Origin of the sequence: Sulfitobacter sp. 1A15258 (genome assembly GCF_043557045.1) — a bacterium.
GTDB classification, from domain to species: domain Bacteria; phylum Pseudomonadota; class Alphaproteobacteria; order Rhodobacterales; family Rhodobacteraceae; genus Sulfitobacter; species Sulfitobacter faviae.
This window is the reverse complement of the sequence record NZ_JBIFFK010000007.1, coordinates 168,768-209,406: the sequence shown is the minus strand read 5'-3', so window position 1 is coordinate 209,406 and position 40,639 is coordinate 168,768. Positions and strand designations below refer to the sequence as shown.

34 protein-coding genes (1 of these 34 running past the window's edge) are annotated in these 40,639 nt (G+C 63.8%); 19 read left to right on the top strand and 15 right to left on the bottom strand.

Features of this window, described 5'->3' with window-relative positions; genetic code table 11:
- The 9 genes from ACGYK9_RS15300 to ACGYK9_RS15260 form a co-directional block, all read right to left on the bottom strand.
- On the bottom strand, positions 1-590 hold a 590-nt coding region (locus ACGYK9_RS15300), incomplete at its 3' end, for a proline racemase family protein (RefSeq protein WP_394422585.1).
- On the bottom strand, positions 583-2,280 hold the full coding sequence (locus tag ACGYK9_RS15295; RefSeq protein ID WP_394411526.1) for an aconitase X: 1,698 nt from the start codon (positions 2,278-2,280) through the stop codon (positions 583-585). The genes ACGYK9_RS15295 and ACGYK9_RS15300, both read right to left, overlap by 8 nt.
- A gap of 16 nt (positions 2,281-2,296) precedes the next feature.
- Positions 2,297-3,298, bottom strand: coding sequence for a 4-hydroxyproline epimerase (locus ACGYK9_RS15290; protein ID WP_394411529.1), 1,002 nt, complete (start codon positions 3,296-3,298; stop codon positions 2,297-2,299).
- Positions 3,299-3,306: 8 nt separating this feature from the next.
- Positions 3,307-4,530 (bottom strand): NAD(P)/FAD-dependent oxidoreductase, encoded by a 1,224-nt coding sequence (locus ACGYK9_RS15285; RefSeq protein ID WP_394411532.1) that lies wholly within the window; start codon positions 4,528-4,530, stop codon positions 3,307-3,309.
- Positions 4,530-5,252 carry an amino acid ABC transporter ATP-binding protein gene (locus tag ACGYK9_RS15280; RefSeq protein WP_209219145.1) on the bottom strand — a complete coding sequence of 241 codons (723 nt, stop codon included), beginning with the start codon at positions 5,250-5,252 and terminating at the stop codon, positions 4,530-4,532. Before ACGYK9_RS15280 ends, ACGYK9_RS15285 begins: the two co-directional genes overlap by 1 nt.
- Positions 5,245-5,898, bottom strand: a complete 654-nt coding sequence (locus tag ACGYK9_RS15275) for an amino acid ABC transporter permease (protein WP_067260889.1) — start codon at positions 5,896-5,898, stop codon at positions 5,245-5,247. Before ACGYK9_RS15275 ends, ACGYK9_RS15280 begins: the two co-directional genes overlap by 8 nt.
- Before the next feature lie 13 nt (positions 5,899-5,911).
- Complete coding sequence (locus ACGYK9_RS15270; RefSeq protein ID WP_067260891.1) at positions 5,912-6,577, bottom strand: amino acid ABC transporter permease; 666 nt, start codon at positions 6,575-6,577, stop codon at positions 5,912-5,914.
- 59 nt (positions 6,578-6,636) lie between these two features.
- Positions 6,637-7,443, bottom strand: coding sequence for a transporter substrate-binding domain-containing protein (locus ACGYK9_RS15265; RefSeq protein WP_394411535.1), 807 nt, complete (start codon positions 7,441-7,443; stop codon positions 6,637-6,639).
- Between the two features lie 245 nt (positions 7,444-7,688).
- The gene (locus ACGYK9_RS15260) at positions 7,689-9,206 is read right to left on the bottom strand and encodes an aldehyde dehydrogenase (NADP(+)) (protein ID WP_394411538.1); all 1,518 of its coding nucleotides are present in this window, start codon (positions 9,204-9,206) and stop codon (positions 7,689-7,691) included.
- Positions 9,207-9,311: 105 nt separating this feature from the next.
- Here ACGYK9_RS15260 and ACGYK9_RS15255 point away from each other — a divergent pair, with 105 nt between their 5' ends.
- The 5 genes from ACGYK9_RS15255 (at position 9,312) to ACGYK9_RS15235 (ending at position 15,438) form a co-directional block, all read left to right on the top strand.
- Positions 9,312-10,340, top strand: a complete 1,029-nt coding sequence (locus tag ACGYK9_RS15255; protein ID WP_394411541.1) for an Ldh family oxidoreductase — start codon at positions 9,312-9,314, stop codon at positions 10,338-10,340.
- Between the two features lie 398 nt (positions 10,341-10,738).
- Positions 10,739-12,238: a glucan biosynthesis protein gene (locus ACGYK9_RS15250; RefSeq protein ID WP_394411866.1), complete on the top strand. Its 1,500-nt coding sequence runs from the start codon at positions 10,739-10,741 to the stop codon at positions 12,236-12,238.
- Positions 12,235-12,405, top strand: a complete 171-nt coding sequence (locus tag ACGYK9_RS15245) for a hypothetical protein (RefSeq protein ID WP_156505591.1) — start codon at positions 12,235-12,237, stop codon at positions 12,403-12,405. The genes ACGYK9_RS15250 and ACGYK9_RS15245 overlap by 4 nt, the downstream gene beginning before the upstream one ends.
- A 5-nt stretch (positions 12,406-12,410) precedes the next feature.
- Positions 12,411-14,216 carry a glucans biosynthesis glucosyltransferase MdoH gene (mdoH, locus tag ACGYK9_RS15240; RefSeq protein ID WP_394411544.1) on the top strand — a complete coding sequence of 602 codons (1,806 nt, stop codon included), beginning with the start codon at positions 12,411-12,413 and terminating at the stop codon, positions 14,214-14,216.
- Complete coding sequence (locus ACGYK9_RS15235; RefSeq protein ID WP_394411547.1) at positions 14,203-15,438, top strand: OpgC family protein; 1,236 nt, start codon at positions 14,203-14,205, stop codon at positions 15,436-15,438. Before mdoH ends, ACGYK9_RS15235 begins: the two co-directional genes overlap by 14 nt.
- 3 nt (positions 15,439-15,441) lie before the next feature.
- On the opposite strand, the gene ACGYK9_RS15230 is transcribed toward ACGYK9_RS15235, so the two are convergent.
- The 3 genes from ACGYK9_RS15230 to ACGYK9_RS15220 form a co-directional block, all read right to left on the bottom strand.
- Positions 15,442-17,010 (bottom strand): phospholipase D-like domain-containing protein, encoded by a 1,569-nt coding sequence (locus ACGYK9_RS15230; protein ID WP_394411550.1) that lies wholly within the window; start codon positions 17,008-17,010, stop codon positions 15,442-15,444.
- A gap of 85 nt (positions 17,011-17,095) precedes the next feature.
- Complete coding sequence (locus ACGYK9_RS15225; RefSeq protein WP_394411553.1) at positions 17,096-20,215, bottom strand: efflux RND transporter permease subunit; 3,120 nt, start codon at positions 20,213-20,215, stop codon at positions 17,096-17,098.
- A complete protein-coding gene (locus ACGYK9_RS15220) occupies positions 20,212-21,321 on the bottom strand; it encodes an efflux RND transporter periplasmic adaptor subunit (RefSeq protein ID WP_394422582.1) in 1,110 nt (369 codons plus the stop codon). Before ACGYK9_RS15220 ends, ACGYK9_RS15225 begins: the two co-directional genes overlap by 4 nt.
- A gap of 291 nt (positions 21,322-21,612) precedes the next feature.
- Between ACGYK9_RS15220 and ACGYK9_RS15215 the strand changes: the two genes are divergently transcribed.
- The gene (locus tag ACGYK9_RS15215; protein ID WP_067265100.1) at positions 21,613-22,833 is read left to right on the top strand and encodes an MFS transporter; all 1,221 of its coding nucleotides are present in this window, start codon (positions 21,613-21,615) and stop codon (positions 22,831-22,833) included.
- A 6-nt stretch (positions 22,834-22,839) separates the two neighbouring features.
- Here the strand turns inward: ACGYK9_RS15215 and ACGYK9_RS15210 are convergent, their stop codons facing one another.
- Together ACGYK9_RS15210 and ACGYK9_RS15205 are read right to left on the bottom strand one after the other, a co-directional pair.
- Positions 22,840-24,903: an NAD(+) synthase gene (locus tag ACGYK9_RS15210; RefSeq protein ID WP_394411560.1), complete on the bottom strand. Its 2,064-nt coding sequence runs from the start codon at positions 24,901-24,903 to the stop codon at positions 22,840-22,842.
- Positions 24,900-25,403 (bottom strand): CinA family protein, encoded by a 504-nt coding sequence (locus ACGYK9_RS15205; protein ID WP_394411563.1) that lies wholly within the window; start codon positions 25,401-25,403, stop codon positions 24,900-24,902. The genes ACGYK9_RS15210 and ACGYK9_RS15205 overlap by 4 nt, the downstream gene beginning before the upstream one ends.
- Before the next feature lie 135 nt (positions 25,404-25,538).
- On the opposite strand from ACGYK9_RS15205, the gene ACGYK9_RS15200 reads away from it, so the two are divergent.
- From ACGYK9_RS15200 to ACGYK9_RS15175, 6 genes are all read left to right on the top strand, one after another.
- Positions 25,539-26,168 carry a glutathione S-transferase family protein gene (locus ACGYK9_RS15200; RefSeq protein ID WP_394411566.1) on the top strand — a complete coding sequence of 210 codons (630 nt, stop codon included), beginning with the start codon at positions 25,539-25,541 and terminating at the stop codon, positions 26,166-26,168.
- Positions 26,169-26,342: 174 nt separating this feature from the next.
- Complete coding sequence (locus ACGYK9_RS15195; RefSeq protein WP_394411569.1) at positions 26,343-27,431, top strand: acyl-CoA dehydrogenase; 1,089 nt, start codon at positions 26,343-26,345, stop codon at positions 27,429-27,431.
- Positions 27,428-28,126 carry a PIG-L deacetylase family protein gene (locus tag ACGYK9_RS15190; protein ID WP_394411572.1) on the top strand — a complete coding sequence of 233 codons (699 nt, stop codon included), beginning with the start codon at positions 27,428-27,430 and terminating at the stop codon, positions 28,124-28,126. Before ACGYK9_RS15195 ends, ACGYK9_RS15190 begins: the two co-directional genes overlap by 4 nt.
- A complete protein-coding gene (locus tag ACGYK9_RS15185) occupies positions 28,126-28,689 on the top strand; it encodes a class I SAM-dependent methyltransferase (protein ID WP_394411575.1) in 564 nt (187 codons plus the stop codon). The genes ACGYK9_RS15190 and ACGYK9_RS15185 overlap by 1 nt, the downstream gene beginning before the upstream one ends.
- Positions 28,686-29,732: a glycosyltransferase gene (locus ACGYK9_RS15180; RefSeq protein WP_394411578.1), complete on the top strand. Its 1,047-nt coding sequence runs from the start codon at positions 28,686-28,688 to the stop codon at positions 29,730-29,732. The genes ACGYK9_RS15185 and ACGYK9_RS15180 overlap by 4 nt, the downstream gene beginning before the upstream one ends.
- 102 nt (positions 29,733-29,834) lie before the next feature.
- Positions 29,835-31,898, top strand: coding sequence for a catalase (locus tag ACGYK9_RS15175; RefSeq protein ID WP_394411581.1), 2,064 nt, complete (start codon positions 29,835-29,837; stop codon positions 31,896-31,898).
- Between the two features lie 37 nt (positions 31,899-31,935).
- Here ACGYK9_RS15175 and ACGYK9_RS15170 read toward each other — a convergent pair whose 3' ends face one another.
- On the bottom strand, positions 31,936-32,718 hold the full coding sequence (locus tag ACGYK9_RS15170; RefSeq protein WP_394411584.1) for an IclR family transcriptional regulator: 783 nt from the start codon (positions 32,716-32,718) through the stop codon (positions 31,936-31,938).
- 164 nt (positions 32,719-32,882) lie between these two features.
- Here ACGYK9_RS15170 and ACGYK9_RS15165 point away from each other — a divergent pair, with 164 nt between their 5' ends.
- The 7 genes from ACGYK9_RS15165 to ACGYK9_RS15135 all read left to right on the top strand — a co-directional run.
- Positions 32,883-34,400: an ABC transporter substrate-binding protein gene (locus ACGYK9_RS15165; protein WP_271694045.1), complete on the top strand. Its 1,518-nt coding sequence runs from the start codon at positions 32,883-32,885 to the stop codon at positions 34,398-34,400.
- 114 nt (positions 34,401-34,514) lie between these two features.
- Positions 34,515-35,432: an ABC transporter permease gene (locus ACGYK9_RS15160; protein WP_136720362.1), complete on the top strand. Its 918-nt coding sequence runs from the start codon at positions 34,515-34,517 to the stop codon at positions 35,430-35,432.
- Between the two features lies 1 nt (position 35,433).
- Complete coding sequence (locus ACGYK9_RS15155; protein WP_271690227.1) at positions 35,434-36,336, top strand: ABC transporter permease; 903 nt, start codon at positions 35,434-35,436, stop codon at positions 36,334-36,336.
- Positions 36,337-36,339: 3 nt separating this feature from the next.
- The gene (locus tag ACGYK9_RS15150) at positions 36,340-37,338 is read left to right on the top strand and encodes an ABC transporter ATP-binding protein (protein ID WP_394411588.1); all 999 of its coding nucleotides are present in this window, start codon (positions 36,340-36,342) and stop codon (positions 37,336-37,338) included.
- Complete coding sequence (locus ACGYK9_RS15145) at positions 37,335-38,330, top strand: ABC transporter ATP-binding protein (protein WP_394411591.1); 996 nt, start codon at positions 37,335-37,337, stop codon at positions 38,328-38,330. Before ACGYK9_RS15150 ends, ACGYK9_RS15145 begins: the two co-directional genes overlap by 4 nt.
- A gap of 4 nt (positions 38,331-38,334) precedes the next feature.
- Entirely contained in the window at positions 38,335-39,924 is a 1,590-nt protein-coding gene (locus tag ACGYK9_RS15140; RefSeq protein WP_394411594.1) for a gamma-glutamyltransferase, read from the top strand.
- Positions 39,921-40,639 carry the 5' portion of a M20 family metallopeptidase gene (locus ACGYK9_RS15135; protein WP_394411597.1) on the top strand. The gene runs 676 nt beyond the window's last position, so 719 of the gene's 1,395 nt are visible here — the first part of the coding sequence; it begins with the start codon at positions 39,921-39,923; its stop codon lies off the right edge, out of view. Before ACGYK9_RS15140 ends, ACGYK9_RS15135 begins: the two co-directional genes overlap by 4 nt.

Here is a 40,639-nt window from a genome sequence, read left to right as displayed (position 1 = left end):
AGCCGCGCGATGTCATGGGCCTCATGCGCCTCTAGCGAAAACCCCATGGCGGCGGCATCGACGACCACAAAACTGTCGCCGCCATAGGCGGTATCGACAGTGAGCGTGCCCAGACCTTCGACCTCAAGCGGCACATCCAGACGCGCCGCGAAACTCGGCAGGTTTTGTACGAAAATACGCTCTGCCTTGCCATTGCGACATTCGGCGCGAACCTTCACCAGCCCGCCCGGCGCTTCGAGGGTTAGCTCGGTCACAGGCTCCGTCATCGGCAGGATGCCCCCGTCGAGCAGCACGGTCGAGACGCAGATCGAATTGGAACCGGACATCGGCGGCGTGTCCTCCGGCTCCATGATGATGAAGGCTGCATCGGCGCGGGGGTCTTTCGGCGGGACCAGAAGGTTCACATGGCGAAACACCCCGCCGCGCGGCTCGTTCAACACGAAGTTGCGCAGGGTTTCATCCCGCGCGATCCAGCGGCTCTGCTCCCACAGCGTCTTCCCGGGCGGCGGGGCGACACCGCCCACGATCACATCGCCCACCTCACCCTCGGCATGGGCCGAGATCACATGCACCGTCTTGCTGCTACGCATCCTTTGTCTCCTCCTCGGTCAGCCATCTCGGCAATGCCTCCCCCGCCTGCCCCGTCACGGCGGCCTCCACACAATCGGCGATACTGCCAAAGCGCACGGCCCGGCCCGACAGACCGGGGGCGTAATGGGCGTATTTGCCCGAGTTGGTCATCAACACCTTGGCCGAGGGCGGGAAAACCGGCTCGGAAATCGAGCACCAGCAGATGTCGGGCACCACCTGCACGCCCGCCGCTTCGAGCCGCGCCACGGTGCCGTCATCGCGCGCCGCTTGTAACGTGTCTTGGCCAAGCGTCACGATCACCGCCGTGTCGGCATGGCGCTTGCGCCCGGCAAGGGCGGTGTCGAGCGCGCGGCATTCTGCGTGGGAGAAATGCGGGCTGCCAAAGGCCACGAGGTCGACCTTCGCCGCCCCCGCGTTGAACTGTCGCCAAACACGCCGTAGGTCATCGGAGGTGAGGCGCAGCGTATCGGCCTCCGCGACAGGCGGCAGATCGGCTTCGGGTGTGATCCCAGCCACATGCAGCATTGGGGCTGCGGAGGTGGTGCCAAAGGCCGCGCAGAGCGCTTTGAGGTCATCCTCATTCGGGGCGGCCCCCTCCAACCCGCGCAGGACCGGGATCCGGTCCGGCGCGGCCTGCCCCGCCAGCCAGCCCAGCATCGGCCAGATCGCCTCGTCATACTCCGCGGGCAGTTCCACTTCGATCACCCGGCGCGGGGCGCGATGTTCCTCCAGATAGACCCCTGAGAGCGGCGCGCGCGCGGTGAGCGCGATGCACAGGTCGAGGAAATCGGGATGTTTTACCGTCCGCGCGCCAAGCACGCTATTGGCATAGATCACCGCGTTGGACTCCGACCACGCGATGAACTCGCCGCGTTCGGGCGGGGCCGGCAATTGGTAGGGCGCGCAGGTGAAACTGGGCCGCGCGCCCATCGTGACATAGGCGTCGGCCAGACGGCTGGCGGGTAGGCCGAAGTCCGGCGGCACGCCCTGATCGCGCCAATTGCCGTGATCGACCGAGATCGCGTTCATCGTCGTCGGCACGCGCACCTTCGAGCCCATATCGGCCATGGTCTGGGCAAAGAGCAAGTTGGCGGGGCTGGCGTAGATGCAGCCGTCGATATGCACGCGCGTCACATCGACCAGCTGCTCGGCCCCCTGCCCCCGCGCCATGGTGCAGGTGATCTCCATCGCCAGTTGCACGGCCTTGCCCTCGGCCCCGTGCAGCATCGCTTGATCCTCGGCAGTGAGATGCAAGGCGCGGGCGGGCCTGTCCGACAGGGGCAGATCCCAGTCATCGGTGCTGAGCATCTCAGGCGTGATCCGCGCGCTGCGGGATTTGGCGAGCAGGTCGTAATCCTCGGCCCCGAGGCGCAGCACCGCGAGCGGCTTGTCGAACATCTTCCCCGCGATCAACGCGCCCAGGGTCAGGATATCTTCGGCCTCGCGAAACACGAGGGCAGCAGGGGCATGACCGTTCAACGCCAGTTCCAGCAGCACGCCGCTGCCGGTGCAGGAGCCGCGGCTGGTGGGCATGAGCAGGATCTTCCCCGCCAGCGACTGACCGCAAAGCGGATGATGCGCGTCGATGACCTTGCCCGTGGCCGGATCGACGCCGCCCCAGAAACTCAGCCCCTCGGAAGAGGCCAGCACCGCGCCTTGGGCCGCGGCGGGAACGATGATTTGCGCCATGGGGAGCCTCTTTAAATCAGGTGACGACAAAGCCGTGCGCGAAGGGGTCACGCTCGTCGATGAAAATGGTGTTAAAGCCCGTCACCCGCGCCCAACCGGCAATGGAGGGGATGATCGCGGGCCTGCCCGCCACCTCTGCCGCCGCTTCGACACGGCCTTTGAACATGGAGCCGATGATGGATTCATGCACGAAATCATCCCCCGCATTCAGCCTCCCCTTAGCTGCCAACTGCGCCATCCGCGCCGAGGTGCCAGTGCCGCAGGGCGAACGGTCGATCGCCTTGTCACCGTAGAAAACCGCGTTGCGGGCATGGGCCTCTCCCGCGCGGGGGGCGCCGGTCCAGAGGATATGGCTCAGCCCGTTGATCGCGGGATGTTCGGGGTGGGTGAACTCATATTTCGCATTGAGCGCGGCGCGAAGTTTCGGGCTGAGACCAACCAGTTCGGAGACCGAGAAATCCGCCATATCGCGGAAATTCTTCTGCGGCTCGACGATGGCATAGAAGTTCCCGCCATAGGCCACATCGACCACCACTTCGCCCAAACCCTCGACCTCCGCCGTCAGCCCTTCGGCGTAGAGGAAGGCGGGCACGTTGGTCAGGCGCACCTCTTCAACGAAACGCCCCTCTTGCCGGTAGGTCACATCGACCCGCCCGGCAGGGGTTTCAAGGCGCAATTGGCCGGAGGTGGCGGGGGTGACTAACCCATTTTCCAGCGCGATGGTGACTGTGCCGATGGTGCCGTGGCCGCACATCGGCAAACAGCCCGAGGTCTCGATGAACAGCACTGCAATGTCGCAATCATCCCGCGTCGGCGGGTAAAGGATTGCGCCTGACATCTGGTCGTGCCCACGCGGCTCGAACATCAGACCGGTGCGGATCCAGTCGTATTCCGCCAGAAAATGCGCACGCTTTTCCAGCATGTTCGCGCCCTTCAACAGCGGCGCGCCGCCGGTGACGAGCCGTACCGGATTGCCGCAGGTATGGCCGTCGATACAGGGAAATGTGTGTTGCGTCATGTCAGCCTCTAGAAACGGGCGGGAGAGAAGGGGGTCAGGTCGATGCCGAGGTCTTGGCCGGTCATCAGATCCGCGATGATGGCGGCGGTGCCCGCCGATTGGGTGAGGCCCAGATGCCCATGGCCAAAGGCGCAGAACACATCCGGGCGGCTTGGCAGCGCGCCGATGGCGGGCAGGCTGTCGGGCAATGAGGGGCGAAAACCCATCCACTGCGTGCCGCCCGAGGTGTCGAGCCCCGGCAAAAAGCGCTTGGCCTTTTTCAGCATCGCATCGGCCCGGGCAAAGTTCGGCGGCAGGTCGAGCCCGCCGAGTTCCACCGCCCCGCCGACGCGCAGCCCATGGCCCACCTTGCTGATGACAAAGCCATGGCCGCCGAAAGTGATCTGGCGCTTCAGGTCGAAGGCCCCGGCGGGCAGGGTCGTGTTATAGCCGCGCTCGGTCTCAAGCGGGATTTTCACGCCAGCGGTCCGCGCGAGGTGATGCGAATGCGCACCTGCGGCCAGCACCACGCGGCCCGGCATCATGCCAGCGGCGGTCTCGACCCCCCCCGCGACCAGTCGTTCGGCGCGGGTGATGGTGATCTCTCCGCCCCCGGCCCGGAAGCGTTCGGCCATCGCCAGCACATAGTCGCGCGGGTCCGAGATCGATTGCCATTCCGGGGTGAAGGTTGCATGGGTGAAAGAGGGCGCGAGACCGGGCTGATAGGCCGCAATCTCATCGCCCTTGAGATGGGTGAAAGCGATCCCCGCCTCTGCGCGGGCCTGCCATCCGGGGAGCGATGCGCGGAACTCGGCCTCGCTTTCATAGACCTGCAACTGCCCGTCATGGCGCAGCATATGGGCCAGACCGCTCAGCTCCAGATGCGGGTCGAGCGCGGCCTGCGAGAGTTTCATCAGCGCCGTCTGCGCCACGGTCGAGGCCCGCAGCTGCGCGGGCCAGCTTGCTTTCCAGAAACGCCACATCCACGGGGCGATCCGCCCGGCATAGCGCGGCGGCATCGACAGCGGCCCCAGCGGATCAAGCAGCCATTTCGGCGCCTGCCGGATCATCCGGGGCGAGGCGAGCGGCAGGATCTCGGTAAAAGCAAAGGCACCCGCATTGCCCGCCGAGGCGCCTGCCGCCGGGCCTTCACGGTCGATCACCCGCACGGGCAGCCCGCGCGCCTGAAGCGCCAGCGCGATGGACAGGCCCACCACGCCCGCGCCGACGACCGTCACCGGGGTTTGGTTCATTACCGCACGCTCGACAGGAATTGACGGGTCTCTTCTTGCTGCGGATCGCCAAAAATCTGATCCGGCGCGCCGATCTCGGCCATGACGCCCTTGTGGAAGAAGGCCACACGATCCGACACATCGCGTGCGAAACTCATCTCATGGGTGACACAGATCATCGTCATCCCTTCATCTGCCAGCAATTTGAGCGTGTCCAGCACCTCGCCCACCAGTTGCGGGTCGAGGGCCGAGGTCACCTCATCAAAGAGAATGTAATCGGGCGACATCGCCAATGCACGCGCAATCGCCATCCGCTGCTGCTGCCCGCCCGACAGGCGGCTGGGGTAAACATCAAGCTTATCGGCCAGACCGACATGCGAAAGCTGCTGCACCGCAATCTCTTCGGCCTCCTTGCGGGCGATGCCTTTGACCTTGCGCGGGGCCAGCGTGACGTTTTCCAGCACCGTCAAATGCGGAAAGGCGTTGAACTGCTGGAACACGATGCCGATCTTGCGGCGCAGCTTGTTCAGGTCGGTGTCGCGGGCGTGAACCTCGGTCCCGTCGACGACGATGCGGCCACTGTCGATCGGCTCCAACCCGTTGATGCAGGTCAAGAGCGTCGATTTGCCCGAACCCGAGCCGCCGATCACCGAGACGACCTCGCCTTTTTGCACGGTCAGGTCGATGCCCTTGAGCACCTGAAGCGCACCAAAGGATTTGTGGACGTTTTCAATCTCAATCATTTTCTTGCCACCTTTTTTCCAAGCGGCTGCCAAGCCGGGCAATGGGGAAACTGAGCGCGAAGTAGATCGCGCCGGTCACGAGCAGGATGAACATCGGCTCTTGCAGGCGTGTCACCAGAATTTGCGAGGCGCGCAGCAATTCGATGATGCCGAGCCACATCACCAGCGCGCTGTCTTTCATCACGCCGAGCGTCAGGCCGATCCAACTGGGCAGGCCAACCCGCAGCGCCATGGGAAAGACGATCTGCGTGAGGTCTTGGCCCCATGTCATGCCGAGCGAGCGCGCCGCACGGCGGGTGACCGAAGGCACCGCCTCGATCGCGCCGCGCACGATCTCGGTGCAATAGGCCGAGGTATAGAGCGCCAGCACGATGCAGGATGTCACGAAGGGCGAAATCCCCCAGCCCGCGATGGCCTGAAAGGCGTTGGCAAGGATCAATTGGATCAGCAGCGGAACCGAGCGGAAGATATCCAGCACAAAGGTCAGCGGCAGGGCCGCCCAAGGGCTGATCTGGCTGCGCAGCACACCGAAGAAGACCCCCAGCAGCGTGCCGCCCACCACCGCGAAGGCGGTGACCGAAAGCGTCACCCCTGCGCCTTTGAGCATGAACAACAGGTCGTTGAAGGTCAGAGCCGTATCAAACATCTATTCTCTTCCTTCAGTAGCGAAACAAGCGGGCCGCAAGCAGCCGTGCGCCAAGCATCACGGTCTTGGCGATCACGTAGTAGATCACCGCCGCCAATGCGAAGAATTCAAAGGTCCGGAAGCTGCGCGCGTTGAGGTCTTGCGTCACCCCGGCGAGATCCGAATTCAGCCCCACCGTGACACCCAAAGAGGTCATCAAAATCGCCCAGATCATCTGGTTCGTCGTCGGCAGGAACGAGATGCGGAACATCTGCGGCAGGATGATCAAGCGAAACGCCTTGGCCTGCCCCATGCCCAGTGACCGCCCGGCGCGCAGCTGCGTGCCCGGAATAGCGCGCATCGCGCCGCGGAACGTCTCGCAAAGGTAGCCCGCGTTGTTGAAGGCGATCCCCGCCAGCAGCGCGGCGTAGGGGCTGAGATAGATCCCGAAAGACCCAAGCCCGAAATGCGCCATGTAAATCTGAAACAGCGCCGGCGTGTTGCGCGCCACTTCGACCCATGCGGTCGCAGGCGCCCGCAGCCAAGCCGATTTGGCATCCCGGCCCACGGCCAGCAGCACGGCAATGGCAATGCCGATGAGCATCGACAGGATCGATATTTGCAGCGTGACCAGCGCGCCTTCCAGCATCTCTGGTAAGGCGCGAAAGGCCTGTCGCCATTGAAAGGTATAGTTGCCCATCTCTTGCTCCGATCAGCGGTTATCGGCAGGGGGGCCGCAGATCGCGGCCCCCGCATTCATCAGCGATAGGCTTTGGTGATGGTCAGATCCGGCGCTTCGCCGCCGACCCATTTGTCGAACAGTTCCTGATAACGGCCCGAGCGCACCTGCTGGTTCACGAAGAGGTCGAGATAGTTCAGCAGACCGTATTCCTGACGCAGGCCGATCAGACCGACATAGTCCACGTCAAACGGCGCATCGCCCGCGATGGTCAGACCGTCGAACTTGCCGCTCGCCACGATGGAGGAGGCCACGGTTGAGGTCACGACAGTCGCGTCGATCTGGCCTTGGGCCAGCGACAGGAAGACGTCCGCTTGGCTCTGGTAGGAACGGAAGCTGCCTTCGTCCCATGCGTCGACCTGCTCTTCCAGCGCGATGGCTTCGAAAGTGCCCGCGACGGAGCCCACGGTCTTGCCCTTGAGGCTTTCAAAACTGTCGACGCCCGCGTCTTCGCGGGTCAGCACGACGTTGGTGAAGGCGAAATAGGGCACCGAGAAGCCGACGGTCTTGGCGCGCTCCAGCGTGTCGGAGGTGGAGGCAACACCCACATCCGCGCGGCCCGAGACGAGGGCGGGGATACGGTCGGGGAAGGGCGTCTCCACGATCTCGGCTTCGACGCCAAGGGCGGCGGCCAGGTCGTTGCAATAGTCCACGTCGAAGCCGACGGGCGTGTTGCTGTCATCGCGCGAGCCCATGGGCGGGAAGTCCAGCACCACGGCGCAGCGCAGCGTGCCCGAAGAAATGATGTCGTCCAGTTTGTCGGCCTGAGCGGCGGTGCCGATCACGGTCGCAGCCACAAGGCTCCCGGCGAGTTGCGTGAATTTCATAGGTATCTCCCTCTTGGGTTGGTCGCCCCCGACTCTCTCTGGACGGGATGCGGGGTGGTATGAAGGAACAATGTCTTCATTAAAAATACAATATGTATTTTTAACTTTTACCGGCATGTCGACATATTTTTGATACAATCCGGCCTGGCCAGCATGGTCGCGAAAGAGCAGCCGGTTGGGCTGCTCCCCCACGGCGCAACAAATGCGAAAAGCCGGGCGTGGGGCCCGGCTTTTCCGATCTTAGATTACTCCGCCGCGTTTTCCGGCAGCAGCGCCTCGGGCAGGTTCTGATAGGACACGGGTCGCAGGAAACGGCGGATCGACAGGGTGCCCACGCTGGTCGCGCCGAAGTTGGTGCTGGCCGGATATGGCCCGCCATGCACCATGGAATCCACCACCTCGACCCCCGTCGGAAAACCGTTGGCCAGCAGGCGACCCGCCTTGCGCTCCAGCACCGGCATGAGGTCGCGCGCGGCGTCGACATCCGCGTCATTCATATGCAGGGTGATGGTCAATTGCCCGTCCAGCTCGAGTGCCAGCGCGCGCATCTCTTCCAGCGAAGAGACCCGCACCACCAAGCCCAGAGGGCCGAAGACCTCTTCGTGCAGCGCTGGATTGGCCTTGAACTCTTCGCCCGTGGTTTCGAAGAGCGCAGGCGCGGCGGTGCGGCCTTCGCTGTCGGCCAGATGCACTTGGCGCAGGCTTGGCGCGGATTTGAACTTGTCCCGCCCTGCGCAATAGGCCTCCGCGATACCGTCTGTCAGCATGACCTGCGGGGCCACGTCTTGCAGCGCTGTGGCCGCGTTTTGCACAAAGGCGTCGGCGCCCGGCCCATCAATCACCACGGCGATGCCGGGATTGGTGCAGAACTGGCCCGCGCCCATGGTCAGCGATGCCGCCCAGCCCTTGCCAAGCTCCTCGGCCCGTGCCGCCATCGCGGCGGGCAGCATGAACATCGGATTGACCGAGCCCAACTCGCCGAAGAAGGGGATCGGCTCTGGCCGCGCGGCGCAGAGATCGAAGAGCGCACGGCCCCCGGCGAGCGAGCCGGTGAAACCCACGGCCTTGATCCGCGGATGCTGCACCACGGCCTGCCCCACAGCGCGGTTGCCGCCTTGGATCAGCGAGAAGACCCCGCGCGGCATGCCGCAGCTTTCAACCGCCGCAAGGATCGCTTCGGCCACGATCTCTCCGGTGCCGGGATGGGCGGAGTGACCTTTGACCACGACCGGACAGCCCGCCGCCAGCGCCGCTGCGGTGTCACCGCCCGCCACGGAGAAGGCCAGCGGGAAGTTCGACGCGCCAAAGACGGCCACGGGGCCGATGGGGCGTTGCACCATGGTGATCGCGGGCCGCGGGGCGGGCTGGCGTTCGGGCATGGCGGCATCGAAGCGACGGTCGAGGTAGTCACCCTGTTCGATATGCGCCGCGAACAGGCGGAGTTGGCCCACGGTCCGGCCCCGCTCCCCTTCCAGCCGCGCTTCGGGGAGACCGCTTTCTTGGCTGCCGATCTCGGTGATCTCGGCGCCTCGGGCGTCGATCTCATCGGCGATGGCGTTGAGGAATTTGGCACGGGTCGCGCGGCTGGAATAGCCATAGTCCCAAAACGCTGCTTCGGCGGCTTCGCAGGCTTGGTCGACCAGTTCCACCGTGCCGACCGAGAAGTCATGCGCAGGCCCATGGGCGGGGCTAGAGCTAAAGCGATCATCCGTGGCGATCCATTCGCCAGCGATCAGGTGTTTGCCATGGGGGGTAAAGGCCATCGTCTATCCTTTCATGCGGGCCGCGGCCCGGTGTCAGCTTGCGTCTCTCCGCATCTGCATACATGATGTATGCATGATTGCAACCCAAGCCCTGCGAGGATCCAGATGGCCGACACAACCCTCTCCCACGATGACCTGACCGCGATGGTCATTCGGATTTTCCAAGGCGCGGGCCTGTCGCCCCTAAATGCCGCCGCCCTCGCGCGGGTGATTGTCGCGGGCGAAGGCGATGCCTGCAAATCCCACGGTATCTACCGGATCGAAGGCTGCCTGCGTACGATCAAGGCGGGCAAGGTGGTGCCCGACGCCGTGCCACAGGTGCACCACGACGAAAGCGCCGTGGTGCGCGTGAACGCGGGCGGCGGTTTCTCCAACGCGGCCTTTGACGCAGGCGCGCCGGTGCTGGCCGAGCGTTGCCGCACCACCGGGATCGCCGCCATGGTGATCAACGATTGCACCCATTTCGCCGCGCTCTGGCCCGAGATCGAGGCGCTGACCGAGATGGGCCTCGCCGCCATGGCCATGTGCCCCAGCTATGCCAGCGTCGCCCCCTCGGGCGGCACCGACCCCTTGATGGGGACCAACCCTTTCGCCTTTGGCTGGCCCCGGGAAGGGGGCGACCCTTACGTTTTCGATTTCGCCACCAGCGTCGCCGCGCGGGGGGAGATCGAATTGCACCGCCGCGCGGGCACGCCCCTGCCCGAAGGCTGGGCCATCGCCCCCGATGGCAGCCCGACGACCGACCCCGAAGCCGCCCTCGCCGGGGCTATGCTGCCCTTCGGCGGTCACAAGGGATCGGCCGTCTCGACCATGATCGAATTGCTTGCCGGGGTGATGATCGGTGACCTGACCAGCCCTGAAGCGCGCGATGCCTTGGGCGCGCTCACCCTCGCGCCCGCCCATGGCGAATTGATCATCGCCTTCGACCCCAAGACGTTTGCCGCAGGCCGCCCCGGCGATCCCTTCGCGCGGGCGGAAACCCTCTTTAATGCGATCACCGGCCAAGGCGCGCGGCTGCCCTCGCAGCGCCGGTTCAAGGCGCGTGCCGAGAAGCGGGCCAAGGGGATTCCCCTGACGGATGCCGAGATGCGCGGCCTTGAGCGTTTGCTGGCCGAAGGGCTCGACGCCGTCTGACCCCCTCCGCGCGCCACCCTCCCGCGGGGGTGGGGCGCGGTCCCGCCCAAACCCGCTTCAAAGCGCCGCAAAATCTTGCCGCCACCGCAGGGCGATTATCACAAAAAAAGCGGCGATCCTACGGAAATCAAGGCGAAATTTTTTGCAGCCCCCGCCGCGCAGCAGGCGGATCGGCGGTTTTCCGCGCTGCCCTGCGGCATTCCGCTGATAGTTGCAATATCAAGTTTCCAGCCTCCGCAAAAAGATTAGATAGGGAAAAAATTGCGCACTCTTAACGTGTCTTCTGAGGTATTGTTTTGCCGAATTTCCCGACTGCACGACCGATTGAACAGCGGTCCGAAACCCTAGAACGCCGCCAGTTCCTCACCCTCTCCGCCGCGTCCTTTGCCGCCGCGCTCATGCCGCGGCACAGCGCGGCGCAGGAGGTGCCCGCCGCCTCCTTCACCTTCGACGCACTGGTCGAAGATATGCGGCGATTGGCCCAGACCTCCTATATGGCCCCGAAGCCTGTCGAAGGCTTCCTTGCCGATCTGGATTACGACGCCTACCAACGCATCCGGTTCCGGCCCGAGCAGGCCCGCTGGCAGGAAAAGGGCGTGGCCTTCAGGCTGCACGCCTTCCACCCCGGCTGGCTGTTCAAGGAAGCGGTGAAGATCAACGAGGTCCGGGGCGACGCGGTGGAACCGATGGGCTTTACCACCGCCGATTTCGAGTATGACGACGAAGAACTCGCCAAGTCGATCCCACCCAATGCCGAGATGCCGGGCGTCGCCGGTTTCCGCCTGCACACCCCGCTCAACCGGGCCGATATTTTCGATGAATTGATCGTCTTCCAAGGGGCGAGCTATTTCCGCGCCTTGGGCAAGGACACGCTCTATGGGCTGAGCGCGCGGGGTTTGGCCGTGAACACCGGCCTGCCGGAAGGTGAGGAATTCCCCCGCTTCAGCGAGGTTTGGCTGCGCCGCCCCGAACCGGGTGACGATAGCGCCACGATCTATGCCGCGCTCGACAGCCCTTCGGTGACCGGGGCCTACCAATTCGTGGTCACACCGGGCGAAGACACCACCGTCGAGGTCACCATGCGTCTGTTCCTGCGCGAGGACATCAAGCAGCTTGGCATCGCACCGCTGACCTCAATGTTTTTGCACAATGGCGCGGATAAGGGGAATTTCGACGACTTCCGCCCCGCGGTGCATGACAGCGAAGTCTTGGTGCTGAACACAGGCAAGGACACCACCCTCTGCCGCCCGCTGAACAATCCGCCGCGTTTGGCGAGTTCCTATTTCGGGGCGCAGAGCCCGCGGTCTTTCGGGCTGGCGCAGCGGAACCGGGACTTTGAGCATTACCTCGACGCGCAGGCCCATTACGAACGCCGCCCCTCGCTGATGATCGAACCCATGGGCGACTGGGGCAAAGGCACACTGCGGCTGGTTGAGATACCTTCGGATCTGGAAGGCAATGACAACATCGTGGCCTATTGGATCCCCGAAGGGGAGACCCGCGCCGGCGATGAACTGGCCTACGGCTACCGCATGCACTGGGGGATGACCCCGCCGGGCGCGACGCCGCAGACCCTTGGCCGCGTGGTACGGCTGCGCTCGGGCCATGGCGGGGTGGCGGGTGTTGAGGCAGACACCGAGACCCGCAAATTCGTCATCGACTTCGCAGGCGGACAGCTCAGCGATATGCCGAGCGACGCCGAGCTTGAACCCGTCACCAGCGCACAGAACGGCGAGATCGTGGAGGCGATCCTAAGCCGGGTGGATGGCAGGGACGAATGGCGGCTGGTGCTGGAACTGCGCGCCGAGCCTGACGCCATCGTCGAAATCAAGGCAGTTCTATCGGGATATGACCGCAATCTGACAGAGACATGGGTGTACCAATGGATCAACGCATGACCCTTCAAGACGCGACGACCCCCACTTCCGCAATGGCTGGCGAGGCCGAGAACTGGATGCCGCCCGCCGCCCCGCTTGCGATGCCACGGCAGAGCTTGGAACGGCGCGGCCATCTGGCCGGGCTGGCCGACCTTGCGCGGGCATTTCTGCTGCGGCGTAAGGCCTGAGCACCATGACCTCCCAGCACAGGCAGATCGCGGCGGATGGCCCGACCCGTTTTGCACGGGCCGTCGCCCTGCTGTTGTCGCTCGGCTCCGCAGCCCTTGCCGCGACCCTTTTGGCCGAGGCCGCGGCGCGGGATGGGTTCAGCGGCTGGGACGGCCTCCGCGCCCTGCTCGTTTTCGCCACCACCGCTTGGTTGGCTTGGGGCGCGTCGCTGGCGCTGATCGGGCTTTTCGGCGGCAGATCGACGCCGCCCTGCCCCGCGCTTGAGGCACCGCAGCCGCGCACGGTGATCGCGGTGCCCATCTGCAACGAAGACCCGCTTACCACCTTCGCCCGCATCGCCGCCATTGACCGCTCCGTCGCCCGGGCCGGGGTTACGGCGGATTTTGTCGTTCTGTCGGACACCCGCGATGACGCGCTGGCCGGGAAAGAGCAATTTGCCTTCGCCCGCCTGCTGCGCGAGACCGAGGGCCAAGGCCGCATCTTCTACCGCAGGCGGCAGGACAATGCGGGCCGCAAGGCGGGCAATATCGAAGAGTTCATTCGCAGCTACGGCGGGGCCTATGACTTTGCCGTGATCCTTGACGCCGACAGTCTGATGGAGGGCGAGACGATCCGCGCCATGATCGCGCGGATGCAGGCCGATCCGCAGTTGGGGCTCTTGCAAACCCTGCCCAAAATCATCGGCGCGCGGTCTTTCTTTGGCCGCGCCTTGCAGTTCGCCTCATGGTTCCACGGGCCAATCTTCACCCGCGGCCTTGCCCGCATGCAGGGGGCGACGGGGCCGTTTTGGGGCCATAACGCAATCATCCGCGTCCGCGCCTTTGCCGAAAGCTGTGGCCTGCCCGAACTCTCTGGCCCGCCCCCCTTGGGTGGGCATATCCTGAGCCACGATTATGTCGAAGCGGCCTTGCTCGCCCGCGCGGGTTGGAAGGTCGAGGTGGATGAGACCTTGGGCGGCTCCTTTGAGGAGGGCCCCGAAAACGTCCTTTCCTTCGCGCGGCGCGAGCGGCGCTGGTGCCAAGGCAACCTGCAACATGCGCGGCTGATCTTCGCGCCCGGCTTGGCGGGGTGGAGCCGCTTCGTCTTTTTGCAGAATGTGACCGCCTATGTGGTTTCGCTTCTCTGGGCGGCTTTCCTCATCACCTCGGCGATCAGCACGCTCTACGCGCCGCCGCCGGTGTATTTCCCCGGCCCCTATCAGCTTTTCCCCGTCTTCCCCGATACCAGCGCGCGCGAGATCACGCTGCTGGCCTTGGGCGTATTGGGACTGCTTGTGGTGCCAAAACTGCTGATCCTGATCCATGCGCTTCTGACCGACCGCGCGCGCGACTTTGGCCGCGCTCTGCGGATGGCGCTGTCGGTGCTGGCCGAGATCGTGTTGACCACGCTTCTGGCGCCTTTGATGCTGCTCTATCACAGCCGCGCTGTGATGCAGGTCCTCTCGGGCCAAGACGGCGGCTGGCCCGCCAACCAACGGAACGAGGGCCAGTTGAGCTTGGCCGATGGCTGGACGGCGAGCCGGTGGATCGTGTTCATTGGCGCGGTGATCCTCGCGGCGGTGCAATGGATCGCGCCCGATCTGACCGTCTGGCTGCTGCCCGTGGCGGTCCCGATGCTGCTGGCCCCGCTGCTCATCGCCTGGACCTCCCGCCCGCTGCCCCGCGGGCTTTTCGCCGTGCCCGAGGATGCCGCGCCGCGCGATGTCGTCGCGGAATACGACAGTATCTGCGATGTTTGGCGGCTTACGTGGAATGACGAGCATCTGATGCCAGAACCCAAAGCGGCGGATCTGCCCCATGCCATCGCCTAACACCGGGCTATCGCCCGCCGCACTGACTGCCAGCGCGGCTCCCAAATCCGCCCGCGATCCGCGCATCGACCTGTTTCGCGGGCTGGCGCTGGTGATGATCTTTATCAACCACGTCCCGGGCAACCCCTATGAGGCCCTGACCATCCGCAACCTCGGTTTCGCCGACGCGGCGGAGGCGTTCTTTCTCATGTCCGGCATCGCCGCAGGCTTGGCCTATACGCCGCGTTTCATCGCGCGAGGCAGGGTGCGCCACGGCCTCTGGCGCGCCATCGCGCCCCTGTGGAAACGGGCGTGGTCGCTTTATGTGGTGCAGCTTCTGCTCTCAGCAGTGGCCTTAGCCATCTTCGCCGCTGCCTTCCAGATCACCACAGAGGCCGGGTTCCTGACCAAGATCAACATGCGGCAGGTCTTCCAAAACCCGACCCAGAGCGTGATCGGCATTCCGCTTTTGACGCATCAGTTCGGCTATGTGAACATCCTGCCCGCCTATTCCGTTCTGCTGGTCTGCGCCCCGGCGGCGATCCTGCTGGGGCTGCGCTGGCCGCGCCTGCTTCTCGCGCTGTCCCTGGTGCTTTGGCTGTTGACCGGTGTCTTCCGGCTGAACCTGCCGAACTACCCCAACCCGGGCGGCTGGTTCTTCAACCCCTTCGCATGGCAAGCGATCTTTGTCTGCGGGCTGCTGGTGGGCCTGAGCCAACGGCAGGGCTACCGCTTTTTCCCGAACTCGCAGGCGCTGTTCTGGCTGTCCGCCGCCGTCCTGCTGAGCGTCCTCGCATGGCGCTATGTGCCGGGTTTGGGCCGTTTCCTGAACCTGCAAATGCATCATTTGAGAGAGGCCGGGGTGCCCTTCAACATCACTTCGCACGACAAGACCTATCTCTCCGCCCCGCGGTTCGTTCACATTCTGGCCTTGGGGTATTTCCTGTCACAGTTGCAGACCGTCGCCCGCCTCTCGGCCCATGCCGTGGCCAGCCCCGTCCGGCTACTCGGTCGGCATGGGCTGCTGGTCTTTGCCAGCGGCACCGTTCTGGCGCTGATCTGTCAGGTGGCGATGATGGCGCGGCCCGAAGCGCTGTGGATGCCTTGGGTTCTGCCTGTTGTCGGAACGGCGGCGCTCTATGGGATAGCCCGGGTTGCAGAGACCTCGCGGCAGGTGCTTGCCGCACCGGCTGAACCCGCACCCGCCTCGCTTAAAGCACAAACCGTAGAAGCCGCCCCGTAGCCTTCACCAACGCCGATCGTCGCTGCGCCCCCATTTGCGCCACGCAAGCCATGCAAGCCCCAGCCCGCCCGCGATCAGCGCCATGTGCCGCGGGCGAATGCCGCGCCCGGTGGCGGTGTTTTCGCCCGGATGGTAGCGCGGGTCAAGCAAGCGGGTATTGGCGAGAAAACCACCGACGACAGTCTCGCTGCCCCGGAACACCGCCCGCAGGCCACGGCCCTTCTTGCGGTTAAGGGTTTCGATGGTCCCGATCATCGACTTCTTCTCTGCCATCACCTCGGCCACACGTTCGGGCGGCAGCCCGAGGTGTTCGGCAATCAAGCGGGTTCTGAACCCTTCGATCACCTCTGCGGGGTGTTCGATCGCCACGTCACACTCGGTATCAAACCCCATGGAGCGGTTGTTGAGGTTGCTGGAGCCGAGGCGCAAAAGATGATCGTCGATAATCATGATCTTCGCATGAACATAGATCGGCTCCCCCTCCTCGGTGACGGGGAAATAGATGCGAAAGCGGTTTTGGTGATCGGCGCGTTTCAGCTCTTCCACAAGCCGCTCACGCAGCACATGCATGGCGTCATCTTCCAACTGGGATTCCGCATCGCGCGGGTTGATGATGACGATCTCCGGCCCGTCCTCTTCGGCCAATCGCGTCTTGAGCGCGTCACAAACCGAGGCGGCGGCGAGGTATTGCGATTCAATATAAATATAGTCACGCGCCGATTGGATCCCCGCGATATAGAGGCGCTCGATCTCATTGATCAGTGGCTCTTCGTCAAACGGCGGCTCCGTCCGGGCGATGCCCACATCGACGTTTTCGGCATCAATCGGCAGGTCTTCGGGCCATTCGGACATGGGCGCATCATCAGGTCGCGCGATTTCATCCCCCGTGGCGCGGAACCAACGCCGACGCGAAAGCTCACCCAAGGCCGCCGCGGCGGGGCCGGACATGGCCGAGGTCGCGTCATGCCAAGGGTCAGAGGGCGTGCCATCCTTGCGCAGGCGGCGCGGGTCGTGCGGCAGATGGTCGGGCGTGTCCCACCGGTCTTCGGTCGCGTCGATGCCGCCGCAAAAGGCCAGAGCATCGTCGGCCACGACGATCTTTTGGTGGTGGCAGGCGCCGAAGGGGTGGTGGCCGTCCAAGGCAAAGTGAATCCGGTCGCCACCGAATAGGCTCAGCGCCAGTGAGGGCACCAATCGCCCTGGCGCTGCCAGCACGGCGCCGTTCCATTTAAGCAGGTAGACATGCAGATCCGGCGTCCGCTCTACCACCGCCTCGACAAAGGCGCCAAGCTGGTTGGGATAGCCGTCGGGCGCATTGCCGTCTTCGTCACTTTCGCCCGGCAGCATCTCAAGCTCGAAATCGAAATCCCAGCCGATCAGCATCAACTGCTGCCGCGCCCCGAGGAAAATCTCGCGCAGGACACGGAAATAATCCGCCGCATCGACGATGAGGCCAAACCGCTCGGCCCGGGCGACGCGCCATGTGGTCTTGTCATTGAACAGGCTTTGGCTGTTCGCCCCTCGGGTCGACTCCGCGTGGTTCGCCTTTGCCATATCCAAATCGCCCTGCACGTTTTCGCCCCTTTCCACTCAATCCTACATGACTAAACGCCCATTGTAGCGCGAAGTTGCATCGATGCGTAAATATCGGGCAGGCTCAGACCGGTTGCGCCTCAGACAGCTCGGCCTGAAGCCGGGCTTCTTCGGCGGCTTTGGGCGTGGTGAACCGCGCCAGCAGGAAATAGGCGACGGGGGTGAGATAGAGGGTAGAGAGCGTGGCCATGCCCAGCCCCCCGACGATCACCCAGCCAAGCGCCTCGCGCGCCTCGGCCCCCGCACCCGCCGAGAGGATCAACGGCACGCCGCCCAAGACGGTAGAGGTCATCGTCATCATCACCGGACGCAGGCGGATGGTGGAAGCGCCAAAGATCGCCTCGTGGATATCCGCCCCCTGATCGCGCAATTGGTTGGCGAACTCGACGATCAAAATCCCGTTCTTGGCCATGATCCCGATCAACATGACCAGCCCGATTTGGCTGTAAACGTTCAGGCTCTGCCCCGTCATCAGCAGCGCGAAGATCGCGCAGGCAAGGCCCAGAGGCACCGTGGCCATCACCACGATGGCAGAGATGAAGCTTTCGAACTGCGCTGCGAGGACTAGGAAAACCACGAGGATCGCAAAGCCGAAGGTCACGAAAAGCCCCGAACTGGTTTGATCCAACGCGGCGGCCTCGGCCAGCGGCACGATCAGGTTTTCATCGTCCAACACCTCTTGTCCGACCGCGCGCACCTGTTCCAGCGCATCGCCCAGTGACAGGCCCGGCGTCAGCCCAGCGGAAATCTCGACCGAGCGGTTCTGCCCTTCCCGGTCCAACTCGGGCGCGACGGCGCGCTCTTCAAGGGTCACGAAACTGGCCAGCGAAATCATCTGCCCGTTGCCCGATTGGACAAAGACGTTCTCAAGGTCGCGCGGGTCGTTCACCGGGTCCGAGGTCGACAGCATCTGCACGCCATAGCTGGTGTCGTCGATAAAGACCGATGCCACCTCGCGCCCGTCGAGCATGGCCTGCAAAGCCTGCCCCAGCCCGGTGATATCGACGCCGAGGTCAGCGGCCAGCGTCCGGTCGATCTGCACGAAAAGCTGCGGCTGCGTGCGTTCATACTCCAGCCGCACCTGCCCCATCGCGGGGTTCGTGCTCAGCCGGTCGACCATCGCCTGCGCGACTTGTGACAATTGCTCGTAATTGTTGCCGGTGATGGCGAATGACAGGCCGCGCCCTGCGCCGCGAATCCCGAGGGAGTTCGGCTGGATCGCGAAGGCCCGCACGCCCACGATGCCGCGCAGCTTGCCGTTGATCTCGCCCACAATCTCATCTTGGCTGCGCGCGCGGTCTTCCCATCCGGCGAGCGTGAACACCATGAAACCCCGATTGTCCGCGCCAAACCCGGTAATGGAGAAGATATTCGTCACCTCTCCGGCGTCTTGCAGCGGGGTGATCAGGTCTTCGATCTCACGCATCTTGCTTTGGGTATATTCGAGCGAGACGCCCTGCGGGGCCGAGACGCTGAGCAGCGCTACGGCGCGATCTTCGCGCGGGGTCAGCTCTTGCCGGATCTCGCCCGAGACCAGCACCGCCGTCAGCGCGACGAAGGCCGCGATCAGCACCACGACATAGGGCATCGCCAGCGCCCATCTAAGCGTCGCCGCATAGGCGCGGTACAGCAGGTTGCCAAGCCACACGACAGGGCCGCGCGGGTTCTCTGCCGCGGGTTTGGTCAACAAGCGGCTCGCCAAGACCGGGCAAAGGCTGAGCGCCACGACCGAGGACAGCATCACCGCGATGGCGAGGGTAAAGCCAAATTCCCGAAACAGCCCGCCCGCCTGTCCGGGCAGGAACGACAGCGGGATAAAAACCGCCGCCAGCGTGGCCGTGGTGGTGACGACCGCAAAGAAGACCTGCGAGGTGCCCAGCACCGCCGCGGCGCGTGGCCCCATGCCCGCTGCCCGTTGGCGCACGATATTCTCCAGCACCACAATCGCGTCATCCACGACCATCCCGGTGGCCAGAACCAGCGCCAGAAGGGTCAGGATATTGATCGAAAAGCCCACCAGATAGATCGCCGCCAAAGTGCCGATCAGCGCCACGGGCAGGGTCAGCGCCGGGATCAGCGTGGCCCGGAAATCCCGTAGGAAAACGAAGATCACCGCCACTACGATGCCCACGGCAAAGGCCAGCGTCGAGAGCACCTCGCGGATCGAGCCTGAAATAAAGGTCGCATCGTCCGAGGTCACGAAAATGCGCACGTCCTCGGGCAGGGTCTCGTTCAATTCCCCCACCACGGCGCGCACATCGCGCGAGATCTCAAGCGTGTTCGACGTGGCTTGCCGGATGATGCCAATGCCGAGACCCAATTGCCCATTGGCGCGCAGTATCGTCTCCCCTTCGGCGGGGCCGAGCGTGACGCTGGCGACATCGCCGAGCCGGACGTTCTGCTTGATCTCCATCGCCTCGAACGCCTGTGTGGTAACGACGCTGGCCGTGGTGCGCACGTTGATCGACTGACGGTCGCCCGCCAGATCGCCCGCGGGCGCGTCATAGGCCACATCGGCCAGGGCGCGCTGGATATCGCCTAGGGTGAGGCCCCGGCTGGCCAGTTCCAACTGATCGATATCGACGCGGAAAAACGGCTCACGGTCGCCGTAGACCTGTAAATCCGCCACCCCGTTGACCGAGATCAGCCGGTCTTCGACCCGGTCCTGCACCAGTTTGGTGAGCTCCTCCGGCGAGCGGCCCATTGAGGTCACGGCGATGCGCATCACCGGCTGGGCATTGGCATCGGCCTTGACGATCTGCGGCTGGTCGGCCCCTTCGGGCAATTGGTTCACGATCCGCGCCACCGCATCGCGCACATCGGTCGCGGCCACGTCGATATCGGTGCTGTCGTTGAACTCCAAGGTGACCCGGCTGCGCCCGAAGCGGGAGTTCGATGAGATCGCCCGCACGCCAGAAACCCGGCCCACGGCCCCTTCGATCCGCCCCGTGAGCTCCTGATCGACGGATTCCGGGGAGGCGCCCGAGAAGGTCGTGGTGACCGTGACCACGGGCCGGTCGACATTAGGCAGTTCGCGGACCTCCGCACCGAAAAGCGCGGCGATGCCCGCCAGCACGATCAGCGCGTTCAGCACGAAAGCAAGGATCGGGCGGCGCACGAAAAGCGCGGTGCCCGAGGCGGTGCTCGCGAGCGGCGTGGCGTCTTCGGTCGGGGCGGCGCTCATAGGGTTGTCTTCTCAGCCGGGGCGGCATCTGACTGCACGCTGCCCGCGCGGTTGACCTCACGCACCTCGCCGCCTTCGCGCAGGGTTTGCACGCCTTCGGTCACCACCACATCATCGGCGGTCAGATCATCCGACAGGACGAGCACCGAATTGCTGTTGCGCTGCGCGATCTCGACCGCGACCTGATGCGCCTTGCCCTCCCGTACCGTCCAGACAAACGGCCCGTCCGAGGACCACTGCACCGCCAGCGGCGGGATCGCCAGAAACGGATCGCCCACAAAGGTCAGGCTGACCGAAAAGGCCATGCCCGCGCGCAGCTGGTCGCCTTCGTTCGGCACGCGGCCCTGCACCAGAAGCGTGCGGCTGGCACGGTCGATCACGCTGTCGATGGCGCTGACTTCGCCCGTCAGGGTCAAATCGCGCATGCCAAGCGGGGTGACAGTAATTTCCTTGCCCAAGGAGAGTTTGCTTACCACCCGTTCAGGCACGCGGAAATCGATCAGGATCTCGCTGCGGTCGGTGATGGTGGCGAGTTGATCCTGCGCATTGACGCGGTCGCCTTCTTCGATATCGGTGATCCCCACCCAGCCTGAGATTGGCGCGAGGATGCGGCGTTGCGACAGATCGAACTGCGCTTGGCTGAGCGCAAGCTCGGCGCTTTGCAGGGCCAGTTCCGTCTCGCGCAGACGCACTTCGCTGACCGCCCCGGTGTTTTGCAGCCGCTCCACCCGGTCTTGCTCAGTCCGGGCGTTTTCAAGCTGAAGTTCGGCCTGTTTCAGGGCGATCTGCTCGGCCTCATTCTCCAACAGGGCCACAACTGTGCCCGCCTCGATCAACTGCCCGGCGGGCAGGTTCAGGTCGGTGATGACCCCTACGGCGTTAGAGCGCAATGTGACGGAGCGGCGCGCGCGCCCGTCGCCAATGGCGGTGATCCGGTCGGCCAAAGTCTCTTCGCTGACCCCGGCGGTGACGACCAGCGACGGCCCGCCGCCGCCCCAGCCCCGGCCAGAGGCCTGTGGCGCCTCCGCGACCTCCTCGATCCCCAGAAGATCGAGCAGACCGGTCTCCGCCACATAGGGGCGGGAGGCGGGGACATAGGTTAACATCGCGTAAAGACCCGCAACGAGAACCAGCAGAAATACGAAAAATTGGCGCAGGGCTTTCACGGGGGATGCGCTTTCAAAATATGTTACGAGGCGCATAATTGAGCATCGGCCCCAAAAAGGCACCTCAATTCTGCTTGATCAATGGCTGGGCATTCCCCGAAGGGGCCGCTGGCTGCTAGCACTATGGCGCGGAAGCCTGCCCGGTGGAAGGGCAATGGGGTTGATTACTAGAAATTCCGTTTCCGCCGCACATATTCTGGCCCAAGCCGGATCAAAGACCAAGGGGACATCATGCGCGCGACGGTTCTACCACTGGCGACACTGCTACTGGGCTTTTCGCTTTTGCAGATGAGCAACGGGTTGCAGGGCACGCTTTTGGCCGTGCGCGCGGGGCTTGAAGGGTTTGGCGGGGCGACCACCGGCCTTATCATGTCGGGCTTTTTCGCGGGGCTGAGCGTGGGCTCCTTCGTGGCACCGCGGCTGATCAGCGGGGTGGGCCATATCCGCACCTTTGCCGCACTCGCCTCTGTCGCCTCTGCGGCGGCGCTGATGCATTTGGCTTTCATCGACCCTTGGGTCTGGATTGCCGTGCGCTGCCTCACCGGCTTTGCCTTTGCCGGGTTGATCATCGTGACGGAAAGCTGGCTCAACGCCTCTGTCAGTTCTGCGCAGCGGGGCAAATTGCTCGCGGTCTACGGCATGGTCGGCATGGCCTCAGGCGCGGCGGGGCAGTTCCTGCTGAACCTCGGGGATCCGGCTGAGTTCATCCTCTTCGTGCTTGTCTCCATCGTGATGTCGCTGTCGCTGGTGCCGATCTCGCTTAGCCGTGTAGAGGGGCCGCGCTCGGAAGGCGCGCAGGAGCCGCCATCGCTGCGCCGACTGTGGGGGCTGTCGCCCTACGGGGCGGTCAGCGCGGGGCTGGTCGGGGCCTCTATCGGGACGTTCTACGGGCTGGCACCGCTCTTCGCGCAAGAGATGGGCTATACCCAATCGCGCATCGCCCTGCTGATCGCGGCCTTCACCATCGGGGGGTTGATGCTGCAATTCCCGTTGGGCTGGGTTTCCGACCGGATGAGCCGCCGGGGCTTGGGCGTCGGACTGGCTGCGGCGGGCGGTGCTTTGATGATGCTGACCCTGCCGATCCCCGCCCCTTCGGGGTCGATGTTGCTGGTGCTGGGCTTTGCCATTGGCGGGCTGGTTCTGCCTGCGCAATCCATCGTCATCGCCCATGTCAACGACCGCGCCCCCGGCTCGGCGGTGGTGGCCGTCTCGGGCGGGTTGGTGCTGATGCAGGGGATTGGCGCCGCAATCGGACCGCTGCTGGCGGGCGTGCTGCTGGATACGCTGGGTCCGCGCGGCCTGCCGCTGGCGCTTGGCGGTTTTCAGTTGACCATCGTGGCATGGGGGCTGCTGCGCATGACCCTGCGCAGCGATCCCGAAACCCAAGAGCGACACGCGGCACCGCCGCTGACCCCCAACTTTGTCGAAGGCGAGCTGAGCCGCGAGGAATAGCGCGGCTTAGCTCAGGGGCCAGCTCTCCGGCACGTTGCTGCGCAGCTCTTCCAGCCACGGAGTGGCGACAGAATCCGACGGCGCGCGCCAGTCCCCGCGCGGCGACAATGCCCCCCCGGCGCTGACCTTAGGCCCATTCGGCAGAGCCGAGCGTTTGAACTGGCTGGTGGCAAAGAAGCGATGCAGGAATTTTTCGAGCCAGTGGCGGATGGTCTCCAGATCATAGGCGTTGCGTTTGCCCTGCGGAAAGCCCTCGGGCCAGCGCCCCGCCTCGACATCATGCCAAGCGTGCCAGGCCAGAAAGGCCACTTTTGACGGGGCGAGCCCGTAGCGCATGGTGTGGAAGAGGAAGAAGTCGTTCAACTCATAGGGGCCGATCATCGACTCGGTGCTTTGAATCTCTTCATCTTCGCCCGCAGGCACCAGTTCGGGCGAGATTTCGGTGTCGAGAATGGCTTGCAGAACCTTGTCCGTCTCAGCGTCGAACTGGCCCGAACGGGTGGCCCAACGGATGAGATATTGGATCAGCGTTTTCGGAACGCCGGTGTTCACGGCATAGTGGCTCATCTGGTCGCCAACGCCATAGGTGCACCAGCCAAGTGCCAATTCGCTCAGATCGCCGGTGCCGATGACAAAGCCCTGCCGCTGGTTGGCGAGCCGGAAGAGATAATCGGTGCGCAGCCCGGCTTGGACGTTTTCAAAGGTGATGTCATAGACCGGCTCCCCGTCTGAGAAGGGGTGATCCATATCCTCAAGCATCTGGCGCGCGGCGGGGCGAATGTCGATCTCATCCGCGGTGATGCCCATGGCCTGCATCAATTTCCACGCGTTGGATTTGGTGCCCTCGGAGGTGGCGAAGCCCGGCATGGTAAAGCCGAGGATCCGGTCGCGCGGGATGCCCATACGGTCACAGGCTTTCGCCGCCACGATCAGCGCATGGGTCGAATCCAGCCCGCCGGAAATGCCGATGACCATGGTCTTGCCCTTTGTCGCCTCAAAGCGGCGGCGCAGCCCTTCGACCTGAATGTTGAACGCCTCGTAGCAGTCTTGGTCGAGATGGCTTTCGCGGTTCGGCACATAGGGGAAACGGCGCACGGGGCGGATCAGACCGGCGTTTTCGTGATGCGGCTGATGGGCAAAGGTCACCCGGCGGAATTCCGGCGCGCGGTGCCGCGCGGCATCATGGAAACTGCCCGTCCGCATCCGCTCGGACTGGATACGCCCGCAATCTACATCGGCGATGGTCAGTTCCGGCTCCAGCGGGAAACGGGTGGATTCGGCTAGAAGATCGCCCAACTCATGGATCATCCCCTGCCCGTCCCACGCCAGATCGGTCGTGCTCTCCCCCGGCCCCGCGGCGGAGTACACATAGGCCGCGAAGGCGCGCATGGATTGTGACCGGCACAGCAGGTGACGGTCAGAGGATTTGCCGATCACGATGTTGGACGCTGACAGATTGGCTAGGATCAAGGCGCCCCCAAGCGCGGCATCCGCCGAGGGCGGCGCAGGCGTCCAAAGGTCTTCGCAGATCTCGGCGTGGAAGATCAGACCGGGCAGATCCGTCGCTTCGAAAATCAGGTCATCGCCGAAGGGCACACGGCGGCCCGCGACAGTGATCTCCCCCCCGGTGTCCCGCCCATGGGCGAACCAGCGTTTCTCATAAAACTCACGGTAGTTCGGCAGGTAGGATTTCGGCACGACGCCAAGCACCTGCCCGCGTGAAATGGCGATGGCGCAGTTGTAAAGCCGCCCTTCACGGCGCAGCGGCGCGCCGAGCAGGATCACGGGGGTCATCTGGGCGCTGGCCTCGATCAGATCGCCGAGCGCCTCTTCCACCGCCGTCAGCAGCGCATCCTGCATGTGCAGATCGTCGATGGCGTAGGACGAGAGTGACAGTTCGGGGCAAACCAGCAAATCCACCCGCGCCGCATCGGCCCGACGCATTTCGTCCAGCAGGCTGTCGCGGTTGAAGGCCACATCAGCGGGCCGCACATGCGGCGTGCAGGTCGCCACCCGGACAAAGCCATGACGGTGGTAGGCGGTAAAGGCGGCGGCTTGGCTCTTGCTCACGTCAGGCTCTCCTCCAACATATCCAAAATCGTTTCAAGGCATCGCTGCCGGATCGCATCCCGGCCAATGGCACCAAAGGACTCGGCCCGATGAACCGTGTTACACCCCTCGCGTGCAAGCGCAAAATGCACAAGTCCCTCTTCATCCTCGGCGCTGCCCGGCCCGGCGAACCCGGTGGTCGAGACGGCGATCTGCGCGCCGGAACGGTGCTGCGCGCCTTCGGCCATGGCAATCGCCACCGGGCACGAAACCGCACCGCAGCGGTCCAAAAGCGCCCGGTCGACGCCCAACAGCTCATGCTTGGATTGATCCGTATAGGTGACGAAACCCCGCTCAAACGCGTGGGAGCACCCTTCGATATCCGTCAGCAACGCGGCGACCAGCCCGCCGGTGCAACTTTCCGCCGTCGCGATGTGAATGTCGCGGTCGCAAAGCACTTCCAAAACGGATTTCGCGCGATCTGCGATGTCGGGCTGCGAGAGGGGGTCACTGTTCTGCATGTTCGCTCCGCAAATTGGTGCCTTGTTAAGCAAAACCCCCGCAGGCCGCTGTGGTTCCTTGCGTTGACCCGCCGCAAACCGCCTGCTTAACATTGCAAGAAACCGAAACGCACCTCTGCATATGGGACCGAAGCGATGATTGACCTTTACACATGGACCACCCCGAACGGCCGCAAGGTCTCGATCCTGCTCGAAGAATTGGGCATTGATTACAACGTACATGCCATCAACATCGGCAAGGATGAGCAGCACGCGCCCGAGTTTCTCAAGATCAGCCCCAACAACAAAATCCCCGCCATCGTGGACCATGACACTGGGGTAAGCCTGATGGAATCCGGCGCGATCATGGTCTACCTTGCCGAGAAACATGGCCGCTTCCTGCCCGAGGGGCAGGCCGCGCGGGCCGAGGTGATGCAATGGCTGATGTGGCAGATGGGTGGCTTTGGCCCGATGGCTGGGCAGGCGCATCACTTCCTGCATTTCAACCCCGGCAAGGCCGCCTATGCCGAGGAGCGTTTCGGGGCCGAGGTCAAACGGCTTTACGGCGTGCTCGACAAACAGCTTGAGGGGCGGGACCACATCTGCGGCGAATATTCCATCGCGGATATGGCCTGCTGGCCTTGGGTGTCGCGCTATGAATGGCAACAGATCGACCTTGCCGATTATCCCAATGTGCGTGCGTGGTATCAGCGCCTGCGCGCACGGGACGCGGTGCAGAGGGGCTACCACGTGCCCAAGGTGATGGGCGAGATTCCCAAGGGCTGACATCCGCCCCCCGCCGCGGCTGCAACGTAGGCGGGAACCAAGAGACAAGTTGAACGGTTGCACTCCCGAAGGCAGTGCTGCCACGCGCGCAGGCTGCCCGTTTCACGAATGGGGGGGCAGTATCGTGACACTTGATCTCAAAGGTGTATCCTTGCTCGGCTGTCGGGCACTGCCATGAACAGTGCGCCGCCTTTCGACCCTTTTCCGCCCCAGTCGCAAAGGGATATCCTTTCGCAATCTGCCCGAAAGGCCCTGCGCCACGCAGCGCAGGACGAGGAGGCGGGCGCCGCCCCGATCAGCGGCTCTATCGACATTCTGCGCGACGCAGGGCTGATGCAGGAAGATGGCGCCACGGCGCCTTTGCGCACCGCCCATGCGCTGATGCAGATCGGTGCCGCCAACCTCAGCGTCGGCCGCTTATGGGAGGGCCACGTCAACGCGCTGCGCCTGATCCGCCTATACGGCAGCGCGACGCAGACAGAGCGGGCGAAACAGGTGATCCGGCAGGGCGGGCTTCTGGGCGTTTGGGGGGCCGATGGCAGCAATCCGGCGCGTTTCGAAAAGGGTGTTTTGAAGGGTGAGAAGATTTTTGCCTCTGGTCTCGGCACCGTAACCCATGCGCTCGTCTCGCTCAATTCCGGCCCCGAGGTGCAGCTTGCGCTGATCGACGTGACCGACCCCGCGCGCGGTGATGCCTCCCAATGGGACATGCTGGGGATGCGGGCGACGGCCTCGGGGACCTATGATTTTTCCGACCTACCTCTTGGGGATGACGCGCTTATCGGCGCCCCCGGCGACTACCTGAAAGAGCCGCATTTCGTCGGCGGCGTCTGGCGGATCGCGGCGCTTCAGGCGGGCGCGGCGGCGGGGTTGATCGATGCGGCAGCCACTGCCTTGCGGGACATGGAACGGCTTGAGGCCGAGGCCCAATTGAGCCGCCTGATGCAGGTGCTGATGCGGGTCTGGGCCGGAATGGCATTGGTCGAACGCGCCGCTCTCGCCAACGTGGATGACCACGCGGAGGAGACGCTCGTCAGCACCTCGATCGCCGCGCGGATATATACCGAGGAAGTCGCCCTCGACGCGATCAAAGCAGTGGAACAGAGCCTTGGGTTGCGCCATTTCACCGGAACTTCCGAGACGGGTCGCATGGCGCGCGATCTCTCGGTCTATCTGCGCCAAGCCGCGCGCGACGCCTTCCTGCAACGCGCCGCCCGCCATGCGCTTTCAAGCGACCAGACGGTTTGGGGTGTCTTCGGATGAGCCACAACGCCCCCCTCGCCGAGGCTCTGTCGGGCCGCGAAAAGATCGTGATTCTGGCGCCGCATCCGGACGACGAAACACTCGGCTGCGGCGGGCTTGTGGCCCGCGCTTTCGCAGGGCCCGGGGCGCATGTCATTTGCCTGACCGATGGCGGCGCCAGCCACCCCGGCTCCCGCGCATGGCCCCCGGCCCGATTGGCCGAAAGGCGACGCGCGGAACTGGCAAAGGCGCTCGATCTCCTTGGTGGCGGCGCGGCGGATTTGACATGGCTCGGCCATCCCGACAGCCGCTTGCACGAGGTGCCTACCGACGCCATCCTGACTGAGTTGAGGCAAGTGATCGACGCGCAAACGGCACGCCACGTCTTCGTCCCCGCCCGCGAAGACAAACATTGCGACCACCAAACCACCGCGTCACTGGCCGACGGCCTGCGCGCGCAGCGCCCCGATCTGCATTTTCATAGCTATCCGGTGTGGAGCCGTTTCGATGATCCGAACTTTGCCGAGAACACAGCAGTCTACGCCCCCCTCACCCTCGACACCGCCGCCTACCGCGACGCCAAGAGCGCCGCGATCCGCGCGCATCGCAGCCAGCTTGGCCAAGTCGTGCAAGATGATCCCGAGGGGTTCGTTCTGCCCGAGGCGATGATCGACCTCTTCGCGCAGCAAGACGAGATCTTTTGGAGGATGCCGTGATGCGTGTGGGGTTGGATCATCTCCAAGGTCTCTATGCCGAGACGAGCGATCCTTGGGGGTTCGAACATAGCGCCTATGAGCAGGCCAAATTCGCGGCGACGCGGGCGGCGCTTTCGCAAGATGGCTACCGATCGGCCTTTGAACTCGGTTGCGGCAATGGTCAACTGGCACGCCACCTGATCGACATCTGCGCGCGCTATACCGGGATGGACGCCGTGGCCAGCGCCCTGACCGCCGCGCGCAAAACGGTGCCAGAGGGGCGCTTCGTCCAAGGGTTCTATCCCGGCCCCCTGCCCGAGGGGGACTTCGATCTGCTGATCCTCTCCGAAGTGCTCTATTTTCTGGATCATGCAGGGTTGGCCCAGCTGGCGACCGACATCGCGACCCGCTGGCCGCAGGCCGAGATCATCTGCGTGACTTGGCGCGGTGACACCGGCAATCCGTTGCAAGGGGAAGAGGCGCTGAACGGTTTTGCCAAGGCGCTCGACACCCATGCCTTCACCTGCGTCAGCAAGACCGAGAACTACCGCATCGACCGCGCCTTTCCGGAGGCTGACAGATGAGTTTCGAGCGCTGGAAAGACACCGCGATCATCATCCCCGCCCGGAACGAAGCGGAGCGGATCGGCGATTGCCTCACCGCCCTCGCCCCCCAGTGTAACGACCGTGTTCGCGTGATCCTTGTAGTGAACAACACCGATGACGACACCGCCAAGATCGCCAAGGCAGCGGCCGGCCGGCTTGGCATCGACCTCACCGTGCTCGACCTCACTTTCCCCCCCGGCATGGGGGTCGGCGCGGCGCGGCGGCAGGGCTGCGCAGTGGCCTTGGAACAGATGCCCCATCTGCGCCAGATCCTGACCACCGATGCGGATTGCCGCGTCAGCCCCGATTGGGTCGCGCGCAGCATTCACCACCTCCAACGCTTTGATGCCCTCTGCGGCAGGGTCACCCTGAACCCCGAAGAGGCCGCCTGTTTGGCGCAGCAAGACCCCATGTTTGAGGCCCATGAAATGGCCTACCGCCGCTTGGTGCTCACGCTCTACGCGCGGCACGCCCCGAACTGCGCCGATTTGCAAGGCAGCCACGGCGAAGCGCCGGGGGCCAGCCTTGGCTTCACCCGCGATGCCTATGAGGCCGTCGGCGGTTTCGCCCCGATCCCCTGCGGCGAGGACCGCGCGATCATCCGCGCCCTGCGGGCCGCGGGCCGCCGGGTGCATCACGCGGATGATGTCTGGGTCGAAGCCTCTTGCAGGCTTGTCGGGCGGGCGGCAGGCGGCATGGCCGATACGCTGCGCACTCGGCTGAGCGGGGCGGGCTATCTGGCCGATGACTGTTTGCCGGATGCGGGCTGCTTGCTGGAGAAACTGCGCCGGGGGGATTTGGGCTGCTGGCCGGTGCAGGTGCCAGAGGCTGAACGCATTCCGGTCGATGAACTGCCCGCGCATATCGCGCTTCTGCTGGGCTTTTTGGACAGGTCCGCGGCCTGTGAGACAGCCGCCCCCCTCGCATTGGAGGCCGCAGATCTCCACCCGCGCGAGAACTTTCCTGCCCGCCGGGCAAAAGCATCGGAACCCCTCGCCGCGGGGGTGGTTGAACTCCCATAGGGTCGGGCAATCACCGCCGGCTCTGGAGCGGCACTTTCGGCCCGCCACATATTAGCAACAAATCCTCCCGATTATATTCCGGGGGCGCTGTGGAGAAAGATCATGACAGACAAAGAACTTGGCAAAGGCGGCGAACCCCGCCAGCAAACCACGGACCGCGAAAAGACGATGACGACCGCGCAGGGCGGCCCGATCGCGGATGATCAGAACTCACTCAAAGCAGGTCCGCGCGGCCCGGTCTTGATGGAAGACCATGTATTCCGCGAGAAGATGTTCCACTTCGACCACGAGCGCATTCCTGAGCGTGTCGTTCACGCCCGCGGCTACGGCGTGCATGGGCATTTCGAGCTAAAGGAAGCGATCCCCGAACTGTCCTGCGCCGATATCTTTCAGCGCGTCGGCGAAAAGACCCCGACCTTTACCCGTTTCTCCACCGTGGCAGGCAACAAGGGCTCTTTCGATCTGGCCCGCGACGTGCGCGGTTTCGCAACGAAGTTCTACACGCAAGAGGGCAACTGGGACCTCGTCGGCAACAACATCCCCGTGTTCTTTATCCAAGACGCGATCAAGTTCCCCGATCTCATCCACTCCGTCAAACCCGCCCCTGACCGTGGCTTCCCGCAGGCACAGTCGGCGCATGACAACTTCTGGGATTTCGTCTCGCTCTCGCCCGAGGCGATCCATATGACGCTGTGGCAGATGTCCGACCGTGCAATCCCGCGCTCCTTCCGCTTTATGGAAGGCTTCGGCGTGCATACCTTCCGGTTGGTGAATGCCGAGGGAAAATCCCATTACGTCAAGTTCCACTGGAAGCCCAAACAGGGTCTGCAATCGGTGGTCTGGAACGAAGCGCTCAAGATCAACGGCGCGGACCCGGATTTCCACCGCCGCGACATGTGGGATGCCATCGACGCGGGCGACTTCCCGCAGTGGGATCTGGGCATTCAGGTCTTCGACGACGAATTCGCCGATAATTTCGAGTTCGACATCCTCGACGCCACCAAGATCATCCCCGAAGAGCAGGTACCGGTGCGCATTATCGGCACGCTGACGCTGGACGCCAATGTCGACAACTTCTTTGCCGAGACCGAGCAGGTGGCCTTTTGCACCCAGAACATCGTGCGCGGGATCGACCACACGAATGACCCGCTGCTACAGGGCCGGAACTTCTCCTACCTTGACACGCAGCTTAAGCGTCTCGGCGGGCCGAACTTCACCCATATCCCGATCAACGCGCCGAAATGCCCGTTCCACCACTTCCAGCAGGACGGCCATATGGCGATGCACAATCCCAAGGGCCGCGTGAACTACGAGCCCAACAGCTGGGGCGAGGATGGCGGCCCGCGCGAGAACCCCGAGATTGGTTTTCAGAGCTACCCGGCCGAAGTCGAAGGCACGAAACAGCGCGTGCGGTCCGAGACGTTCGCTGATCACTACAGCCAAGCGCGCCAGTTCTACATCAGCCAGACCGAGATCGAGCAGCAGCACATCGCGGCGGCCTACACTTTCGAGCTGTCGAAATGTCAGGAAGAGCGCATTCGCCTGCGGATGCTCTCGCATCTGATGAACGTCCATGACGATCTGGCGAAACAGGTGGCCGAAGGCTTGGGCGTGACCGAGATGCCGGAACCCGCCAAACCCGCGCGGGAGCCGATCACCGATCTGCCGCCGTCGGATGCGCTCAGCATTCTAAAGAACGCGCCGAACAGCTTCGCGGGCCGCAAGTTGGGTCTGTTCCTGACCGAAGGCGCGGATGCCTCGGTGGTGGAAGCCTTGGAAAAAGCCTTTGCCGATGAGGGCGCGATGGTCGCCATCGTGACGCCGCATATCCAAGGGGTGACCCTCTCGGACGGCAGCACCCGCGAAGCGGATGAGAAGATCGACGGCGGCCCGTCGGTGGTCTTCGACGCGGTGGCCTTGGTCTTCGGTGATGAGAAAGCCGATAAGATCGCCAAGAACAAACCGGCGCAGGATTTCGTTTCGGATGCCTTTGCGCATAACAAGTTCATCGCTTGGACCACAGCCGCCGATCCGCTGCTCAACGCCGCCGGGATTGAGAAGGACGAAGGGACGATGGAGGTCTCTGCCGATAATGCAGACACGTTCCTTCAGACCTGCCGCAAACTTCGGTTCTGGCAGCGCGAAGAAAAGCTGAACTGGGAATAAAAACACGGGACCGGGGCAGAAATGTCCCGGCCCTTTCCTAGCGCCGATGCACCTGTGATGAGGGTGAAATCGCGTTCGCCGTATCTTGCAATCGCGGCAGGATCTCGGCCCTGATCCGCTCCCGCGTCCAGGTATGCGCCGAGACCGAACATTGCACCGCCGCAAAGGCCCGCCCATCGGGGCCGGTAATCGGACAGGCCACCCCGATCTCGGACAAAATCATCTGATCGCTGGAGATCGCATAGCCCTGCTGCACGGCCTCACCGATGCTGTTGCGGATCGTGGCGCGGTCCATCGTGGTGCGCGCGGTAAAGGGTTTGAGCGGCCAAGTCTCGATCGCGTCTTCCCGGTCCTCGGGCGAAAAGGTCGAGATGATCGCCCGCCCCGCCGACGTCGAAAGCGCAGGCAGCCGCCGTCCGATGACCGTCGCCGCGAAATAGGTTCGCTGGCAGGGCAATCGGCTGACGTAGATGATATGATCGGTCGAAAGCTCGGCCAGGTTCACCGTCTCCCCGATCTCTTGGCTGAGGTCGATCAGCTTGGGAATCGCCTGTCCGACCAATTGATCCGACCAGTAATAGGCATAGGCCAGCTCCAACCAAGCATGAGACGGGCGGTAGCGCCGTGTGGCCGGATCCTTTTCCAACATGCCCTCGATATGCAGCGTATTCGCCAGCCGCTGAACCGCGCTTTTGTCCAATCCGCTGCGCGCGGCAAGCTCGACCAACGACAATTCCGTATGCGATTCATCGAAGGTGCGGAGCAGCCGCAGCCCCTTGGCAAGCGACCCGACGTAGAGGGTATTTTGCTTCTTTTCCAATCACCTACCCCGAAATCTGGCCCAATTGTTCAAACCGGGGCTTGACGTATGTCGATCTGATTGCGTTTATTAATCGTATTGCGATACCAAGTATTATTATATGATACGAGACGCAAGTCAAAAAGATACGGAACCGAATTCGTTAACCAGCAGGGGAGTTGACCATGAAATCCACGGTCCTGAAATCAACCATCACCGGGCTTGTCCTGGCCGCCGCCACGGGCGCGGCTTGGGCGGACAAAGCCAATGACACGCTGAATGTCGCCTTCACCAAAGAGCTTGAGAACGTCGACAGCTACTTCAACTCGTCCCGCGAAGGCGTGGTGCTGCAACGCGCGGTCTGGGATGGTCTGATCTACCGCGATCCGGTCACCAACGAATACATGGGCAACCTCGCCACCGAATGGGAATGGGTCGACGACACGACCATCGAATTCAAACTGCGCGAAGGCGTGAAATTCCACGACGGGTCGGACTTCACCGCCGATGACGTGGTCTTTACCGTGAACTACGTCGCCGATGAGGCCAATGGCGTGAAAACGCAGCGCAACGTGAACTGGATGAAATCGGCTGAGAAGGTCGACGACTACACCGTGCGCATCATGCTGAAAGAGAAGTTCCCGGCGGCGATCGAATTCCTCTCCGGCCCCGTTTCGATGTATCCCAGCGACTACTACGAAGAAGCCGGCCCCGAAGGCATGGGCCTGAAACCCGTCGGCACTGGCCCTTACAAGGTGACCGAAGTCGTCCCCGGCCAGCACTTCAAACTGGAAGCCTATGAGGGCTACCACGACAGCCCCAAGGGCAAGCCCAGCATCAAGAACATCGACATCCGCACCATCCCGGATGTGAACACGCAGATGGCCGAACTGTTCAGCGGCTCGCTTGATCTGATCTGGCAGGTACCGTCGGACCAAGCCGAGAAACTGGCCGAGCGGGATGAGTTCCAAGTGTCCAACGAATCCACCATGCGTGTGGGCTATCTGACGCTGGACGCGGCAGGCCGGTCCGAGGACAGCCCCTTCACCGACGTGCGCGTGCGGAAGGCCGTGAACTATGCGATCAACCGTCAGGAACTGGTCGACGCGCTGCTTAAAGGCAAATCCAAAGTCGTCTACACCCCCTGCTTCCCCAGCCAGTTCGGCTGCGACGAAGACGCGGCGGTGAAGTATGAATACAACCCCGAGAAGGCCAAGGAATTGCTGGCCGAGGCGGGTTACGAAGACGGTCTGACCATCGACTTCTACGCCTACCGCGACCGTGAATATGCCGAGGCGATCACCAGCTATCTGAACGCCGTCGGCATCGATACCAACTTCAAGATGTTGCAGTATTCCGCCCTGCGCGAGCAGAACATGAAGGGCGAAACCGCCGTGTCCTTCCAGACATGGGGCAGCTATTCGATCAACGACGCCTCCGCCATGGTCAGCCAGTTCTTCAAACATGGCTCGCTCGACTACGCGATGGACGACGAAACGCTGGAATACCTCAACATCGCCGACAGCTCGACCGACCCCGAGGTCCGTAAAGAGAACTACTCCAAGGCGATCGAACGCATCACCGAGGAAGCCTATTGGGCGCCGATGTTCTCCTACAACACCAACTATGTGACCACCAATGAGGTGGAATACACACCCACAGCCGACGAAGTCCTGCGCTTCACCACGGCCAGCTGGAAGTAAACCAACCGGCGGGGGCGCCGTGACCGGTGCCCCCGCCCTTCTCCCCTTCCGCACCCAACCCAGACCCACGCGGCAGGCCCTCGCCTGCGGCGCAGCCTCAAGGTAGTTGCACCCGTGCTTCAATTCATTCTCAAACGATTGGGACTGGCCCTTCTCGTGGCCTTCACCGTGTCGTTTATCAGCTTTAGCCTGCTGTTCCTGTCGGGCGACCCCGCCGCCGCGCTGGCCGGTGAAACCGCCAGTGGCGAAGATATCGAGGCCCTGCGCCGTCTCTATGGTTTTGACCGGCCCATGCTGGTGCAATATGGCGAATGGCTGTTCTCGGCCCTTCAGGGCGATTTCGGCGAAAGCTACTATTTCCGCCTGCCCGTCGCCTCGCTCATCGCCGATCGGTTGAGCGTGACCATGACGCTCGGGGTCTGCGGGATCACCTTCGCGTTGCTGACCGCCGTGCCCTTGGGCGTGGTCGCCGCGATCCGCCCCAATTCGATCATCGACCGTGTGGCGCTGTTCATCTCGGTTGCCGGTCAGGCGATGCCGAGCTTCTGGTTCGGCCTCATCCTGATCGTGGTGTTTGCCATCCAACTGGGTTGGCTGCCACCCTCGGGCACCGACACATGGCGGCATTTCATCCTGCCGACCGTGGTGCTGGGCTATTACGCCATGCCCGCCATCATGCGCCTCACGCGCGCCGGTATGCTGGACGTGTTGAACTCCGACTACATCCGCACCGCGCGGGCCAAGGGCGCGAACGAGCGCCGGGTGCTGTTCCGCCATGCGCTGCGCAACGCGATCATCCCCGTGGTCAGCCTCGCCGCCGTGCAGATGGGCTTCATGCTGGGCGGCTCCATCGTGGTCGAATCGATCTTTGCCCTGCATGGCGCGGGCTATCTGGCGTGGGAGAGCATCGCGCGCAACGACCTGCCCACCGTTCAGGCGCTGATCCTGATCTTCTCGATGTTCTACATTGTTTTCACCTTCCTCGCAGACGTGCTGAACGCATGGCTCGACCCCCGCATGAGGAGCAGCTGACATGGCCACGGCAAGCACACATGACAGCCTTTTGGACGAAATCACCGGCCCGACCCCCGGCCAGATGCTGCGCAAGCGCATCTTCGGGCACCAAGGTCTGCTGATCGGGGCGGTCGTTCTGATCATCCTCACGATCATTGCGATCCTCGCGCCCTGGATTGCCCCGCATGATCCCTATGCCCAAAGTCTGATGACTCGGATGGAGCCCCCCGTGTTCATGGGCGGCACATGGGAGCATCCCTTGGGCACCGACCATCTGGGCCGCGATTACCTGTCGCGCCTCATCTACGGCGCGCGGATTTCGCTGCTGATCGGGGCTGTGGCGGCGCTGATCTCTGGCCTGATCGGAACCGCGATGGGCGTGGCCGCGGGCTACTTCGGCGGCAAGGTCGATGCGGTCGTCACTTTCCTCATCAACGTGCGTCTCGCGATGCCGGTGGTGCTGGTGGCGCTGGCTGTGGTGGCGATCCTTGGCGGATCTCTGCAAGTGGTGATCATGGTACTGGGCCTGCTTTTGTGGGACCGTTTCGCGGTGGTCATGCGCGCCTCGACCATGCAGGTGCGGCGGCGTGAATATGTCGCGGCGGCGCAGGTCATCGGCGCCTCCACCCCGCGCATCCTCTTGTCCGAGATCATGCCCAACATCGCCAACAACCTGATCGTCGTCGTGACGCTTGAGATGGCCCACGCGATCCTGCTCGAAGCGGCGCTGTCCTTCCTCGGCCTCGGGGTGCAGCCGCCGACGCCAAGCTGGGGGCTGATGGTCTCTGAAGGTAAAAACATGATGCTGTTCGAGCCATGGCTCGTCCTGATCCCCGGCGCTGTTCTTTTCGTGCTGGTGCTGGCGATCAACCTGATGGGTGACGGCCTGCGCGACGTCACCGCCCCCGAAAACCGGAGCTGACCCATGACAGAACCACTTCTGAGCGTCCGCAACCTGCGGCTCGACATTCCCACGGGCGGCGGCACCTTGCATGCGGTGCGCGGGATCGACTTCGACCTCAACCGTGGCGAGACCCTGTGCATCGTCGGCGAAAGCGGCTCGGGCAAATCGCTCACCTCGCTGGCGCTGATGGGGCTCTTGGGCAAATCCATCAAACGCCGCGCGGATCGGATGACCTTTGACGGGACCGAGCTGACCACCGCGAGCCAAGGCCAGATGCGCAAGCTGCGCGGGGCGCGGATGTCGATGATCTTCCAAGAGCCGATGACCTCGCTCAACCCGGCCTACACGATCGGCGATCAACTGGCCGAGGCGCTGCTTTTGCACCGCAAGGTCAGCCGCCAGCAGGCACGGAACCGGGCGATTGAACTCTTGGAGAAAGTCGGCATCACCGCCGCCGAGAGCCGTCTGTCGCAATATCCGCACCAGCTGTCGGGCGGGTTGCGCCAACGCGTGATGATCGCCATGGCCCTGATGTGCGAGCCGGAACTGATCATCGCGGATGAGCCGACCACGGCGCTCGACGTGACCATTCAGGCGCAGATCCTGCGGCTGCTCCACGATCTGGGGCGCGAGATGAACATGGCCGTGATCCTGATCACCCATGACCTCGGCGTTGTGGCCCGCGTGGCTGACAAGGTCGCGGTGATGTATGCGGGCGAGCTGGTCGAAACTGGCCCGGTGGGCGATATCTTTAACGCGCCCTCGCATCCCTACACCCGCGGACTGCTGCGCTGCATCCCGCTCCCGGGCAAGACCGACCGCGGCGCGAAACTGGGCACGATCCCGGGCATCGTGCCCTCGCTGGTGGGCGAGGTTGAGGGCTGCGTCTTCCGTACCCGTTGCCCCCATGCGGTGGCCGAATGCCGTGGCGACATCCCCAAACGCGAAGACGGCAACCACGCCTTCCGCTGCATTTTCCCCGATGGCAAACGCCATTCCGAGAAGGAGCTGACCGTATGAAGGACAGCGTGAACACACCCCCGGTGCTGGAGCTTTCCGGCGTCAGCAAGACCTACCGGGTGAAACAGGGCATGTTCGGCAAGGTCAAACCGCTCACGGCGGTGAACGACGTGTCGCTGCAACTGGGCAAAGGCGAAGTGCTGGGCCTCGTCGGTGAATCCGGCTGCGGTAAATCCACCCTCGCCAAGATCCTTTTGGGGCTGGAACAGCCTACCGCCGGTCACGTCAAAATCGACGGCGAAGAGATTACCGATCAGGGCCGTCTTGCACTGGCGCGGCGAATTCAACCGATCTTTCAAGACCCCTATTCCTCGCTCAACCCGCGCAAGAGCATCTATGACGTGATCTCTCTGCCGCTGCGGGTGCACAACATCGGTGATGAGGAGAGCCGCAAGAAAAAGGTCAAAGAGATCCTCGACGTTGTGGGCCTGCCGCAACGGGTGATCAACACCTACCCCAGCCAGATGTCGGGCGGCCAGCGCCAGCGGGTGGCCATTGCCCGGGCGCTCATCATGAAGCCCGAGGTGGTGATCTGCGACGAGCCGACCTCGGCGCTGGATGTCTCGGTGCAGAGTCAAATCCTCAACCTTCTGGGCGAGCTGCGCGAAGAGTTTGGCCTTACCTATCTCTTCATCAGCCATGATTTGGCGGTGGTCGAACACCTCGCGACCCGCGTGGCGGTGATGTATCTGGGCGAGATCGTCGAGCAGAACTCGGTCGCCGGGCTCTTTGACGCGCCGCGTCATCCCTACACCAAGGCGCTGTTGAAATCCGTGCTGACGCCCGAGCCCGGTTTGGGTGTGCCCGACACCCAGCTTGGCATGGCCTACCCGAACCCGATCGCGCCGCCGCCGGGTTGCCATTTCCATCCGCGCTGCCCGCGCGCGACGGATCTGTGCAAACAAAAGGCACCGCGTCACACCCCGATCCCGCAGGGGCATGTCGCCTGCCATCTGCACGATCCGGAAACCCCCATGTACGAACAAGAGTAATCCCATGTCATCGAACCTGTCGCACAGCAGTCAAACCCGCAAAACGGTCATCGAAACCGAACATGGCGTTGTCGCCGCCCAGCATCGGTTGGCAGCAATCGCGGGGGCCGAGGTGCTTGCGGCAGGGGGCGATGCGGTGGATGCGGCTGTGGCCACCTCTTTCGTCATCGGCGTGTTGGAACCTTGGATGAGCGGCCCTGCGGGCGGCGGGGCGATGATGCTCTGGCGCGCCGAAGAAGGCCAAGCCCATGCACTGAACCACGGCATGCGCAGCCCCGGCGCGCTCGACCCGGCGAATTATCCGCTGAGCGGGCGGGGCAAGGCGGGCGATCTCTTCCCGTGGGAGCATGTGGAGGGGGACCGCAACGTCCAAGGCGCCACTGCCATCGCCGTGCCTGGGGTGGTTGACGGGCTGGGCCAAGCCCATGAACGTTTCGGCAAAATGCCTTGGGCCGAGCTGCTTGCCCCGGCGGTTGAACATGCCCGACAGGGTCTGTTGGTGGATTGGTATGCCGCGTTGGTCATCGCCTCTTGCACGCGCGCCCTTGCGCAGGATGCGGATGCGGCGGACCTCTTTCTGGAAGACGGGCAGTGGCCGACGATCAGCGGCTGGACCGCGCTGGCCGAAAAGCGGCTGGACCAATCGCGCATGGCCGACAGCCTTGACCAGATCGCGCGGCACGGGGCGCGCGCGCTCTATGATGGAGACCTCGGGGCCGCGATGGCGCGGGATGTGCAGGAGAAGGGCGGCTGCCTCAACCACGACGACCTGCAAGCCTACCGCGCCGAATTCAGCGCGCCGCTCGACTTCGCCTACCGCGACGCGCGCTTCCACGTGGTTCCGGGGCTGACCGCCGGGCCAACCTTCCGCGATACTTTTGCCTCTCTCGCGACCGAAGACCTCGGGAACGCCCCCGGCCCAGACAGCTATGCCGCCATGGCCGAGGCGCTCAAAGGCGCCTATGCCCGCCGTCTTGGCTCCATGGGCGATACCGGCGAAAGCCCCGAGGCACCGGGCTGCACCACGCATTTCTCGGTCGTCGACCGTCACGGGAATATGGTGGCGCAGACCCAGACGCTTTTGTCGATCTTCGGCTCCCGCGTCGTCTCGCCCTCGACCGGGTTTTTGATGAACAACGGCATCATGTGGTTCGACCCGGTTCAGGGCCGCCCGAACTCCCTCGGGCCGAACAAGCGCTGCCTGATGAACGTCTGCCCGGTGATCGGCGAACAGGGCGACAAACGCTTTGCCTTCGGCGCCTCCGGCGGGCGCAAGATTTTGGGCGCGGTGGCGCAACTGTCCTCTTTCGTCACCGATTTTGACATGTCGCTCGAAGACAGTTTCCACTCGCCGCGCATTGACGCTTCGGACGCCAACCAGCTCATCGCCGATGAAAGCCTGCCGCGCGACGTGCTCGACCGGCTGCGCGAGAACAATGAGGTCGCCGAGACCAAACGCACGATCTTTCCCTACGCTTTCGCCTGCCCCGCGGGCGTGATGCGCGCGGGCGGGCAGAATTCCGGCTGCACCGAGATCATGTCGCCTTGGGGCGACGCCATTTCCGAAGATATGACAAAGGACATTGAAGCATGACCCGCGATCAAGCGATCGAAGCGATCTCGACCTATTTCGATGAGGGGACATTCCAAGCCGAACTGGCCAACCTCGTCTCTTATGAGACCGAAAGCCAGAACCCCGACCAAGCCCCCGAACTGAAACGCTATCTGGTCGAGACGATGGAGCCGCGGCTGACGGCCATGGGCTTTGCCTGTAGTTTTCATGACAATCCCGACCCGCGCGGCGGCCCCTTTCTGGTGGGCGAGCGCCGTGAGGGGGACGACCTGCCGACCGTGCTGACCTATGGCCACGGCGACGTGATCCGCGCCCAGACCGACCAGTGGCGCGAGGGGCTGCATCCTTTCAAACTGGTCGAAGAGGGCGACAAGCTTTATGGCCGCGGCACTGCCGACAACAAGGGCCAGCACCTGATCAACATCGCCGCCATCGAAGCCGTGCTGAAAATCCGCGGCAAGCTGGGTTTCAACTGCCGCATCGTGATCGAGATGAGCGAGGAGACCGGCAGCGCGGGCCTGGCCGAGTTCTTTGCCGAACACCGTGAGGAACTGACCGCCGACGTGCTCATCGCCTCCGACGGGCCGCGGCTGCAACCCGAAGTGCCGACCATGTTCATGGGGTCGCGCGGGGGCGTGTCGTTTGACCTGATCGTCGACAAACGCGAAGGGGCGCATCACTCGGGCAACTGGGGTGGCTTGCTTGCCGATCCTGCGATGATCTTAGCGCAGGCCCT

Bases quoted from the DNA above. Each gene is read 5' to 3' on its own strand.
- ACGYK9_RS15295 (WP_394411526.1), bottom strand. From the start codon at position 2,280: ATGGCGCAAATCATCGTTCCCGCCGCGGCCCAAGGCGCGGTGCTGGCC.
- ACGYK9_RS15290 (WP_394411529.1), bottom strand. From the start codon at position 3,298: ATGACGCAACACACATTTCCCTGTATCGACGGCCATACCTGCGGCAAT.
- ACGYK9_RS15285 (WP_394411532.1), bottom strand. From the start codon at position 4,530: ATGAACCAAACCCCGGTGACGGTCGTCGGCGCGGGCGTGGTGGGCCTG.
- ACGYK9_RS15280 (WP_209219145.1), bottom strand. From the start codon at position 5,252: ATGATTGAGATTGAAAACGTCCACAAATCCTTTGGTGCGCTTCAGGTG.
- ACGYK9_RS15275 (WP_067260889.1), bottom strand. From the start codon at position 5,898: ATGTTTGATACGGCTCTGACCTTCAACGACCTGTTGTTCATGCTCAAA.
- ACGYK9_RS15270 (WP_067260891.1), bottom strand. From the start codon at position 6,577: ATGGGCAACTATACCTTTCAATGGCGACAGGCCTTTCGCGCCTTACCA.
- ACGYK9_RS15265 (WP_394411535.1), bottom strand. From the start codon at position 7,443: ATGAAATTCACGCAACTCGCCGGGAGCCTTGTGGCTGCGACCGTGATC.
- ACGYK9_RS15260 (WP_394411538.1), bottom strand. From the start codon at position 9,206: ATGGCCTTTACCCCCCATGGCAAACACCTGATCGCTGGCGAATGGATC.
- ACGYK9_RS15255 (WP_394411541.1), top strand. From the start codon at position 9,312: ATGGCCGACACAACCCTCTCCCACGATGACCTGACCGCGATGGTCATT.
- ACGYK9_RS15250 (WP_394411866.1), top strand. From the start codon at position 10,739: ATGCCGCGGCACAGCGCGGCGCAGGAGGTGCCCGCCGCCTCCTTCACC.
- ACGYK9_RS15245 (WP_156505591.1), top strand. From the start codon at position 12,235: ATGACCCTTCAAGACGCGACGACCCCCACTTCCGCAATGGCTGGCGAG.
- mdoH (WP_394411544.1), top strand. From the start codon at position 12,411: ATGACCTCCCAGCACAGGCAGATCGCGGCGGATGGCCCGACCCGTTTT.
- ACGYK9_RS15235 (WP_394411547.1), top strand. From the start codon at position 14,203: ATGCCATCGCCTAACACCGGGCTATCGCCCGCCGCACTGACTGCCAGC.
- ACGYK9_RS15225 (WP_394411553.1), bottom strand. From the start codon at position 20,215: ATGAGCGCCGCCCCGACCGAAGACGCCACGCCGCTCGCGAGCACCGCC.
- ACGYK9_RS15220 (WP_394422582.1), bottom strand. From the start codon at position 21,321: ATGTTAACCTATGTCCCCGCCTCCCGCCCCTATGTGGCGGAGACCGGT.
- ACGYK9_RS15215 (WP_067265100.1), top strand. From the start codon at position 21,613: ATGCGCGCGACGGTTCTACCACTGGCGACACTGCTACTGGGCTTTTCG.
- ACGYK9_RS15205 (WP_394411563.1), bottom strand. From the start codon at position 25,403: ATGCAGAACAGTGACCCCCTCTCGCAGCCCGACATCGCAGATCGCGCG.
- ACGYK9_RS15200 (WP_394411566.1), top strand. From the start codon at position 25,539: ATGATTGACCTTTACACATGGACCACCCCGAACGGCCGCAAGGTCTCG.
- ACGYK9_RS15195 (WP_394411569.1), top strand. From the start codon at position 26,343: ATGAACAGTGCGCCGCCTTTCGACCCTTTTCCGCCCCAGTCGCAAAGG.
- ACGYK9_RS15190 (WP_394411572.1), top strand. From the start codon at position 27,428: ATGAGCCACAACGCCCCCCTCGCCGAGGCTCTGTCGGGCCGCGAAAAG.
- ACGYK9_RS15185 (WP_394411575.1), top strand. From the start codon at position 28,126: ATGCGTGTGGGGTTGGATCATCTCCAAGGTCTCTATGCCGAGACGAGC.
- ACGYK9_RS15180 (WP_394411578.1), top strand. From the start codon at position 28,686: ATGAGTTTCGAGCGCTGGAAAGACACCGCGATCATCATCCCCGCCCGG.
- ACGYK9_RS15175 (WP_394411581.1), top strand. From the start codon at position 29,835: ATGACAGACAAAGAACTTGGCAAAGGCGGCGAACCCCGCCAGCAAACC.
- ACGYK9_RS15165 (WP_271694045.1), top strand. From the start codon at position 32,883: ATGAAATCCACGGTCCTGAAATCAACCATCACCGGGCTTGTCCTGGCC.
- ACGYK9_RS15155 (WP_271690227.1), top strand. From the start codon at position 35,434: ATGGCCACGGCAAGCACACATGACAGCCTTTTGGACGAAATCACCGGC.
- ACGYK9_RS15150 (WP_394411588.1), top strand. From the start codon at position 36,340: ATGACAGAACCACTTCTGAGCGTCCGCAACCTGCGGCTCGACATTCCC.
- ACGYK9_RS15145 (WP_394411591.1), top strand. From the start codon at position 37,335: ATGAAGGACAGCGTGAACACACCCCCGGTGCTGGAGCTTTCCGGCGTC.
- ACGYK9_RS15140 (WP_394411594.1), top strand. From the start codon at position 38,335: ATGTCATCGAACCTGTCGCACAGCAGTCAAACCCGCAAAACGGTCATC.